The sequence below is a fragment of the Aquimarina ulvae genome (assembly GCF_053613295.3).
In genome coordinates this window covers 1-57671 of record NZ_JBSIBP030000015.1, presented here as the reverse complement: position 1 = coordinate 57671, position 57671 = coordinate 1, and the positions used below count along the sequence as shown (strand labels likewise).

Below are 57671 nucleotides of genomic sequence, written 5' to 3'. Positions count from 1 at the left end.
ATGTAAATACATTATAACCAGATAGAAAACCAAGCTGAAACTCAAAACAATATAGAGTTTCAGCTTTTTTAATACAGATAATTTATGGCTTGGTTTAAGAGAACTCAAAAAGGTATACAAACTGCTACTGAGGACAAGAAAGATGTCCCTAAAGGACTTTGGTACAAATCCCCGACAGGTAAAATAGTTGACGCAGAACAATTAGAAAAAAACTTTTATGTGAGTCCTGAAGACGGATATCACGTAAGAATCGGTAGTAAAGAATATTTTGAAATTCTTTTTGATGATAACAAGTTCAAAGAATTAGACAAAAACTTAACTTCTAAAGATCCTCTTAAATTCGAAGACAAAAAAAAATACACGGACCGTCTTAAAGATGCTCAGGAAAAAACAAATCTAAAAGACGCGGTAAGAACTGCTGTTGGTAAATCCAATGGCAATGACTTGGTAATTGCCTGTATGGACTTTTCATTTATTGGAGGTTCTATGGGAAGCGTTGTAGGAGAAAAAATTGCAAGAGCAGCTGATTATGCTCTTAAGAACAAGATGCCTTTTATGATTATCTCAAAATCCGGAGGAGCTCGTATGATGGAGGCAGCTTTATCATTAATGCAACTTGCAAAAACCTCTGCAAAACTCGCTCAATTGGCTGATGCCGGTATTCCATATATCTCCTTATGTACGGACCCAACTACAGGAGGTACAACAGCATCATTTGCTATGCTTGGCGACATTAATATTGCAGAACCAGGAGCATTAATAGGCTTTGCCGGGCCTCGTGTCGTAAGGGATACCACGGGAAAAGAACTTCCTGAAGGTTTCCAAACAGCAGAATTTCTTAAAGAACACGGTTTCCTTGATTTTATAACACCCAGGCAAAATCTAAAAGAAAAAATAAACTTATATCTAAATCTAATTATGAATCGACCTTTACCTACTAATTAGATCAAAATAAAATTAAAAAAACAATAATGTAAACCCGGTATAAACCGGGTTTCGTTTTTAAAAAGCACATATTTATAAAATGATTATCTACTTCACATCAAATACATCTATAAAATATGTAGAAGCATTAGAAAAGCATCATGTAAAAGATGCTTTTTAAACCAATCTGAATGCTATAAAAACAATGCTCTTTCCTCACCATCGGCGTTTGTAAATATCGCATTGTTATCACAAGTCCCATCTCCATAATCTAATGAACCAGTAAAATTTGTTCGTACTAACCCCACTACTCCACTTACCAAAAATCTACAGCTAGCTTCGCGACGTAAAGGTGTTGTAATAGTAGCACTATTTGTATTTCCATTAGCATAATTAGTTTGCCATGAACCTGTTATTAAGAAAACATTATCACCCCAATTACCATTAAAAACACCTTCAATCCATTCACGGGTTTTAGAACCTGTTCTTGACGCTTGTTTACCATCAGCAAATGTTACTGTAAAATCCAGATTCATTGAATACTCTGGGTTACCGTTATCATTTGACTTAAGTCTTGTTAAAGTTCGGGAACCAGCAAATTGTATATCATCAATAAAGAAATCCTCTACGCCATAATTAATTACTAAAGACATAGCTTCTACATTTAGTTCGTACGACATAAAGATCTTTCCTTTTACCAGATGCCCACTTCTTATTTCACAACCTTCCGTTCCAAAATCTATAGTTACATTTTTAATAGTACCGGTTAATACTGTTGTTACGGCAGCACAATCAGGCAAAAATCTAATGTTCCCATTTTTAGCTATACGCTCTTCATCTTCAAAACCCTGTAAAGTAAGATCGCTGAATACCTCTAACCCATCATTAACACTTGCTGTAAGTACTGCTTCTTGACTATCCATACTATTTGACGATAACTGTTCTGATACTTCTTCATTATTACATCCCACTAAAACTGTAGATAAGCATACGACTAGACCAAATTTTAAAATGTTATTCTTCATTGTATTAATTTTTAATGTTACTATTCTAAGACTTGTTTGTTTAGAAAAGGTTTAATACAAATGTTTTTTTACCAAAAAGCATTTCTAATCTAAAAAGTATTATATTTGCACGCTGGTAGTAGAATGCTATCTATACATAAAAATCATTTAAATAATATTGGAATGTATTTAACAAAAGAAGCTAAAGAAGAAATCTTCGCAAAACACGGAAAAGGCAAAAATGACACCGGTTCTGCAGAAGGACAAATCGCATTGTTTACTCAAAGAATTACGCACTTAACTGAACATTTAAAAAATAATCGTAAAGATTATAATACAGAGCGTTCATTAGTAAAGCTTGTAGGTAAACGTAGAGATCTTTTAGATTATCTTATCAAAAAAGATATTATGAGATATCGTGCAATAGTAAAAGAATTAGGATTAAGAAAATAATCAAAAAAGAGAGGCTGTATGCCTCTCTTTTTAATTATAATCACTTCTTAATGTTAGAAAATTAAAATAAAAACATTTTGATCCAATGATGGTCAGAATGAATGCCTTAGTTTTTCATTGGTCGCACAACAACTACAACAACACAACCTTGTCCGTCCGAGTAAGACGGAAACCAATGTTTAATTAAACCTTTGGTAATTCGAGTTATATAGATCCGAATTATTTAAAAAGGTTAGAATCAAAAAAAATATGATTCCAAAAGTTTATAGAGAGGTCATAGACCTGGGTGATGGAAGAGAAATCACTTTAGAGACCGGAAAATTAGCAAAGCAGGCACATGGTTCTGTTGTTGTACAATCAGGCAAGTGTATGCTATTATGTACAGTGGTGTCTAATTATAAGCAAAGTGATGTAGATTTTCTACCATTAACTGTTGATTATAGAGAGAAGTTTGCTGCTGCAGGTCGTTATCCTGGTGGCTTTTTTAAGAGAGAAGCAAGACCAAGTGATGGTGAAGTATTAACAATGAGGTTGGTAGATCGTGTATTGCGACCTTTGTTCCCAAAAGACTATCATTCAGAAACTCAGGTAATGATACAATTAATGTCTCACGACGATGAGGTAATGCCGGATGCTATGGCTGGATTAGCAGCTTCTGCGGCTATTCAGTTATCAGATTTCCCTTTTGAATGTGCTATCTCCGAAGCAAGAGTCGGACGTGTAGACGGTAAATTTGTCATCAACCCAACAAGAGCTCAATTAGAAGAATCTGATATCGATATGATGATTGGTGCCTCTGCCGATTCGGTGATGATGGTTGAAGGGGAGATGGATGAAATTTCTGAAGAAGAAATGACGGAAGCTATCAAATTCGCACACGAAGCTATCAAAGTTCAGTGTGCTGCCCAGGAAAGATTAGCAGAAGCATTTGGAAGGAAAGAAGTACGTGAATATGAGCCAGAAAGAGAAGATGAAGAATTAGCTCAGAAAATTTATGATATGGCATATGACAAAGTATATGCTGTCGCTAAACAAGGTTCTTCTAAACATGAAAGAGGTGCTGCCTTTTCTGAGATAAAAGAAGAAATAAAAGCTACGTTTTCAGAAGAAGAACTAGAAGATATTGGAGACCTTATATCGAAATATTACTCAAAAGCGGAGAAAGCTGCTGTTCGTGATCTTACACTAAATGAAGGGTTGCGTCTTGATGGCAGAAAAACTACGGATATTAGACCTATCTGGTGTGAAGTAGATTATTTACCTTCTACACATGGATCCTCAATTTTTACAAGAGGAGAAACGCAGGCATTAGCTACAGTAACTTTAGGAACATCCAGAGAAGCCAATCAGATAGATATGCCATCATATGAAGGTGAAGAAACATTCTATCTTCATTATAACTTCCCTCCTTTCTGTACAGGAGAAGCACGCCCAATTAGAGGTACTTCTCGTAGAGAAGTTGGACACGGTAACTTAGCCCAGCGTGCACTTAAAGGAATGATCCCAGAAGACTGTCCGTATACCGTTCGTATAGTTTCTGAAGTATTAGAATCTAATGGTTCTTCTTCTATGGCGACTGTTTGTTCTGGAACTATGGCATTAATGGATGCCGGAGTACAAATGAAAAAACCAGTTTCTGGTATTGCAATGGGATTGATTTCTGATGCTGATTCTGGAAAATATGCAGTATTATCTGATATTTTAGGTGATGAAGATCATTTAGGAGATATGGACTTTAAAGTAACCGGAACTTCTGAGGGAATAACTGCTTGTCAGATGGATATTAAAGTAAAGGGATTGAGCTACGAGATTTTAGTAAATGCATTAAAGCAAGCTCGTGATGGACGTTTACATATCCTTGAAAAATTAACAGATACCATTGCTGCACCTAATGCAGATGTAAAAGCACACGCTCCAAAAATGGTTACCAGAACTATTCCGGGAGAATTTATAGGAGCGCTTATTGGCCCTGGAGGAAAAGTAATTCAAGAATTACAGAAAGCAACAGGCACTACGATTGTTATAAATGAAGACCCTGTTACTGAAGAAGGTATCGTAGAAATTCTAGGTACTGGTCAGGAAGGAATCGACGCAGTGTTGGCTAAAATTGATTCTATAACTTTTAAGCCTGTTGTGGGTAGTATATATGAAGTTAAGGTAGTCAAAATGTTAGATTTTGGCGCAGTGGTAGAATATATAGATGCACCAGGTAATGAAGTATTACTTCACGTTTCTGAACTAGCTTGGGAGCGCACAGAAAATGTTAGTGATGTTGTGAACATGGGCGACGTGATGGATGTAAAGTATTTTGGTATAGACCCAAGAACACGCAAAGAGAAAGTTTCCAGAAAAGCCTTATTGCCAAGACCTCCCAGAAAAGAAGGTGATAAATCAAGAGATGATAAGTCCAGAGGAGATCGAAAACCTAGAAATGACAAAAAAGAAAGTTAAATATTATTTCTTAATATAGTTTATAATAAAACGCCTTCAATATTCTTGAGGGCGTTTTTGTTTTCCAAAAAAAATTATTGATTTTTCAAAAATGAATAGTATATTTGTTTGATCAACCAGATTGGTTAACCAATTTAAAATACTAAAAGTAACGCCCTACTCATGAAAAATTATTCAACCTTATTTGCCAATACTTTAGTATTGATCATACTTTTTGGCAAGATATCCGCTCAAACGGTAAGCAATACTACCGAACTGCAAGCTGCTATTACTAATGCTTCTGCAGGAACAACTATTATTTTAGCCGATGGAACTTGGACAGACGTATTCATTAATATTAATAAAAATGGTACACAGACAAATCCTGTTACTATTCAGGCACAAACACCAGGATCCGTATTTTTTGAAGGAAACTCTAGAGTAAGCTTGGGTGGTTCTTATATCGTTTTTGAAGGTGTTGTTTTTCAAAACCCATCCAACTTAGATGTAAGTGGAAGTATCATAGAACCTGTAATAGAGTTTAGAGACTCTGGTAACAATGAATGTAATCATTGTAAAATTACAAACATAAAAATAGACAGCTATAATGGTACCACCGCTCAAGAACTACTGACATTTAAATGGATCATTGTTTATGGACAATATAACGAAATAAGCTTCAGTTCTTTTTTAGGAAAATATGGTATAGGGAGTATTATAAATGATAACAGAAATTCCACGTCAACTGAGTTTGCTGAGCCGGATTTTACAAAAATACACCATAATTACTTCGCTGACCGTATTCCCGTTGGTGTTGTAAATGATGAGAATGATCAGGACGCCATAAGAATTGGAAATAGTAGTACTTCATTACACCCATCTAATACCAAAGTATATGACAACTTATTTTATAATTGGTCTGGAGAAGTGGAAATTATATCTAATAAGAGTGGTGAGAACAAATATTACAATAATACTTTTAGAGACTACCAAGGGACACTAACCCTAAGACACGGAAATGATTGCGAAGTATATAACAATTTCTTTTTTGCTGAAAACAATCTTTTCTCGGGTGGTATTCGTGTAATCGGAGAAGGACATAAAGTATACAATAATTATATTGAAGGAGTGAATTCTGAAAAACCAGATGGATCCAATACCAATACTGCTGGGGCTATTAATGTTTCTAATGGTCGTCCTAACTCAGCTCTTAACGGTTATTATCAGGTTAAAGATGCCACCATTGTTAACAATACATTTGTAAATTGTGACTATGGATTTAGAATTGGAACTAACGTTGGAAGTGATTTATCATTAGCACCGGAGAACTTGGTAGTTGCAAATAATATCATGATCAATACCGAAGAAAATGCTGTTGATGAACAAACGACTCCAATAGGTTCTTCTATTTATCAGGGAAATATTACTCAAAATGGGGCGTGGGATCTTACTACAGGCGCTAATAACAATCAAGTAATTACTAATGGGCTTCTAGAAAACGGGGTTTTGTATTACGAATTAGGAAGCACAAGCCCGGCAATTGATGCTTCTGTTGGAAACTACCCTTTTGTTAATACCGATATTTTAGGAGGAAATCGTTCTGGAAACCTAGATGCTGGAGCTGAAGAATTTAATTCAGGTGGTTCTCGTATTCCATACACTACGGCAGATGTTGGGGTATCTATTGGTTTTGGTGGAACTGGTGTTAACACTCCTAGATTGATCACAAACACTACATCTATAAACGTAGCCAGAAGCGCAGGAAATACTTTATTTGATATTGATGCTAATGTTGATTGGAGTATTGCAGACGATGCAGATTGGTTAACTTTTAACACCTCTTCAGGAAGTAACTCTGCTGTAATTACGGCCAATTTTACAGAAAACACTTCATCCGCTCAGCGTACAGCTACAGTAACTATAAGTGAGACTGCTGGAGGAAGTAATTTGACTACTACGTTGACCATAGTACAATCGAATATGTTTTCTGAAGAAATTACAATTGTCGATGCAACTGCTATAGGAACTGAATCAGGCAAACCTAATGTAGGACCTCAATTTGCATGGGATGATACTGTTACTGCAACAGAATATTGGACAGGAGACGCCAATACAGAACCAGAAGTTTCCATAACCTTTGATCTGTCGTGTATCCGAATTCTAAGTCAAATTGGAATTCATGTGTTAAAAGCCGATGAAAGAACAATCAACTTTGATATCGCAGTATCAAATGATCAAACTGGGGTCTTTACCAACGTATTGACAGGACAAGATAGTACGATTGAAACAGGTGCAGAAAATACAGAACAACTCTTTGATCTTAGCAATGCAACAGGTAGATATGTGAAATTTACCTCTAACGGAAATAATGTCGGCTCTGGTTTTGCAAGTATTGTAGAAGTAAACATCTATGGTAATGCAACCTGTGACACAACCTTAGGGGTAGATGATAATCTTCTTTCTTCTAGAGGAATTTTGTTATATCCTATTCCTGTAAAAAACCAGCCTATTATTATCGAATCGAAAAGAACAATCGGAATAGTAAAAATATATGACTTACGCGGAAGATTAATACTGCAGAAAGAAATTAATAATCGTATTGGAGAATTAGAAGCTAGTAATTTTAGTAAGGGAACATATATTGCTAAAATACAAGGAGTTTACGGCCGTTTTGTAATTCAATAATCAGAAATAACAACTAAAATAAATGCCTTGGTGAACAACAAAAGGTGTTTTAACCATCAACCTTCCTACCTAAATTGTGTATGCGTAACAACATCCATACTAACTGACATATATTCTTGTTTTATACAATCTATCATTTTAAAACAGTTTTCAATTACTCGATCTGGGAATTTTAGTTTCATTAGTATTTCAGCAGCTTTATAAAAAGACATACGACAGACCAAAAATTCTTTTAAAGCGTAGATATAACCACACATCCAGTTTACATCATTTGAATCCTTGTGCCATAATTTTGTATGAAATTCTAAATAACTTTTTAGATCGTTGATATTGAAAGAAGTATCCAACGTAAATGCTAAGAATTCTACAACATCACGATGTGGAATGTTTTTTACAGATAATTCCCAGTCATAGATACACACATCTCCATTAGAACGAATACCTGCATTTCTAGGATTAAAATCATTATGTATTACACAGACTGGTAGAGTATAATCAGGTCCACCATCTATAATGTCAGTAAGAAAATCTTTTAGTATTTTAAATCGGTTATTACCCTCAGCATGTATATCGTCTTCTTCTTTTATAATAATATCTATTAGTTTACTATAGAGTTCAAAAGCATTAGAGACATTAAAAGGTTGTATCAGAGAGTCTTCAATCGTATCGATTTTGGCATGATAATATTGATGCACTTTTGTAATGTCAGTAATTACGTTTTTTATATCTTCTGATTTCCATAGTTCTGGTTTATTTTCACTATTAAAATGCGACATAGTATTACTATCTAGATATTCCATGATAAGCAAGAATAACTCTCTATTTACGTTTTCTTTCTTTCCATAATATTTTGGTGTAACTCGAAATTCATTCGTATACAAATCTTCATAAATAAACAATTCTTTTGTATGACAGTTGAAATATTCGGTCTGATGACGGTATCTATAAATAAGATCTGATAAAGAAGGATCAATAGAAGCTGCCATGCTATGCAATCCTTTAATAACATCTATATCAAGTGCCTTTGATTTGATCAATAATGAAACGGTTTCTTTACTATTTTTTGCTTGAAAAGGAAAGAATCCAATTGTTTTTTTAGATGTCATACACGTAAGGTTAGTGGTGATACCATTTTCCATTTCTTGTTGATCAAATTGGATGGAAAAGCCCTTGTATTCCGGATTAACCTGCTCAATGATCTGACCAATAAACTCAGCATTTAAATCTGAACGTGTAAGCCTATCTACAGGTTTGTTTCTTCCCAATTTCTCGTGGGCTTTTGCAAACTCACCACTTGCAATAGCCGCAAGCGTTGATATCTCTAATGAAAGGGCAAACGCTGCAATTAATTGTGCAAACCTTTCTACTTTTCCATCACCTTCGCACTTCATTAATCGAAGTATTTCGTTTTGTTTAGGAAGGGATGTTCCACCTCCAACAGTACCAACTACGAGTGTAGGTAATGTAAGCGAGATAATAAGCTTATCCTCTTTTTTTTCTAGGTGCAGCATCCCAACCGACGATTCATGAAGACTACCTAAATCTTGGCCAGTAGCGGCAAACACAGCTGCAATCGTATTAGCGACATTGATATTGTAGCCAAACATCCCATCTATCTTTGTCAAAGTAACAGAAGGAACATAGCACTCCATCAATTTATCAGAAGTAGTACGAAGTACTTTTTCTATGACAGTTTCTTTCAGGTAACATTTGGCACTAACACGTACTCCTCTTCCTTTTTGAACAGCATGAACTGACACCTTTTTATCTGAAGAACCATTACCTTCTATAACATAGTTTTTTATTAGGATTTGTGTTTCTTCGGTAAATCGATTAACAATAAAAAGCATGGCATGCCATGTACAGGTTGTAGTCATATTTTGTCCAGAAGCATCGCCTGTTGTATAATAAAAACGAGTGTGTACGATGTTATCTATAATGACAGGCTCTAAAGATTTTAATTGTGCATGATTAGAATACTGTTCGGCTTCTTTTTTAATATTTTCAAAATTGCAGGAAAGCCAGTTTATAAATAGTAACGCATTCTCTGGCGTATGAAAAATAAACATAGGACAACGCACCATTCTTTGATATACAAAGGTGGTTTTAACGCCACCACTTAAACTGGCAGCTTTGGCACCTCTATTCATACTTGCAACAAGAGCTCCCTCTAAAGTCGCTGCACCAGCATACACTAATTCTTCTTTATCATCTTGAAGATGTAATAATGGACCAACCAACCCTACAGGAATCTCTACAGAACCAATATAGGATTCAATTTTATTTTGAACTTCTGAATGCGAAAGGCCAGACATAGAAACTTGACTAGAATCATATCCTTCCTTATCTAGATGTTCTAAACGTAGTTTAGTAGAATGTGGGGTGACTAACCCTCTACCAGGTACAATTGGATAATTTTCCATATTAGTTTGTAATTTCTGTAATTAGTCTTATGTAAAAGGCATCTAAATGATCAAATGTAGTAGCATCTATATTTTCAATTGCTGTTTTATTGTCACTAGCTACTTTTTTAAATAAAGTTTCATAGGTAGTTTCTAAATTAGATAACACGGAGAGTTTTTCGTGAGCTTCTATAACTTCTCTAGAGGAGATTCTCTCCATAAGAATTTCAGGAGCTGCTTTTAAAAAGAAAATTTGATCCGGTAAACTAGTTTTAAATACTCTTTTAGTTTCAGCATCGGGAAAAGTTTTTCTTACAAAAAAGGTTTTTATAAATTTAAAGATAGCCAACACTCCTTCTTCTTTATTTTCGATAGGAAGCTGCTCTAAAACAAAAGAGAATAAGGCTTCATATTTTGTAGTATAATAGATTAGCATTTCGAAATTCATACTACTACCTGAAGAACCTAAACGAGGTAAATAAAACTGCGCATAGACAAAAGTATCAATTAACGGATGTCTTTCGCATATAACAATACGCGTAGTTGTTGTCGTTTTCTCGGAAACTAATTTTTCAAACAATACCATCGCAAAGAAAAGAACCATTGCTTTAAGATCGTCTCTTTTATTTGCACCTGCTTCTTCACTTAAGGATTTAAGAAGTTGTATTGGTTGTTTTAGAGAAGAAGTATCTGGTAATGAATCTACATCTACATGAAGCGGTGAAACTAAAGTTACATGCTCAATACATTCGGCCTCTAGTTTAGAAAATAAGGTACTTTTACCAGAACCGTCCAAACCTGTTATAAGAATCGTTTTGATCATTGTGCTATAATTTTAAGTGTTTTGTCTTTTAATACTTCAGGAGAATTCTTGGCATCCAGTATAAACCATTCTGATTGAATAAAGCCTTCAAAAGCAATGTTTACTTTCTTCTGGAAATCTATAAAATGTTCTGCTGTAGCTGCTCTACAACCGCATTCATAACGTGATAGATAATTCTTTCTAGCTTTACTTATTTCTGGCGAGACGGAAAGAAAAATTGTTTTGTCAGGTATAGGAAAATTAGGAACCAAAGAATTAATCAATGTTTGATCCGCACCTAAAACTTTTTCAGATGAAAAATATTTATAAGAATAGCCATTTATAAAAATAGTATTTACACCAGAAGTAAGTACTTTATCGATTGCATATTGCAACGCGTGTGCTAAGAACAATAAGCGAGCGTTTGGTGAGAGGACACATAGATAGTCATCGATATCTCCTTTAGTCTTAAAAAGCGTAACTATCTCATTATTGAGTGCATCCCATATGGTTACTTCTATACTATTTGGCAACTCATCCATTAAATTAGAAATGAGCGTTGATTTTCCAGATCCATCTGGGCCAGTGATACAAATGATAGTTGGTTTCTTATTGGACATTATCTACTAATTTTTTAATTTGATCAGGTTTTATTTCTTTCTTTTTTAGATATTGGAAATAAGACTCTTTGGAGATAAAATAATTTAACGGTGATAAGGCGGTATCTACCCACATTTTTAAATAAAGTAAACTGCCATATTTCCATCCGATTTCTTGGGCAATCATCGAAAAAGAAAACCAAGGGCCTAGTATTCTTCCTCTTATTTTATTGAATATGGTAGGTTTATGGGATTTATCTAGAAACTTAAGTGCGTGCTGTATATCCGGAAAATGGATGAAACGTAGAACTCTCAAAAAGTAATAGATTCTTTTATGAAATTCTGGAAATAAATAATAGTGAATAACATTTTTTTCAATGTCCTGAAAATAATCGTTGTACGATTCGTGCATATCTCCTGTTTCGTTAACCATTTGGAGTCTTTTACGTAGTCGCTTATTAATAAAAGATGGTTTTCCCTTTGGCAATCGCTGTATCCATTCTTCTGGAATATGACAAGAGCAAAGACGACACATCTCTAGTGCGTACCGAGACTTCTGTATTGCGTTTGTTTTTTTTATAATCGAAAATAGCTTTTCTACATCTAGATTTGTTGATAGAATCAAATTATAGAGATCCATACAATCTCGTGTACCACATTTATATACGCCTAGATGTAAGATTAAGTGAATAAGATTATATTCTGGAGATAATTGTTTACAAGGAATCCCATGAAAACTGAGCGGTATAGCCGTATCCCACATTTCATTTGTATCAACTGTAAAATGAGTCGTAGATGATTTCAAACCCCATTGTGTTCCAATGATACAGTTAAAATCCGTACTAATAAAAGGAACACTAGTAGGACTGTACTTTGCTGGTTTTTGTTTTTCTCCACTCCAACCAAACCCTAAGGGTATATATCCTAAATCATAATAGATTTGTTCAATTTGTGGCCAATCTTCAGACTTTATCAAAATATCAAAGTCGTTCATTTTTTTATAGCCTACATCATCATAGATAGTTTGGATAAAAGCATTACCTTTTAAAATAACAACATCTATATTATGTTCGTGAAAGGCCTGTAAAAATTGCATCGCAATCTTATTTCTGTTTTCATTCTCTTCCTTCACATCTTGATATGCATTCTCGAATCGTTCAATAACATCCTCATCAAAAAATGACAAAAATTCATGTTTTTGGAGTTGCAAGTAGATCCAAGGAGCCATTTTCCATTGAAAACAATATTCATAAAATACATGTTGATCATGATTACTAGATTGTAAAGGCGTTAACGCCGTTCTACAAGTATCTAATTCTTCTGATGTCAATTGAATATGAGATAATAATGCTGTTATTTTAAAGGTATTCATAAATGATCTATTTTTTCAATGGAACCTGTGGCTCCATTCATTTTAATGGTATCTCCATCACAAAGGTTTTTAGTGCTTTTTTTTGCACCTATAATTGCAGGTATTCCCATTTCACGACATAAGATAGAAGTGTGAGAGAGTAAACTTCCCCGTTCAGAAATAATTCCTTCGGCTCTAGAAAACAATCCAACCCAGCCAGGTTCGAAAAAAGGAGCGACCAAGATTTTTCCTGCAATCTCTAACTCATGTATATTTTGAGCAGTAGCTAACAAAACTTCTCCTTGCGCAATGCCACTACTGCAAGCAATCCCATCCAGTCCATTTTTTGAAGTAGACTCCTTTTCTTCCAAAGCGTATAATTCATTATTAACTTCGTGATACCGTATTGGATGTTTGACATCTTGATAAGCAGCATATGTTGCTTTTCGTTCACAAATGAGATTATTATATTGAGATAACCATGAGTCTGGATGCATCAATTCATCAAAATGCAGGTATAAAGAATCTCCAGCGGTAAGGATTACGTTATGTTGAAGTAATTTACGATCAATTTCTCTAAAAATTTGTCGTACAATGTCAAAGGTTTTCGTACGTATAAAACGAAAGTTTTCTCGATCGCGTACACGCTTTATTGTTAATTTTATTCCTATTTTTAGAAAGAGTAACTTAAAAGGATTTGTTCTATAAGTTTCTTTAAGAACGTGTTCATAGTTAAACTTATCTTTAGTTACTGTCTTGTGTTGCGAAACAGATAAATTTGATCTAAGAAAGGCAATAAATCTGGTAGGATCTTCCCTATAATTTATTGTTTCAATTTTTAACTCCCCTTCATCGGACCGTTCTCCATATTTGTGAATATATAAAGTGATAAGCTTAAAATATTCAGAATAATGCTCTTTAAGATATGGCAACACCTGTATACTTTCTTTTTCTAGAATTACTTTTTTCACATTAGGATGTTGACGTAAACGATGTGTAAGATCTTGTAATTCATGTATAATCTCCATAGAAACTACGTGGCCACTCCCCATTAATGAATCATTAAGAAAATTTGGATATTTCTTATGTAGTTTAGACCGAGATAGTACCTTATGAAGACCATTATATATGATCATCGTGAACAAGCTATTGAGAATCGGCACATACCAATAGCTGCTCAATTCAGTTTCTAGTCGATTATAATACTGTATCAATTCTTTATGTGATTTATTTTTTAAAGAAGTGTTGTCAAATTGTTTTCTAATTTTATCATATTGCGATATGTATTTCTTTTTATGATATGTAGCAAATAATACACTTCGAATAAGACTAAGAAATAGGCGCAAGTAGACTATGATGGATGCTGATTGTAATGGCTTCTGAAATGTAGCGTCTTCAGCTCCTAGTGCTTTAGGAAACAATCGACTTGTTTTTTGTCCAAATGGCATCTGATATAAAAGCTGTTGGTATGCAGTAACATTATAATACATACACCCTTTTATCATACCAACCGTATTTTTGAACAGAGAATTATTTTTTTTAATAAAAGAATCCCCAGCACCCAAAAACCGACACATATCCATGTATGCATTGCTATACGAATGTTGTACAAAAGAAACAGTAAGTGGCATGACTGCACCTGGATAGTTCACATCCATATTAGAGTTATCCCATACTATATAATCTCCTCTTGGAACCAATGCTGCGATTGGGCGTACCTGTAACCAGTATATTTTATTATTATAGATTGTAAATTCTGTATCCACTGGATATCCTTGTAACGAATCTATCTTAAGTAAGCTTTTTCTAAGTTCTTTTATATACGGGGTTATTTTTTCGAATAATTCATCTTTGCTGTATCTATTTTTTCTATAACCTGAAATTGGTTCATATAACTCTCCATTATAATGTTCATCATCAGAGATTATTTCAGGCTGTGTTGCAAGATCAATCATCATAGCATTTTCTTCTCCAGAAACAAGCTTAAAACCTAACCCAGGGATAATACTAATGATTGGATTTACGCTCACTTTTTTAAGAGGGTTTAGAGAAAAACCAACTCCCGAAACTTCCCCACAAATCATTTCTTGTAATACAATATTAAATCCAAAGCCTCCAGTTTCGTGATATTCTGGAATCTTATTTTGAACTTGTTCAAAACCAGCAATTACCTTTTCAAAAGCAGTTTCCAATTCATCAATTTTGCAATTAATCTCTGTGATAAAAATACCAGCATATGATTTATTTTTGCCGTCCTCTACATCGGCACTGGAGCGCACAGTCCACAATGATTTGTGGCTTGCATGAACGTTTTTGCTCCACTCATTACAGAGCGATGCAATTGTATATTTTTGAGAAATAATATTTTGAATAGTACAATTAGGAACTATATAAAAAGGAGGAACATGAAACCCTTTCTTATAAAGGGATATTAGCCCATCGGCTTTACCTCCAAAAGATTGCTTTGGTATGTTTTGATATGAATAATAATTACTCATATCGTATGTGCAGAAAAATTAGTGTAGTTTTTTATATACTTTTCAAATACATTATCAAATGCCGCTAGTGTGCGATGAACATCTTCTGTTGTATGCAAGCTAGTTGGAGTTAAGCGAAAAATAACAACTCCTTTAGGTACGACAGGATAGATAATTACAGAACAAAAAACTCCTTGACTATAGACTAATTCTTTCTGAATATTAAGTACATCATCTAGTTTTAGAGCAAAAGAAACTGGTGTAATTTGCGTGTTAACTTCATTGGAGAGTAGTTTTCTTTTTCTTAGACCTTCTCGAAGCCTAGTAGAAATATCAAAAAGTTTTGCTCTATTACTGTTTGCATTGTTAATGATTTCTAACCTTTTATTTAACCCATAAACTACGGGCATTGGCAAGGATTTAGAAAAAATCTGGGAGCGCAAATTATATTTAAAATAATTTACAACTTCCTTTTTACCTGCAATAACGGCTCCAAAAGATGCCATTGACTTTGTAAAAGTTGTAAAATATAAATCTACCTTTTTTTCTAAACCTTCTGCGCAAACTGTTCCATTCCCACGAGGTCCCATTACACCAAATCCATGAGCATCATCGACCAAAAACCTAAAACTATACGTTGCTTTTAGAGCACATATTTCTTTTAGTTTACCCTGCTCACCAGACATACTAAATACGCCTTCGGTGATAACAAGAATACCACCTTTTGTTTTTTGAACAATTTCTTCGGCTATCTTTAATTTTTGCTCTAAACTTTCAATGTTATTATGTTCAAAAATTAATCTTTCCCCTCGGTGTAATCTTATACCATCTATAATACACGCATGACATTGCGCGTCAGAAATAACAACATCATTAGGAGATAATAATGAGTCTATAACAGATATCATTCCTTGATAACCGAAATTGAGCAGTAATGCTTTTTCCATATTTATAAAGGCAGCAATATTGTTTTCAAACTCATTATGTAGAGAGGTATCACCGGTCATCATTCTTGATCCCATTGGATAGGTTATCCCCCATTTTTCTTGCGCAAAAGAATCTATTTTATTAATCTCACTCGAACCTGCCAGTCCCAAATAATTATTGTAACTCCAACAAATTAGCCTTTCGTTTCCAAAAGAAATATGGTTAGAAATTTTCCCTTTGAATTTAGGAAAGGCAAATTTACCTTCAATCTCACTCTGAAACCTTCCTATCGGTCCGTTATCTTGTTGTATTCTATCAAAAATATCCATGACTAAGTTTCAAATTGTTTAGTGATATAAACATACTGGCTATTGATTAACTATAGTTGTCAAAATCGCCAGTATGAATTTTTTTTTTGTGAAAATCGCAATTAAAAAGTAGCAAGTACCTTAACTAAATAAACAGGTAAGGTCCTTTTATTTGGCTAAAAAAGCTGATAGGTAATTCCGATTTTATGAGAACCTATGCTTATGCTGCGTCTTTCACCTTGAACCTCTTCTGTATCAATATATGTCGACTGAAACAAATAACTAAATACTAGTCTTTCATATCGATAGCTTACCATGCTACCAACAATTGGCGCAGCCGTATCTCTAATAGTATTAACTCCTAAGAAGGCTCCTAAACTTACAGCGTTACTCGTGTTAATTTTATACACCGCCTCACTTTCTGCAAGAACTGTGAAAAAAGATTTCTTATTTAATACATCATAATCTTGAAAGGTTGCTTTGTCAATTTCCTCTAATTTATCCTAATAAGGTCCAAATTCATAGGTATACATAACTTTTAGCCCTATGGGTCTAATGTCGAATTTAGAAGTTGACATCTTAAAATTAGCTCCTGCCTTTAATCCTACGTTATAAAAATCCAGCTTCTCATTGAAAGCTATAATAGTACGATCAACATTATCTAACTCTTCTCCTTTAAAAGTAAATGTTCCATAAGCTGCGTTACCCCCATAAAAGAAGTTCCACCACTTTCGCGAAAACGACTTGTATACATCTAGAGATGCAACAGTTTTTCTATCATCTTCCTCTTGTCTAAATTGTTCCTGTTTTGATATATCTAAGGTTCCGGAGGCATAAATTTCAGAAGTATTCTCTCCGTTATATAATGGTTTTGCGACATACGAATTTACTGATCCGTGACTAGCAGTAGTATAAGCTTTAACCGAACCGGTAACCCTATAACTAACTCAGGATTGTAGTACTACTAAAAGTATTCCTATTTTAATACATTTTCTCATCATAATATTGCTTTTTTAATTTGTTTAGTGATTCAAACATACAAGCTATGGATTGACTATAGTTATCGAAAACACAAGAGTGAAATTTTGTTTTTGTGATAATCACAGTGCAAAAATCATATGTTCATAAAGACCAAATAAGATGATACATATGTGTATTATATACTTTTGTGGGGATACGGTCTTATTTTGTGGATTTACAACAATTAAGAAAGAATTTAGTAAGAAAAAAACAACCCCAATCTTCATTTTCTAAATATCTAATACATTCTATATGACATTAAACCCGGATTATGCATCAATAGAGTTTATACTGTTGCGATAATTACCGTTCAAAAATTATGGTATCAAAAAAGCATCTTAAAAAATAAAGATGCTTTGTTAGCCGCGATAACAATTAGTTACCATTCAATAATTAAAGTTTTTAGAGGAATTTACTTTTTCTTTCTTAAAGTAATATCTCTAAATACTCCAAGTTGTACATTACCAGTTTTAGACAAAAAAACCAACAATTATTCTTTTCTTGAGCGTACACAAATTTTTTGAGTTCTCCAATGTTTAACAAATGATAAAATTGAAGTGACTCTATTGATAGATGAGACGCTAAAAACCCCATCCTTTAGAGATCCTTTTATATATTTTGAAATCCTTTGAGTCTCTGATTTCATTAAACTAATTTTTAAAGTTTCTTTATCCAATAATTTAATACGTGTAAATAATTTTTCTTTTACCGGGATAAGCCCCATTAGGTCTCCGGTAAGTACATAAAATGCCTCGAATCCATAGTCCCCTTCGATACTTAAGTTGCTAGTGATGTTCATAATTATGATGTTTTTGATTTCCTTTTCTTTTTAAACTGCCAATTGATAAAAGGCAACGAGCGTCTGGCATTTCTATTCCATAGTCCGAACTGAAAGCCCCTTTGATCGACAGTTTTGTTAAAAACACCAACTTGAATACCGTTAAATTTTCCAGCAACATTAGATATCCCAACCTGCAAACCATTACCACTTGCAGTAATATTAGCTAGAGTAGAAAATTGAATCCCGTTAAAAACTTCAGAACCATTTACGACAGGAGCTACAGAGACTCCACTTAATTTGTTGACTACAGATATTAGAGAAACATTTAAGCCACTAAAATCAGTTCCTTCATAAAACCCACCAACGCTTAAATTCAATCCATTCATTGATAATTTAACATTTTCAGGTGTATTATTGCTCTCTAAAATATGAATTCCAGTATTATTTTTATATGTTAGACCTACAGGTAATAACTTAAATGGTATTTCTAAACCAAAAGTCATTAATAATAATGGAGCAGGATGAACAACATCTATGTTTACCCCATTTATTTTTTGATGCTCAATATTTTTATTCTTGTAATGCCCGACCCCTAATACCAATCCATTTACCTGAGATACATTAGAATGGATAGGAGAAAAACTAAATAATCTTACTTTTCCCGAAACAGAGTCTAACTTATGTTCCTGTCCAAAAGTCATTATTGAAATTAACGCTACTACTATTAGAATTTTGTTTTTCATTTTTTTGTTTTAAAAATTCAACAACTCAAAATTATTGTGATAAAAACATAAACAGAAGCAATTATCACGAAATGGAAATTATTTTTTTGTGAAAATCGCAAAAAAAGAAACGATTTAGTAATTTGCGATTAACGTAATAATCACAATCGGTAACATTTATTTTTGTGAAAATCGCAAAATTTATTTTTATTTTCTATTTTACTTTACATTGGAAAAAAAGGCCAATCATCAAAACAAAGTTTAAATGATACAGGAAAAATTTTTAGAACTCATCAAAAAACAAATCAGCTCCAAAACGTCATTAATCGATGAAGTTGCCACTGCATTGGACATAAGTTATGACGCCGCTCATAGAAGAATCAGTAAAAAGAGTAAAATATCTCTTGAAGAAGGTGTGACATTAGCTAAGTATTTTAATTTATCTATAGATCAGTTATTCTCTAGTGAAGATGAACATATCGTAGCAGTAAAAAAGACAGCTCCTGTTCGGGATATGGAAAGCTTACTTGCATATTATGAAAATTCATATAAATCGCTATCTCCTTTAATTAATAACCCAAACGTAGAGATGATTTATTCAGCAAAGGATTTACCAATTTTTTATACTTCTGATGATAATTTGCTCTCAAAATTTAAAATGTACGTCTGGTTAAAAATTATGGATTCAACCCTTAGTGATGTAAGATTTTCAGGGTTTAACCCATCCTTATCGTTGTTGGAATCAGCAAAACGTTTGGGCAACATGTACAATGATTTGAATTCTGTTGAGATATGGGATATTACCACCATCAATAGTACGCTAAAACAAATACATTTTTATTTTGAATCCAATGCACTTAGCTCCAAAGATGCTTTAGAAATATGTGATAATCTCCAGCAATTAATTATGAGAATTTCCAAAAAAATAATTGAACAAAAAGATAATTTCAAGTTTTATTACAACGAATTATTACTTATGAATAATCGTGTTTTGGTTAAGACACCTTCAGAGACATCCTTATATGTACCTTTTACTATTCTTTCTTATTACAGAACTAATGATGTTACTACTTGTAATCAAGCCGAGCATTTCTTAAAAATTCAGATGGATGGATCTAAGTTACTCAGTACAGCAGGTGAGAAAGAAAGAAACTTATTTTTTAATAAAATGTATAAGAAAATTGATGCACTAAGATCTCTAATTATCGCGAAAAACGTACTTGAATTCGAGTAATATTGTAATTCATCGATTCAGAAAACGACCAACAAAGTCAATCTATAGCACTGTAAAGGATAGCACTCAGAAAAAATAATTTTACCTTTTTGTAACATTTTAGTAACTCTATACGTATAATAAGTATATGCGAAGCCCTAAATATTCACAAATAAAATTTCAAGGATAACATAGATGAGACAACTTAAGATTACGAAGCAGGTAACGAATCGTGAGACTGCATCGCTGGACAAATATTTGCAAGAAATAGGTAAAGTAGACCTTATTACAGCAGATGAGGAGGTAGAATTGGCACAGCGAATAAAAGCTGGTGACGAAAGAGCCCTTGAAAAATTAACAAAAGCCAACTTAAGATTTGTGGTTTCTGTTGCAAAACAATACCAAAACCAAGGATTGACATTGCCTGATTTGATTAATGAAGGTAATTTAGGATTGATTAAAGCTGCAAAACGTTTTGACGAAACCAGAGGTTTTAAATTTATTTCGTATGCAGTTTGGTGGATTCGCCAGTCTATTTTACAAGCCTTGGCAGAGCAATCACGTATTGTACGTTTACCATTGAATAAAATTGGATCTATCAATAAGATCAATAAAACATATGCATTTTTAGAGCAATCTCATGAACGTCCGCCAAGTGCAGAAGAAATAGCTAAAGAACTTGATATGACTATCAATGACGTAAAAGAGTCTATGAAGAATTCTGGGCGTCACGTAAGTATGGATGCTCCTTTGGTAGAAGGGGAAGATTCTAACTTATATGATGTTTTGAATTCTGGAGAGTCTCCAAATCCAGATAGATCATTGTTGCACGAATCCCTTCGTACTGAGATTGAAAGAGCGTTAGAAACACTTACTCCAAGAGAAGCAGATGTAATCCGTTTATATTTTGGCCTAGGTGATCAGCATCCTATGACGTTAGAAGAAATAGGAGAAACTTTTGATCTTACAAGAGAGCGTGTTCGCCAGATAAAAGAAAAAGCAATTCGTAGATTAAAACATACATCTCGTAGTAAAATATTAAAAACATATTTAGGATAACTTTTTATTTCCTAAATTGCGATTACAAACAGTTTATAACATAACTGTTCGTTTTTTGATTGATGAATGACCTCCGGCTGATTACCGGAGGTTTTTTCATGTGGCAATACCATTCAACACTTACTAGTTAACCACAATAAACTCATTTTTAGTTAATTACGTTTAAAAAACGTAATTTTTAGATCAAAAAAATCGTATCTTTAATAGTCAAGATTTAGGAAATATGTGGCAAACTATTAGTTATGTAAGTACTGCTAACCAATCCTTAACAAATTCTGACATAAACGAGCTGTTTGAATATGTTAAGCACTATAACACTGATCAAAATATAACAGGAATACTGATGTATTCTGATGGTAATTTTTTTCAGGTTATAGAAGGTGAAAAAGAACAAATTCAGCAACTTTATAAAAAAATACAACTAGATTCCAGACACTATAATGTCATTAAAATCTTTGATCGGGAAATACTCAACTGCTCGTTCACTAGATATCATTCTTCTTTTAAGGTTATGGGCGAAAAATATGATCATAAGGAATTACAGCATTTCTTAAGACTAGAGAGATCCCATAACCCAGATAATTATAAAAATATTTCCTACCTGGCGAATAAATTTATGAAGCTTTCATAGTATACAGTTTAAAACTTAAATAGTACTTTTGCGAGAAACGATACAATTTTATGGCTTCAAAACTAATTGCTCCTTCAGTACTAGCAGCAGATTTTGCTAATTTACAACGAGATGTAGAAATGATCAACAACAGTGATGCGGATTGGTTTCATATCGATATTATGGATGGTGTCTTTGTTCCTAACATCTCCTTTGGAATGCCAGTTTTGAGAGATATTTCAAAACACGCGGCAAAAACAATTGATGTACATTTAATGATTGTAGATCCTGATCGATATATTAAAGCTTTTGCCGATTTAGGAAGTAATATCCTTACAGTTCATTATGAGGCCTGTACACATCTTCACAGAACGCTTCAGGCAATAAAAGCTGAAGGTATGAAAGCAGGTGTAGCCATAAACCCCCATACCAATGTAAGTTTACTAGAAGATACGATCAATGATATCGATCTTGTATGTATTATGAGTGTAAATCCCGGGTTTGGAGGGCAATCTTTTATAGAAAACACTTACAAGAAAGTACAACAACTTAAAAAAATTATTACGCACCATAATGCCAATACGATGATCGAAATTGACGGAGGAGTAAGCAATAAAAATGCCAAACAATTAGTGGATGCAGGAGCTGATGTACTGGTAGCCGGAAGTTATGTGTTTAAAAGTGAAAACCCAGTTCAAACCATTAAAGGACTGAAAGAGATAATTTCTTAATGAAGCATATAGATCTCATAATAATTGGTGGAGGTCCCATCGGTATCGCTTGCGGTCTTGAAGCAAAGAAAAAAGGTATAAAATATCTTATTATAGAAAAAGGCCCTATTGTAAATTCACTCTTTAATTACCCTGTGAATATGCAGTTTTTCTCTTCTTCTGAAAAACTGGAAATCGATGAGATCCCGTTTATAAGCAACGAGGCAAAACCAAAAAGAAATGAAGCTTTAGAATATTACCGAAGAATCGTTGCTACTAATGATCTAAATATTCATCTTTTTGAAAAAGTGAATTCAGTAAAAAAAGAAAAGAATAGCTTTCAAGTCAAAACAGAAAAACAAAGCTATACAGCATCGTATATGATTGTGGCAACAGGATTTTATGATATTCCGAATTATATGAATGTTCCAGGAGAAGGATTACCAAAAGTTTCTCACTATTATAAAGACCCACATTTTTATGCGAAACAACGATTAGTTGTCATAGGTGCCAGTAATTCTGCAGTAGATGCTGCTTTAGAATGTTACCGAAAAGGAGCCGAGGTAACCATGATCGTTAGAGGACCAGAAATCGGAAAACGTGTGAAGTATTGGGTAAAACCAGATATAGAAAACAGAATCGCAGAAGGCAATATCAAAGCATATTTTAACGCCGCAGTAAAAGAAATTTTACCCCAGCAAATTATTATAAACACACCCAAAGGAGAAGTGAGCTTAGCAAATGATTTTGTACTAGCACTAACTGGGTATACACCTAATTTTGATTTCCTTAAAAGAATTGGAATTCAACTTTCGGATAACGAAAAAATGCACCCAGAATATAACAAAAACACCATGGAATCTAACGTAGAAAATCTCTACCTAGCTGGTGTCATATGTGGTGGAATGGATACGCATATATGGTTTATAGAAAACTCTAGAGTGCACGCCAAAACAATTATACAACACATCATCTCTAAAAAATAAAACTGTTTCGTAAAGATTCTTTGGAAGCTTTAAAAAAACCTAAAATCCGGTAGTACGATCTTCAAAAGAAACGTTTGGAAGCTATAAGATGAATTGAAAAGCAAAGACTGCCCTGTGAAAGCAGTCTTTGTAGTTTTTATATATGTTAACTTATTCGTATTTCTTTACAAATTTTATTTAACAACAAACATTAGTCATTAGATAAAATGCTAAGAATATACCAAAACAATAGCATTAACGATGCAAATAATCCTAAAGACGCACCTACGTACTGGTCTTCAGAATATTTATGTACCATATTGGAGGTCTGGTATAATATAGAACCTGAAGCTAACACTACCATTCCAACACTAAACCAAAGGCCCAGATTAAATCCAAACAGCATCCCTGCTACTATCAACCCTAAAGCAATAAAAAAACCTATAGTTAATATGGACTTCAAAAAAGAAAAATCCTTTTTTGTGATCAGTACTACTCCAGACAGTCCAGTAAACAAGGACAAGGTTAATATCGCCGCTTGATTTAAAATATTACCTCCCCCATTTTCGGCTATCATCATGGCTATCCCTATTAAAGGAATAAAAATAAAAGCCTCAGCTACTACGTATAAAAGAAGTCCTAAGTATTGTTTATTAATATCATGAGTTTTATGTGCCATTTTTTCCGCATAATTTGTGGCTAACATAAATCCTCCTAACATCAATAACCATCGCCATCCTTGTGTCATTGAAAAGGCAAACTGTACCAATGGTTCGATTTGAAAAAATATCCACTCTACAATGACAAACAACAATACTGCCATCGCCAAATGTGTATAAGTCTTTTTATAAAAAGCTACTCTTTTTTCGTCAGTAAGTGAACTAACTACCGGTGCTACTTGCTGAAATTCTTCCATGTTATTCTTCTTTATTAAAATTGTTTTGTTTAGAATGATAAATATAGTTTTTATCGTTTAATATAAGTGTCGTAGCCTTTTAAAATGTTACCTGATTATTTGTTGTTTTTTAACAAATAATCAATAAACATTTAATATCCAAATTTAAAAACACTGTTGTCTATTATTACATCGTTTAGGCACAGGTTTTTAAACCTCAAAATAAGTGAAATTTAACATCCGACTTACGTAGTTGTAAATATCCGGAAATTGCTTCTTAAGCCTTTTAGGAGATTCCATAAACACCTCTACCAAAACAGCAATAAACTCAAATTTATCAGTAAAAGCATATTCTCTTAATATCTTTGTCTCTATAATTTTATTTCTTAATTCGGGAGAGGATAAGTGTTTTTCTAACTCCAGAAAAGTATCATGAAAAATTTCAGAGCTAATATTGTTACTCTTTAAAGAACAGTAATGAATTGCGTGTGTTATTTCGTGAACACCTAGATTCACCCCATCTTCCTGATGTAAGTTTCCACGATTGAAGTGCTCCCAGGATAATACTAACGCCCTGGATCTTGGATTAAATTCTCCATTATTTTGTGTCTTATTTAGAATAGAATAATAAGAAGAAGGGTATAACACAATTGTATCAACGTACTCAAGTAAATAATTGCGCATTCCAAAAGTTAACTTAACAACTATCATAGTAATTTGCATACGCTTATCATCACCTACCACAAGTCCTTCCCTTCCGACAAATTTAGTAGCTTCTAGAAACCGAACCACGCGGTGCTCAAAATATTGTTTTCTTTGTTTATCTAATTTCCTGTAAAATGTATTTGACTGTAATAGCAGAAGTAACGATTTTGGTAACTTTTTAGGAAACGGATAAAAATGCACAAAAAAGGGTTTTTTATACAATTTTACATATAACGTTTCTAAATACCTGGACACATAATAGATGCAAATAGAAATAATACCTACAACGAGTATAATACCAAGAAAATTTGGAATCCCAGGTTCTGGCTTTTCCTGAAAAAATAGTATATATAAAAAATAAAGACTCAAAAGGGCAAAGTAGGTTTATAAAGCTACAAAATAGTGCTTTTGCGATAAAAACTCTGTTAAATCAATTACTAAAACGCTCATCTGCCACCAATAGTATTAAAAAAAGATAATAAAGCTTTTACATAATAGATAAAGATTAACGAAGTGCGGTATAATTTTAGGTACTTTTGGAGCCACAATATTTTGCTCTTTGAGCAATCGATGAAAAGCTAAAACCTTACTAAAAACTGAGTTAAATTATCGTCAGAGCCAAGGTTTAATTTTTTTCTAAGTTTATGTCGGTTCACATCAACACTTTGCGGGCTAATACCTAACAATGGTGCTATCTCCTTAGACGATAAATTCATTTTAAGATATGCGCAAAGTCTTAAATCCTTAGAGGTTAACTTCGGATATTGTTTAGATAGTCTTTCATAAAATTCCTGGTGCGACTTATCAAAGTTTATTTTAAATAGTCTGCTCTCCTTATCCGTAATATAGTACTCTACAAGCCGCTTTAAATCCATATAATTTCTGTCCTGTGACCGAGCATTAGGCGACTCCTGGATTTTAACGATTTTATCTCTGATTTTTTTTAAAATCTTATTTTTATTAAGATTGACGTAAGCGATTTGAGTAAGTTCCCTACTTTTTGCTTTTATTTCGTCCTCTAATTTAGAGTTTTTCAGCTCTATTATTTTACGTTCTTGCTCTAGTTTTTGAGCCTTATATTCTTCTTCTTGTTTGTATAACTTTTCTTCTTTTTGTTTCAGTAATTTAATTTCTTGCTTTTTCATCTTGTAACGATTAATAGCATTCGCAACAAGGATCAGGCAAACAAATAACAATACGTAAAAACCATATGCCCATTTGGTTCTATATATTGGGGGTTTTATAGTAAATAAAAAAGCAGCTTCTTTCACAACATCATCATATTTTGCCTTTACATAAAAGGTGTAATCGCCTTCATTTAAGTTATAAAGTGTACGCTCTGTTGAAGGGGTCCAATCATTCCAGTCGCCATCATTTAATTTAGATTGATAGCTCACTCTTTTTCCATACATTGGTAACACATATCTTATTTTAAGATCGTTATCACGAAAGGGTATTTCCGATTTTTCTAAATAGGACACATTGCTATCTACAGACACGAAGTCGCGTATTAATACATTATCTAATCTGTTTTTTACTGATGTGAGATGCTCTCTAGTATATATTGAAAAACCATTGTAAATTGGAATAAGTTCGTGCTTATCATCAATTGTAAAAGTGTTTAAAACATCGGGTACCAGTTGCTCTTGTAATTCTTGTAGATTATCGATCTCTCCATTATTTTCAATTACGATACTTTCATTATCTAAATACCAAATCTCCTCATCTTTTTTCACGATACGAGGTGAATATCCTTTTTCATCTCCAAGTTCTTTCTTAGAAAAAGAATTATTTTTTGTTTCATACGTAAAAGAATTATATCCTGAGGTAATCACTATTTCTTGTTCTACTTTAGACATTGATAAAACTGCCCCTCCAAAATCACTTAATGGAAAAAAAGCTTCTTTCAAAAGTGTTTTTCTGTCATAATCCAAACGAAACTTAAATACGCCTTCAGACCGCAATGCCAGCCAGACATAGTTATCTTCATCTACCTCCAGATATCTAACTGATTTATTAAAACCTTGTAGTTGATACTCTTTCCAATCATTAACTTCCTTTACATATAGGGATACTCCATTATAATTTGGAGATAGTATATGGTTTTTATGATCAAGGTTCAATTCTCTAAAGTCCCAGGCACCTTTGCTGAACCCCATTTTTCTCAACTCCTTTCCATCCAGAGTATATGCTCCCGTATCATGTCCAACAAATATTTCATTATTTAGAGAAACGATATTCCATACCTGACCATTTAATAATGGTTCAAAATCGTTGGGCTCTATATTAGAATTTGTATCCAAAGCATATAGTCCCTGATTGGTCCCAAAGTAATAATAATCTTCATCCTTTACCGCCGCGTAGGTTGTCCCCAGTTTGCCGTAATCATCATAGAAATATTTTAATGAGGAGTTTAATTTCAAATAATCAACACCATAATCCAATGCTAACCAAAGGTTATACTCATTGTCCTGAAATATAGACAACACGGTATTGTTCTGCAGCCCTTTTAATTTATTAATATTCTCAATTTTTTTATTATTAATATCAAGAATATATAATCCATTAGAAACGGTACCTAACGCTATTGTGCCATCTTTAAGTTTTAAAAAAGAAAAAATTTGTGCTTTTTTAACTTCTTCAGACCTTGGAAAATTCAATGGAATCAACTCTCCATCGGTAAGCTTAAACAAGCCTTTTGTATCTGTAATAATAATTAGATTTTCACCTACATTGGTAACCCCGATAATGTGTGCATTTAAATCATCTTGATTATAAATAGGTAGCAGACTTGTTCCGGAAAGTTTAAAAACTCCGTGCTTATAATCATTTACGTATAAATCATCATTTATTTTATAACTCCATCTAAAACAGCAAGGTGCAGGTATTTTTGTAATAATATTACCTTGGTTAATATATAAATTACTAAAGGTTTGGAATATAGCTTGATCATTAACTCCGTGTATTCTCCAACATTCTTCCGAACTATCCGAAACACCTTTATCATCCCCATTTAAAATTGAAATATCATACGTACCGTACTTTTGATTTAGTAACAATCCAAACTGACCATCTGCACCAAAATAAATTGAATCCTTATTCTTAACAAATAAACTTCTATTCACCATTGCGCTATTCGTAGCTACAGGATTCCATTCAGTTCCATCAAAGATTAAAATATTGTTTTCGTTTGCTATGTATATGATTCCATTTTCATCTTGTCCGATATCCCAAGATTGCGCTCCAAACCCCATTGACTTCGTATCATAGTGTATGATTTCGGGTAAAATCTTATTTTCGATTGATTGCGAGAAAGAAAAGAATTGAAATAAATAAAACAAAAAGCAAATACGATTCATTCCATGCCGTCTTTAAGCAGAGGTAGCCTCTCAAATATACCAAAATTAATCTTAACAACGTTTACAAGAGCACAACTAAAAACAAATCAATAAACTTCCTTAATTTTTGATCTGAATTAAAAACAAAATTGTCTATACAAATAATGGTGTTTGATCTTGTAAAAGACAATACCTTTCCCTCCCTAACGAAGAAAAAAACAATAATCAACTAAACACCATCACAAAAAAGCCTAACTGATATTTATCATAAGTTTTGATGCTAATAGAGTGTACTTTTAAAATATCAACTTCATTTAGATAGATGCTTGAAAGATACTTACCCATATTTATAATACTCGCTATTCTTTCTGAGATTTTAGGAACTGTAGGAGGTTTTGGATCTTCCGTATTTTTCGTACCTGTAGCGAATTTTTTCTTAGATTTTCAAACTGTGTTAGGGCTTACCGCACTATTTCATCTATCTAGTAACATCACTAAAATTGCTTTATTTAAAAAAGGATTGGATATGAAACTTGTACTATCCTTGGGTATTCCTGCAGTTTTGTTTGTTTCTATAGGAGCATATCTGAGTAAATATTTTAATCCAAAAACACTAACATGGTTCCTTGGGTTCTTTTTAGTTGGCCTGAGTCTTTTATTCCTTATCTTCACGAATCTTAAAATAAGATCTACCAAAAAAAATGCTATTCTGGGAGGTTCTTTATCCGGTTTAAGTGCCGGACTTCTTGGCACAGGTGGAGCGATCAGAGGCATCACAATGACTGCTTTTAAAATGAATAAAGACAAATTTATCGCCACTTCTGCAGTGATTGATTTAGGAGTAGATTTTAGCAGAACTGTTGTGTATTATTTTAATGGTTATATGAATCAGGAAATTTTATATTTAATTCCTTTTTTGATTGCTGTAAGCATTCTGGGCACTTGGATTGGAAAGAAAATACTTAATAAAATATCACAGGAACAGTTCAGGAAATTTGTTTTATTCCTGATACTGGCTATTGGAATAGCAAGCGTCATTACTACTCTTTAATTTTATACTTTTCTATATACGCTACACTTTATTCTATCTTCTTATTTAAGAGGCTCCAACAAATTTTAGGAGTTCATATACCAGAAATGCTGGCCATACAATTGCTTTTAGAATTCCTAAAACGCCCATCCAAAAACTAGTGGCATGGCTTATATAATAAATAAGCGCTCCTATAATCCCTAACCCATAAACGGTATTAGATGAAGCCTTTTTTTGTACTTTTTCCTTCATTTTTTGATGTTTTTATGATATCAACTATATTGCATTCTTCCAATAGCGCAACTAATATAAGATTTTGCTTTTTTTCGTAGTTTGTTTTTGTCAGTTCCTAACGGATACCCAAGTCTGGTAAGTTCTTTTTGAACAGTTTCTATACCGTCATCGGTCTCATAATTAAAAGAAACAGTACAATCATTAACATTGACAAATATATCGCTAACTCCTTTAAGGGAATGTATTTTTTTGCTATAGTGCTTTCACAGCCACTACATTTTAAGTTCTGAATTTCTACCGTTGTTTTCATAATCAAATTTTAGTTGCATAAAAATAGGTGTGCCTACATCTTTTAACTATGATAATTATCAGTCTTTAATATACGTAAATCTGATAACTATCATTTTTTTTTCCAGCGTATTGTAGCTTCATTGAAAACAAAATACATTATAAAAACTATTCTAAATGCTACAGATTATACGGATCATTCTTTATTAGCCTTACATCATGCATTTGATCTTCGCACCAAATTGAAAGTAGAATAAATTACAGTATATATTTTTGATACTCCTTTATTTCTAGGGACTGCCATCATCAGCCCACAAAACAAAACTGTAAAAAGAGCATATACAGAATAAAATGCTATCGCTAAAAACTAGTATTCCAAGCATCTAGGAGATGATTTTGAAGATTATAAGAATACGGTACTGTGCAAATTGTTCAAATGATAATTTTGATAGCTTGTACTATCAGACACTTTTTACCATCAACTAAACACTTATTTAGAAGACAAGAAAGCAGGTTTGGTATCACCATTGGAACGTAAAAATGAAGACTTTCATAAAACTTTGTTATCAGAATCTGCTGAACTAGGCAAGCAATATCACAATTACCTTATTTTTCCTTTTTTAGTTTTTTTAAAGCCATAGGCAAGTTGACCAACAAACCCTTTAGGTATTTTCTCATCACCAGGAAAACCAATTTCAATCGTACCGCTGTCTTCTGGTATATAATTTGTTTTAAAAATATAATCCCAAAGACTTAGACTAATTCCAAAATTCACGCCATAAGAACCCTCAGGCAGTGTATATGAATGATGGTACAAATGCATCACAGGGTTATTAAGGATGTATCTCAAAGGACCCCAGGTTATTTTAATATTTGCATGATTAAAATGTCCGATAGCTATTGCTATGAAATGAACAATATAGGCCTGTTCTGGTTCAAAACCACCTAAAATCATTACTCCTATTGTTTTTAGAGGTTTGTACAATATATTTTCCATCCAGTGATACCGGAGATGCGCGGCAAACCCCATTTCCTTTACAGAATGATGAATCTTATGAAATTTCCAAAGAAATGAATATTTATGAAGCAATACATGTGTAAACCACTGTACAAAATCTAGTATAATAAAAAAGATAAGTAGCTGAATCCATTCCGGAAATACTGAAAGATTAATAATCGTCAAACTTTCTGAAGAAATACCTATATCATTGAAAAACACATTTAATAACCGATAAAAACCACTAATCACAATAGCAAAAACAAAAAAATTGAAAAACATATAAAGCGCATCTAACCAAAAGTCCTTCCTAAAAATAGATTGCTCTTTTCTCCAGGGAAATACTATTTCTAATCCCCATACCAATACCGAGATTGCAACAAGACCCCAAAAATAATTAGTGTACCAAGGAACATTGCATATAACGGAGTTCCAGGTCCACTGAATATTATCAACAAAAGCATTGCTAAATGCATTTAAATACCTCTCCATAAGTCATTGTTTTTATCAAAAAACATCATATTTATATGATATGGACTATCAAAATAACTTTTTTACTATTTACCTATTGATTTAAAAAGTTAAATATAGTGGATATCTACCGGGGTTTCAGTAACAAAGGTTACAGTTTCTAGAAAAGCATCAAACTTAACAATTAATGACTAATATAAAATTTCAAAATGTTGATATTGTACCGTATCAGCTTCTTTATAAGAAACATCTGACACTTCTGCAAACTGAGGACCATCGGCACACCACTTTAGGAAATTTTTGAGTTGATGCTCTTCTCCTTCGGCCTCTATATAAACACTGCCATCAGATTGATTTTTTACAGTTCCTTTCACGCGTAATTCTGTGGCTTTTTCCCAGGTACTTTTTCGATACCATACACCCTGAACTTTTCCCTTAACCAAAATATTATAATGTCTAATCATACCAAATTATTTATTATTTCCCTTTTAACCAATCCCCATTGATTGATGAGAAGAAAATGCATTCTGAAAGTTAAAAAAAACAATTGAATATTCCCTTAAATAACAAAAGTCAACACTCAAAAAATACATGTTTTGTACTTTGCTTTTTCACAAAAAAACTCGAATGATTTGAAAAAATTTTTAACTTAAGAAGTGATTCAATCCCTATCCCTAAATTCTAAACAAATCTATCTTAACACATTATGTTATAAATATAAATTGTTTATGTATACTACCTTAGCAAGTAACATCCTCCATATTATTAACAAATAAATCAAAATTAAATATTTTGTTTGTATTGTTTAAAATCACACGTTCCTTTTTTAGGCTTTAGCAGAATTAATTAATGGATTTTCTAAATTTAAGGTATTGTATTTATGTAGAAGCAGAGAAGAGCTTATCGCAAAATTTCAAGATAAAAAGAACATTTCTGAGATTGTACTTACGGATATTAATTTACATAAAACGAATGGAATTGAGACAACCTTAAAACTCAAAAAAGAATATCCAAAAGTTAAAGTTCGAGCCCTTTGTACTGAAAGGAACACAAAAAAGATTCTAAGTGTATTACAGGTAGTGTAAAAGGTTACCTACCGAAAGACACAGAAAAGAAGATATTAGAAAAAGCACTTATCGAAATACAGGAAACAGGGTTCTACCACACTAAAGATGTCACTAACCTATTATTACATTCATGCTATGCTAAAAAAGAAAACAGCAGGATACTCAAAGAACGGGAAATTGAATTTGTAAAACAGACTTGTACCAATAAAACCTATAAAAAAATTGCCAGTGATATGTGTATCAGTCCAAAAATAATAGAAGGTTATCGAGATGCTGTATTCGAAAAATTAAACCCAAAAAACAAGACAGCTATAGTAATCTATGCTATTAGAAATCAAATCGTTATACCATAACTAGAAATTAGTTGCTATTCTGTCTTTAATCTCAAACATCGCCGCAAATTTATATTTTGATATGTTTAAAAGCCTTTCGCAAACATTAATATGATAATTATCATATTAATTTCTTTGAACATCCTCTAATTTTGACTTTGTTAAAAAATGAAAAAATGAAAAAAATCCTTGTCCCTACTGACTTTTCTGAACATTCAGAGTATGCACTACAAGTTGCAGCTGATATCGCAAGAAAACAACAATCAGAAATCATCGTATTACATATGCTTGGTTTATCTGAAGCCATTCTTACTAAAGATGAAACTCAGGAAGCTGCAGAAGCTATCTATTATTTAAAATTGGCAGAAAAAAGATTTACCACTTTCTTAGACAAAGAGTACCTAAAAGGTGTCAAAGTCACAGAAACTGTAAAAAATTATAAGGTATTTAGTGAAATAAATGAAGTTGCTAGTGAGCATCAAATAGATCTTATTGTAATGGGTTCCCACGGAAGTAGTGGGTTGAGCGAAGTATTTGTTGGCTCCAATACCGAAAAAGTGGTACGTACTTCTGATATTCCTGTTTTGGTAATTAAAAATCAGATTGACAAATTCGACATAAAAGAAGTAGTATTTGCCTGTGATTTTAAGATGGAAAACATTCCTGCATATCATAGTGCCAAACGATTATTTGATGTTTTAAACACAACTTTTCATCTTCTGTATATCAATCTACCAGGTGATCAATTCAGGAATTCTCATCAGATTGAAGAGCGCGTACAGGAGTTTCTTTTAAAAGCAGATTCTGGAAATTTAGAGAACTTTAGTAAAGTAGTCATACAAAATGACTATTCTGTAGAGAGTGGTGTTTTTAACTATTCTCAAAAAATAAATGCAGATGTTATCGCCATACCAACTCACGGCAGACGAGGGTTATCCCACTTCTTTAATGGAAGTATAGGAGAGGATATTGCCAACCACGCTAACAAACCAGTTATTACATTCAAGATTTAATATATCACAAAGTTGAGTTTATATGAAGTCGTCTGAGAATGTTTTTTTTCAGACGACTTGTTTTTTTTATAAAGGTTTCATATGAATAAAAGACCTGTCTGATTTTGAAAACCAGACAGGTCTTTTATTATAAACTAAGTTTCATTTTATAAAGTTCCTAGAGCTATTTATATCATTTTACTAAATGTTGTTTCTCGTTCTTCAGGGGAGGTTCTTTCGCCAGTCACCAAGGAGTCTGAAATAGTAAGAATAGCCAATGCTTTTTCATTAAATTTTGCTGCAATTGTTATAAACCGGCGGCTTCCATTTCGACACAAAGGATTCCAAATTCTGTCCATTTTTTATAGGAATCAAAATCATCTTCATAAAATTCATCAGCAGATAAAACATTTCCAGCCTTTGTTAGTATATTATATTCTCTGGCATATAAAGCAGCCTTCATAAACAGTTCAAAATTTGCAGTTGGAGAATAATCTGCATTGACAAACCTGGAATTATTAATTCCAGAGGTAGAAGATGCCGCCATCGCAATGACGATATCCTTAAGTTTGATATCTTTTTGATAAGACTCTGAAGAACCGACCCTGATTAGGTTTTGTACATCAAAATCATTGATCAATTCGTGACAATAGATTAACGAAGACGGTATACCCATTCCTGTTCCTTGTACAGAAACTCTTTTGTCTCTATAAGTTCCAGTATATCCGAACATGCCTCGCACTTTATTATAGCATATCGGATCCTCCAAAAATGTTTCTGCAATCCATTTCGCCCGCAAAGGATCACCCGGTAATAAAACGGTTTCTGCTACCTCACCTTACTTAGCTGCGATATGTGTACTCATATGCTATCATTAGGAAGTTACCAGAGAAACTCCAGAAGAAGTTCCGAGTCGGGAGACCCCCATATTAATATACTTTTTGGCGGCCTCAACATCTTTAATTCCACCAGAGGCTTTTATTTGTATCTTATCCTGCGCAATATCCTTCATTAACTTAACATCTTTAAAAGTAGCGCCTCCTGTACCAAAACCGGTAGATGTTTTAATAAAGTCAGCTCCGGCTTCAATGGATAACTGACAAGCTATTTTCTTTTCTTCACTTGTTAGGTAACAGTTCTCAAAAATTACTTTTAATATATGATCATCAATAGATTTTTTAATCTTGGCAATCTCATCTCGAACAATATCGTAATATCCAGTTTTTAGCAGTCCTATATTCAGGACCATATCGATTTCGTTTGCTCCATCATCAATACACTGTTTAGCTTCAAATACTTTGGCCTTGGTAGTCATTGCTCCTAAAGGAAACCCGACTACTGCAGCAATTTTTACTTCAGATCTCCTAAGCTCACTGCAAGCCAAACCTACATAAGCTCCGTGTACACAAACCGAATAAAAATTATATTGTTTAGCTTCGTCGCATAACTTGGTTATATCTGTTACCGTTGCGGTTGCTTTAAGCAAAGTGTGATCAATATAGGTATGAAGCTCCATTGTTAGTCAAAAGAATTTACAACTCCCACAATATCATTTTTTTGTAGAACTCCTGATTGTCGCCAGAGCTGTTTCCCGTCTTTGAACAAGAGCATTGTTGGCACTCCTTTTACCTGATATTTAGCAGCTAATGGTTGATTTTTATCTACGTCAATTTTTACAATTTTTATCATAGCTCCTAATTCATCTTTCACTTCTTTCAGGATTGGTGCTAATACTTTGCACGGGCCACACCAATCTGCGTGAAAATCAACGAGCACTGGTATTTTAGAATCTATAATATTACTAAAGCTGTCTTTCATCTGTTTATGATTTATTGTTTTTTAACGGTCACGTGGAATCGCCATTTAATCATATCTATGGGTATCCATCTGATTTTTATGGCTTGTTTTATTTTTAATTTCTGTTTAGTAGCTTAAAATACTCTTTTTTTGTAAAAACATACTCATAGTTTTTAAATGAATATAACATCCAACCAAAAGCGATGATAAATATTCCTCGTTGATACAACCCTCTACAATCAGAATGCATAAACATTAAATAAGATAAAAACAAAGCAATCACTCCGACACCTATCGCAATTAATTTTTGATTTTTCCATCGAGTAACAAAACTAACTACTAAGCAGTAAGAACAAAATGAAACACCAGCTATTGTTGAAAAAACAGCATGCATTTCATTTTGAAACGGATCATAAACCAGCCTTCTATCAATAGGTGCGTGTAAAAACACTGCCGTTAAAAATAATGAAATACAGAAAATCAACAATACCAACATCTGAAGATGGTAATCTTTTAATTGCCTAAAACCAAAGATGAAAGTAATTGTACTAAGCATTATGAATACGATATTCATTATCCAGTTATTTGGCGTTTTCTGTGCTCCTAATTCACCCAGTGTATTTTCTAAGATCAGATATCCCGGATCTGAAAAAAAAGGTAATATGAATGCTATCAGGATCATAACAATATAGACGATCCAAAAAAGCAAATAACTCTTTTCCAAAACTCTAGCAAACATATTTATCCTATAAATGGTTTGTTATTGTAAATTTTAATCAAATGCATTATTTTATTCATCGGAATTTCTATAGAATATGTTCCTGTATATGAGGGACAAATGATACAATCATCAAAATAGAATTCTATTCTATCGTTATTTACTACAAAGTTATTCTTATACACTTTAAAATCTCCATCTGATAGTTCCCAGCATTCATAGTAGAGTTCGCCAGAGTTAATACCATCAGATATAGTATCATTGATAATTGTTAGTAATTCTTTTTCAGAATTATCAATAAAAAAATCGTCGTAATATATGAATTCATGATTGTCGAGGTCAAAATTTAGACATTCAAACATATAAGTAGTATGCTTCATTCCTGAATAGTAATTTTCTTTATAAAGCAATACACTAATAAGATCATTTTTTACAGTATATATTTTATAATCGATAATTCGTTTGTCCATACACCTACCAACCCCCGTAGAATCACAGAATATTACTTTATCATCCAGGATCTCATTTTCTGTAGCTTCGATATTTAGATAATTTTCTGCAAAAAAATTATTGAATTTTATGTTATTAGTATCGATTTCTTCATTGAGATAAGGATAATTATAATCCAAAATATATAAATCTTCTTCCTTGTACAGCTTTTTTGTAATAACCAGTTCTTGTAGTTTCTTATTGTCATCTTCTCTTGTAATCAAGCGTTCTACTTTTATAGATTTTGTTTTTTCCTGATTCAGTTCCAGAGTTTCCTCTGAAAAATATTGAGTACTTTCTGTATTGTGATCAAGACGTTGTCCATTCTTTGTAGTATTGTTTTCTGGGCTTTCCTTGACTTGAATTTCATTATTACACGCCATCAAACTTACAACGGCAACACTAATGATTAGGGTCCTCATATGGTATTTTTTATTTTAAATAAATGTAAGTTTGAGAATATTAAAAAACTATGATATCCATCAGCTAATTGATAATTAAAAAGACAGGATTTTATTAAAAAACCTGCCTTCGTAAATAATCAGTATGCAAAATTTTAAAACAATCCGTTACCAATAATTATTAAACTATTTACTAGTAAGCTCACTATCAAAAGATCTAATACCAACTTAGGTTTCTGTACTGTTAGAATAGCCGCATTGTGAGCGTTACATACTGCTACGGTTGCGAATACCAGAAGCATTTGTAAGAGTCCATTACCATCAAATAAAGTGGTCATGATGGCTATAGAACCCAAACAAGTTGAGGCAATGATCGCCAAAGCAGAATATCCTATATAGTTTTCAGAAAAATCGGCATTTATTTTAGCATATAAGGTCATAGTAAATCGAGTTTTTAAAATTCGAGATAAAATTAAAGACACTATGATTTTTAAAATATGATAAAAGTCAGTTATCGCTTAGAGCCCCTACAAATCCTCATAAATATTCAACCTGTTTTTGAGCCTATTCATTTCATTTTGAACATTATGCATTTTTTCAAGCAATCGTATAATTACCTCTACTCCTTCCAGATTAATCTCTAATTCTTTATGAAAAAGTAAAATCCGTTCTAATTTTGGTAATTCTTCAGGGTTGATAAATAATGTTTGTTCTAATGTTATTATTTCTATCAACTCAAATTCTTGTAAGGTATGCAGAAATGAAAATTCTATTTTGTGATTTTTACAAAATTCTATAACGGGTATCAGGTTTTCTTTGGACATAACAACTCGCATTTATAGTTTGGATAGTTCTCTAAACAGTTCTTTTTGTTTTGGAGATAAGTTTTTTGGTAGTTTAATGTTATAAGTAACATATAGATCCCCATACTGACCTTCTTTCTTATATATCGGAAAGCCCTTACCTTTTAGTTTGACTTTCGCTCCATTGTCTGTTTCAGGCTTTACATTAAGTTTTACTCTACCATCCAGTGTATCGATCGTTATTTCTCCTCCCAAAACTGCTGTATACAGGTCTATATCTTTATTCAGATATAAATCTCCTTTATCACGCCTAAAAGGTGTTGTATTTTCAATAATGAAAGTTATGTATAAATCACCATTAGGTCCTCCTCCAATTCCCGGACCTCCGTGTTCCCTTATTTTTATAGTTTGACCGTTTTCTACAGCTGCCGGTATGGTTATCCTAATATTCTTTTGATTTATGGTAAGTGTTCTTTTATGCGTTTTGTAAACCTCCATCACATCTAGGTGTAACTCGGTATTATAATCTTCTCCTCTAAATTTTACCTGACTTCTTCTATAACTCCCACCTGGTCCACCAAACATAGATTCAAAAAAATCAGAAAAATCACTTTCAGAAAAATTGCCTTGATATTGCTGACCTCTTGATCCTGAATTATGCTGTTGTGACTGCTTGGCTTTCTCAAACTCCTCTGCGTGTTTCCAATCTTTACCATATTGATCATACCTCTTACGATTTTCGGCATTACTCAACACCTCGTTGGCTTCATTAATCGCTTTGAACTTTTTCTCTGCCTCTTTGTCATTTGGATTTAAATCAGGATGATACTTCCTAGCCAGCTTTCTATACGCTTTTTTTATATCACTCACTGTAGCGTTCTTTGAAACACCCAATGTTTTATAGTAATCAACAAACTCCATATCTAAATCGAAAATTAGTTCTTATTCTTCAAAAATTTATTGAAGTCTTCCCAACATCATTAACTCAGATTTATTCTTCCCTGAAAAGGCGTTGGCAATAGTATTAGCCATATTCCGGATCAGTTGTTTTATAGTATCTGTAAATCGTGATCTGTTTTCTTTATAAAAATACTCAAAATCTTTAAAACAATTAGCTGCTTTTAGCTCTTTATAGTCTAACCAATTAAAAATAATTTCTATCCGGAAAGCAGTATCAGTACCGAACTCATCCTCGAGATCATCAACCGCTAACCACTCTGATTTCACAAGATGTTTTAACGAAATGTATTTTGATGTACGAACTATTTTATCCGTGGCTGCTATGGTATAAAATAGTTTTCCCAAGCTTTGGTAAAATGTAATTCCAATATTTTCTATCGTGTCCATTCTTTTAAAAATTTTTAGTTTATACTATAAATTTAGTAGGTAGTCTTCCTTTTTTTTATGATAAAAGTCAGTTCTTACAAAGACTCAAATTGAGTATTTTTGACAAATGAAAGTTTTCGAAAAAAACAATAATATTTTCAAGATACTTTCTGAAGCTATTTCAGAAGGAATTATTGTCGTCAATGAACAGCAAACAATCGTTGCCACCAATGGGTCGGCAAATGACATTTTTGGATATGAAGAACACGAATTAGTAGATAAAGAATTGACCATTCTGATTCCCCAAAAACATCACACTAAACACGCGGATTATGTGAAAAAATTTATTGCAGATAGTGGAAAAAGGACTATGGGAATTGGCAGAGACCTTTTTGGTATCCGGAAAGACGGCTCTAAATTTCCCGTAGAAGTAGGTCTCAATCCTTTTGAGATCTACGGTAGTTCCTATGTAATGGCTTTAGTTAGTGATATTACGCTCCGTAAAAAGCAAGAAGAACAGATTCAGGAATTAAATTTTGAACTCGAGCAGAAAATAGAAAAGCGGACGCAAGAATTGTATCACACTATCAAAGAACTTCAGGAAGAAATAAAATTACGTAAAGAAGCTGAAGCCATTACCCAAAAAGCCTTAAAAAAAGAACGACAACTAAATGAACTAAAAACCAAGTTTCTATCATTAGTGTCTCATGAATTTAAAACACCGCTAAGCGGAATCCTTACATCCACTGTACTTATCGGAAAATATACCACAGCAGAACAACAAGAAAAAAGAGACAAACACCTGACCACTATCAAAAGTAAAGTAAAATATCTTGATAATATCCTGAATGATTTCTTATCTGTAGAACGTCTGGAAAGTGGCAAAGTAAAATATAAGTTCGCTACGTTTCCTTTGAGTAAGGTAATTAATGAGGTTGTGTACGATGCAAATATGTTGCTAAAAGATGGTCAACGAATAAAATACCCTCAAGACGTTGATGAGTATATCATTGAATTTGACGAAAAAATATTAGAACTGGTATTAACCAATCTCATACGTAATGCCATCAAATATTCTGGAGAGGATACCGAAATTGATCTACAAGTAGTGCTTGAGAACGATCTACTTACGTTTCATATCATTGATCAAGGAATTGGGATTCCTGAAAAAGAACAGGAATTCATTTTCAAACGATATTTTAGAGCAGAGAATGCTTTATTAGATCAAGGTACTGGAATCGGATTGAATATTGTAAAAAGTCATTTGGAAAATCTGGGAGGTAGTATTACTTTTATCAGTAAAGAAAATAAAGGTTCGACATTTACCGTACAAATACCAGTGACACAACAATCCTAAACCACAATGAAGACTATTCTATTAATAGAGGATGATACTGCTCTAAGAGAGAACACGGCAGAACTCCTGGAATTATCAGATTATAAAGTGATCACCTCACCTAATGGTAAAATAGGTGTTATTAGAGCAAAAGAAGAACAACCAGATATTATTGTATGTGATATTATGATGCCAGAAGTTGATGGATATGGGGTTCTGGAAGCCTTATCCCACGACACTAAAACGAATCAAATACCTTTTATTTTTTTATCTGCTAAAACAGAACATAAAGAAATTCGAAAAGGAATGGATCTGGGTGCAGATGATTATTTAACCAAACCTTTTGATGAAGATGAATTATTAAGTGCTATCGAAAGTCGTTTAGCCAAGGCTCAGATAATTTCTAAAATATTACACGAACAAACTCCTATTCCAAAAGAAGAGAAAGAAGATGGTCTGAGAAGTTTACACGAACTCAAAAATTTTTTTGACGATCACGGCGATATCTCCCAACATAAAAAAGGAGAACCTATTTTTAGGGATGGTGACCATTCTAATAAAATCTATCTAATCCTAAAAGGTGTGGTAAAAACGCATAAAATGGATGAAAATGGTAAAGAACTTATTACTGCCCTGTTTAAAGAGGATGATTTTTTAGGCTTTACCTCATTTATAGATAACACACCCTATCAAGAATCTGCTACTGCCGTAGAGGATACTGAACTAGCTGGCGTGTCAAAAACAGATCTGAAAAACATCTTAGAAAAAAGTAAGAATATTTCTTTAGAACTCATGGAATTACTAAATGATAATCTTTCTGAAATAAAGGAACAGTTATTACAAATGGCATATAGTTCTGTCCGTAAAAAAACCGCTCAAACGATCTTACAATTTACTCAGATATTAAACAAAAAACCAGAAGATAGTATAAAAATATCCAGAAATGATCTGGCCAGTGTTGCAGGTATTGCAACAGAAAGTTTAATCAGAACATTATCTAGTTTTAGGAAAGACGGGCTTATAGAAATTGAGGGACGAAATATTAAAATTTTAAATCTTCAGGGACTTCAATTGATAGAATAAATTTCTAAACTGATTTATGTCATATTTTTCATAAATACATCCTAATACATTTGTCGTGTTAGAAAGTATTAAAAATGAAGAATATCCTTATTCCGACAGATTTCTCAGAAAACTCGTGGAATGCAACCACATATGCCTTGCAATTTTTTAAAAAAGTAAAGTGTAATTTCCATTTTTTGCATGTCTCTCCTTATCGTGAAGTGATAGGAAGTGATTCTTTTTTTGAATCCAAAGATCAAGTTGTCGAAAAGGTTGCTCGCAGTGATAAGGAGCAAATGCAATTACTCCTTAAAAGAATTCAACAATTATCTTTAAACACTAAACATCATTTTTTTACCATCAGTGAGCATATCTTTTTTGTGGATACCATTAGAAAACAGGTCGAAGAAAAAAGTATTGACTTTATCGTAATGGGTACCAAAGGAGCTTCAGGATTAAAAGAAAAAACAATAGGGAGTCATACCGGAGATGTGATTACCAAAGTAAAATGCCCTGTTCTTGTAATTCCGGAAAAAGCGACATACGGCAAAATTAATGAGATCGCATTTCCGACAGATTATAATATCTTTTATAAAAATAAGGTGTTGGATACAATTGCAGAAGTACTTACCCTACATCAGGCTGAATTAAGAGTACTTCACATTGCCAAAAAAGAACAAGAGCTTACCGATCTACAAAGACAACATAAAGATTTCCTGAGCTATTATCTGCGAGAAATTGCAGAGCACAGTTTTCACTTTGTATCCAATACTAATCTTGAGCAAGCGGTACAATGTTTTGTAGAAAGTAGAAACATTGATATAATCACTATGGTTGCAAAAAACCTCAATTTTTTTCAGAGAATCCTATTTCACCCAACCGTGGAAAAAATAAGTTATCATATAAGTATCCCCTTTTTGGTACTACACGAATAAAAATCCTATAAAAACATAAAGTAATGAATACTAATTTAGTAGACAAATATAACGTGCCGGGGCCCAGATATACTAGTTATCCAACAGTTCCATATTGGGACAATGATTCATTTTCATTAAAAAGCTGGAAACAATCGGTTCAACGATCTTTTACACAAAGTAATGATTCAGAAGGAATCAGTCTTTACATTCATTTACCTTTTTGTGAAAGCATGTGCACTTTTTGTGGCTGTAATAAACGAATTACCAAACGACATAACTTAGAAATACCTTATATCAATTCTCTTTTAAAAGAATGGCAATTATACACAAATCTATTTGAAACCAAACCAAAAATCAAGGAGTTACATTTAGGCGGAGGAACACCGACCTTCTTTTCTCCAAAAAATTTAGAGTACCTCATCAAAGGTTTGTTCACTTGTGCTAAATCGGCTGAAGGATATGAATTTAGTTTTGAAGGACATCCTAACAATACAACCCGAGAACATTTGCAAGCACTGTATGATGTAGGTTTCAGAAGAGTAAGTTTTGGAGTACAGGATTATAATAAAACTGTTCAAAAAGCAATTCATCGCGTTCAACCATTCGAGAATGTACAATACGTTACAGATGTGGCCAGAGAAATTGGTTATACCTCTATTGGTCATGACATCATTTTTGGTTTGCCTTTTCAGACCGAAGAAGCAGTTATACATACAATCCAAAAGACCAAAGAACTTTTACCAGATCGACTGGCATTTTATAGTTATGCACACGTTCCCTGGCAAAAAGGCAATGGACAAAGAGGATTTAATGAATCTGATCTTCCTACTGGAGCACAAAAGAGAAGACAATATGAAATAGGTAAAGAACTATTATCTAAAGTGGGGTATAAAGAAATCGGGATGGATCATTTTGCATTACCGAGCGATTCATTATACCAATCTATGCAAAACGAAAGTCTACATCGCAATTTTATGGGATATTCAGCTTCTAAAACGAATATGATGATTGGTCTGGGAGTATCTTCTATAAGTGATAGCTGGTATGGTTTTGCGCAAAATGTAAAAGGTATCGAAGAATATCAGAATTTAGTGAATCAAGGAATTATTCCTGTATACAGAGGTCATATGTTAACAAAAGAAGACGAAGTCATACGACTACATATATTAAATCTCATGTGCCATTTCGAAACCGATTGGAGTGCAAATCAGCTTTATTTTGATGAGGTAGCCAATATAACAACTCGTTTGAATGAAATGGAAAAAGATGGTTTATTAATGATCACTAAAAATCATATAAAAGTTACTAAAAAAGGACGTCCCTTCGTGCGTAATATTTGTATGGCTTTTGATGCAAGATTACAACGTACAGAACCAGAAACCCAGTTGTTTTCCATGACAGTTTAACATTCTGAAAAAAAATTATGGGTTATTCTCCTATAAAAGAAGAAGAGGTCATGGACATGTATGGAATTGAGTATCGTAATGAATACCTATACAGATGTAAAACGAAAGAAGAAAACAAAGACCTTATTGAAATCATCATTTCTCGACTCCACTCGAATTGACAGGTAAAGCAACTTACGAAGATTATTTTATCAATGACATTCAAAATTGGCAGATACAACCTCTGTAGATTTTTTTGGTGAAACATATGGGATCCCTAATCCCATTCCTCTCAAAACAAATAACAATCCAATCACTACCAAAAAAACCGGAATTGCTTTTTGTGTATGTTTACGTATCCACTTTCCTTGAAATAGATTCCTAGTGTAAATAACTGCTGTCATCAAAGGAATTGTTCCTATTCCAAAAAGAATTACATACAGACTACTTTCTATAATACTTCCTAAAGCGATAGCTCCAAAAACTGCCATATATACCAATCCACAAGGAAGAAATCCATTTAAAAAACCGATTGTCAAAAATGTATCTGGAGTTCTTTTTTTAAGTGCTGCGCCTAACGCATTCTTTACTTTAGAAATTATTGTATATACAGGTTTATAAAAATTATAGTTCATCAATATAGATGAAGGAATCAAAACCAATACAATCATTGTAACTCCGATACCAATCGATAGTCCCTGCTGCATTCCAAAAATATGAAGGCTTTTTCCTATCAGTCCAAAGAATAGTCCAATACTACTATATGCCAGCAACCGGCCTAGGTGATATAAAGAGATCTGAAAAAATTTCTTGAGATGATTTTTATGATCCAGTGGTAACATAAACGCAATAGGACCACACATACCGATACAGTGCAAACTTCCTAAAAATCCTAATATGAATGCAGAAACTAACATGTTTTTATTATTTTTCGATACAATTTCATAATGATCACCCCTTTCTTTTTTATTTGTAATAAAATGATTTACAAGTATATAAAGCCTACTATGGTTGATGACAATTTCTTCGATTTAACCACCTCTTCATTTTCTTTGCTTGCCCAAAGAAGAAGTACTTTTTCAAAACGTTGCTTTGGAACGATAAACTACCTGATAAATAAGAACTTCTTAATCAAAAACACACACTAATACGTTAATGATTCTTTAAATAAATAGGAAATGTTTTCATACTCCCAGTTCACCGTTATATTCCATCGTCCAGCTATCAATTGATCTTTTGGAACTATTATTTTAGAACTCTGAAGCATTATCGGAATTTCGAAATCCAATTTTTTATTAGAGGGGCGATACAAAGAAATAGTACCCGATAGTTTTGTGTAATTTTGATCCCTTGGAAATACGACTAACAACCCTTCTCCTATTTTTTTAATTTCAACATTATTCTTTAAAGAATTCCCGTTTTTTTCTGCATTGATTTCTTGTTGAAAAGCTAGTTCCTGCTTGTAGTAATCTTCTGTTACTAAATCGTGTTCAAACTTTTTGTCGGTATTCATTCTTACGACAAAAAACAGTATAAAACCTATAAATCCTATAAATACCAGCACAATAGCCGTACCCCAGTTTATTTTCATTTTTTTACTTTTTAGTTATTTTGTTGTCAATCCAGCGTAGGCTTGAATCCACTATACATTTTCAATAATTTTCTTTTCTCCTGCACTCACTTCTCATAGACTCACTTTCATTACCTATAGCTTCTAGGTCCCAAAAAAGCCGTTGTTGTTGTTTCTACTAATTTATCATTAGCATACACTCCTATTCTTACCTTATCCTTATCTCCACTTAAGGAAGATGCGTTGATTTCTATAAATAATGTTCCTTCTGCCAGGCCTTGTTTAGGCACTGTAAAATTTTCGTGCGTAACTAGTTCAATGGTTCCTTTATGTGATAATAACTCGAAATGAACATTTTCAATAGCATCAACGGTTTTATTGACCAATTTATATGTGTATACATTGCTAATAATATTATTATCTTTTCGTTCATAGAGTTGGCCTGGTAATCTTAAAATATTGGCCTCTATATCATTCCTCAAAAAGGACATCCCCAGAAAAACACCGATAAGTATGATTAGTACTGCTGTATATCCTTTTAAGCGTGCTGTAAACGTAAATTTGGATTTTTTCGTTATATTATCTTCACTCGCATATCGAATTAATCCTTTTGGAAGGTTTACACGTTCCATCATATGATCACAAGCATCGATGCAGGCAGTACAATTAACACATTCTAGTTGTGTACCATTACGAATATCTATTCCTGTGGGACACACATGTACACATTGAAAACAGTCGATACAATCACCTTTGCCTGTAGCAGGCCTGTCCTCATTTTTCTTAAATTTAGCCCGACCAGCTTCTTTTTCTCCTCGTTTATAATCGTAAGCTACCACAATAGATTTAGCATCCAATAATACCCCTTGTAATCGACCGTATGGACAGGCAATGATGCAAACCTGTTCTCTAAACCAAGCAAATACAAAATAAAAAACCGCGGTAAATATGAGTAAGGAGATTAATGTACTTATATGTTCAAAAGGTCCGTCTATAAATATGTATTGAATTAAGATATCACTACCGATCAGATAGGCTAAAAATACGTTAGCTATTAAGAACGAAATAATGAAAAAAATAAACCACTTAAGTGATCGTTTTTTAATTTTATCAGCATTCCACGATTGCTTATCAAGACGTATTTGTTTTCCTCTATCCCCTTCGATCCAATATTCGATTCTGCGGAAAACCATCTCCATAAAGATCGTCTGCGGACATACCCAACCGCAAAACAATCTACCAAAAGCCACTGTAAATAGGGTTATGAAAACGACTCCTATAATCATAGAAATCACAAACAGATGGAAATCCTGTGGCCAAAAAGGTGCTCCAAAAATATTAAAACGACGTTCTAAAACATTGAACAACAAAAACTGGTTTCCATCTATTTTAAGAAACGGTGCAGAAAATAAAAAGATCAATAACCCATAACTTACCCATGTACGATATTCGTAAAACTTACCATCAGGCTTTTTAGGATACACCCAGGCACGTTTTCCTTCTTCGTTGATCGTACCGATAGAATCTCTAAATGTTTCATTTTTTGGTGCTTCCAAGATATCTGTTTTTTATAAAAATTTTCTCTACGTTCTTAGACTGAAATTCTAATGTTCTAAGTGGATGTGTTTTGTTGGGATCACTCTGTAGAAGTAAAATCCAGATCAACAGGCTTATCCTTAATCAACACTTTGATTTTAGCCGAATCCACTTTTTCCACTTTTACCTCATCAACCGGAGCGTTTTCATCTACCCATATTTCTCCTTCGGGAGCTTTGGGGTCTGCCGGGGTTGTTCCGTGCAAACTCATAATATAACTAGCCACTTGCGCCATTTCACTTGGTTTTAAATTGGTTTTCCAGGAAACCATACCTTTTCCGTCGCGACCTCCTTCAGAAATTGTATTAAAAATATTTTTGATACCACCGCCAAGGATCCAATAGTCGTCTGTTAAATTGGGGCCTATCCCACCGCCGCCATCCACTTTGTGGCACGCAACACAATTAGCTTTAAAAATTGTCTGACCAGCTTTTAAATCGGAGCCTTCTGTGAGTAATTCTACGGTTGATACATCTATGAGATCTTTTGCAGTTTCTTTATATTTTGCAATTGCAATACGGGCCTCTTGCATCTCTTCCTGAAATTCTTCTGCCTGTGTGTAATCATTGAACACGTGAAAACGTGCTAGATAAACAACTCCGAATAAAATAGTCGCATAAAAACCATAGACCCACCAAGGTGGAAGATTGTTATCCAATTCTTTAATACCATCATAATTATGATCCAGAATAATCTCTTCTTCCTCTTCTACTGGTTTGCTATCCAATAATTTAAGATAAGCCTCTTTCAACCATCGGAATTGCTTTTCTTTTTTGGTATTGCGAGCTGATGTATAACGCTGCTGGGCTTCAGGCTGTAACGATTTGAACAACACACTTCTCAATGCTTCGACACAAATCTCAATAGCTATTGCAAACAATAAAACTATTCCTAAAACTACCCAAGTAAGGGGCTCTGTAACAAATGCTGATTCGTCTCCAGACTCCACTGCCCATTCTATTAAAAAATAGGTTACTAATAGAAAGATAATGACTCTTATATAGGATACTTTACTTCTCATAGTATTAGTTCTTTTGCGTTTTCTGAATCCAGTGGAATCTCACTTACTTCTTTAATATGTTCTTTTTTTGCTGAAATTACCCACCAGAATAAGGCGGTAAAAAAGATGAAAAATATAAGTAGGGATATGATAGGATATATCTCTACACCTTCAATACTTTCCATATGTCCTTTTATAAATTTAAACATGGTTCACTCTTGTTTTTAATTAGATAACTTCTTTCTTATCGACTACACAACGCTATATACCTGTTTCTCTGTGAACTTGAGCCTTATCTAGGTAACCTATTCTAGATTCTACTCAAGTAAACAGAAACTGGATTATAGTCATTACTCTGAGCTTACAGTTTCGTTTTTAACTTTGATATCGGTTCCTAATCTTTGTATGTAAGCGATCAAGGCGATAACTTCTCTGTCTCTCATTTCAATAAAATCCAATCCATTTTCCTTGGCATATTCTTTATCTGCTTCATAGGTCGTGGCAAAATCCGGATCACTATATAGATTTTTCTCTATTTGTGTTGCTTGTTTGTCCATCCATTGTTGTGCTTTGGCAATTTCTTCTGGAGTATAAGGTACTCCAAGCGTAACCATTGCCTCCATTTTTGCTTCTGTATCGGATCGATCGTGTTCATTTTTAAGCAACCATTTATAACTCGGCATAATGGAACCAGAAGAGGTACTTTGCGGATCATAGAAATGATTTAGGTGCCAATTATCAGAGTACTTACCTCCTATTCGCATCAGGTCAGGCCCCGTTCGCTTACTTCCCCAAAGAAAAGGATGATCGTATACATATTCACCGGCTTTAGAATATTCTCCATATCGTTCTACCTCACTGCGGAAAGGCCTAATCATCTGCGAATGACATGATACACAGCTTTCTCTGATATAAAGATCTCTACCTTCTAACTCTAAAGGTGTATACGGTTTTACGCTGGTGATCGTAGGAATATTAGAATCTACCATCAATGTTGGTATAATTTGTACTGTACCTCCAATAAGAATGGCTATCGTTGCAAAAATTGTCAGTTTCACCGGTCTTCTCTCTAGCCAGGTATGGTATCCTTCTTTTGTAGTTCTGTGTCTAGTTACCTTGGTTAACGGAGCAGCTTCAGCTAACTCATCAGTTACTGTTGCTCCGGATCTGATGGTTTTAATTACATTATACAGCATAATAAACATCCCGAAGATGAACATACTACCACCGATAGCTCGCATCCAATACATTGGGATTATTTCGTTTACGGTTTCTAAGAAGTTACCGTACACTAAACTTCCATCTGGATTAAATTGTTTCCACATAGAAGCCTGCACAAATCCTGCTACATACATCGGTAGTGCATACATAATGATACCTAATGTACCGATCCAGAAATGTGCATTTGCTAATCCTGTAGACCATAATTTGGTTTTAAATAACTTCGGAATCAACCAATACGCCATCCCAAAGGTGAAGAAACCGTTCCAGGCTAATGCTCCCACGTGTACGTGTGCAATTACCCAATCGCTAAAATGTGCTATCGCATTTACATTTTTTAGAGATAACATAGGGCCTTCAAACGTGGCCATCCCATATCCAGTAATGGCAACCACCATAAATTTTAATGTAGGATCTGTACGAACTTTATCCCAGGCACCACGCAAGGTTAGTAATCCATTGATCATACCTCCCCAAGATGGTGCTATTAGCATAATAGAAAATGCCACTCCTAAGTTCTGTGCCCAATCTGGTAATGAAGAGTATAATAAATGGTGCGGTCCCGCCCAGATATAAATGAATATTAGAGACCAAAAGTGTACTATTGATAATCGATAGGAATACACAGGCCGGTTTGCTGCTTTAGGAACAAAATAATACATCAATCCTAAGAATGGCGTAGTCAGAAAAAATGCTACCGCATTATGACCATACCACCATTGTACCAACGCGTCTTGCACACCTGCATAGACCGAATAACTTTTTAAAGCGCTTACCGGTAACGCCAAACTATTAAAAATATGTAAGACAGCCACTGTTACTACTGTTGCCAGATAAAACCAGATGGCTACATAAAGATGACGTTGTCGACGTTTAAGAATCGTACCGATCAGGTTCCAACCAAAAACTACCCAGATCACTGCAATTGCAATATCAAAAGGCCACTCTAGCTCTGCATATTCTTTAGAACTTGTATATCCTAAAGGCAAGGTAATCGCTGCACCAACAATGATTACCTGCCAACACCAGAAATTGATGTTACTTAGTGTGTCATTGAACATTCTGGTTTTTAGCAATCGCTGGGTAGAATAATACACTCCGGCGAAGATGGCATTACCCACAAAGGCAAAAATAACTGCATTCGTATGTAGAGGACGTAATCGTCCAAAACTCAGCCACGGGACACCATCCGTAAGGTTAGGAAATAAAAACATAAATGCCAGTAGTAATCCAACAGACATTCCTACAATACCCCATATCATCGTGGCGTATAAGAATTTTTTTACGATTGTGTTATCGTAATAGAATTGTTCTATGTTCATAGTTATGATTGATTATTATGAGTGGGTATGGAAGATTTTTCTTTAGGTTCTTTGACCAGCTCATCGTCAAAAAGCATTCTGACTGATGGTGTATAGGTATCATCGTACTGCCCGTGTTTTACAGAAAAAACAAAAGCTACAAAGAACAAGATGGCTACAACAATACTGATGGTTAGCAAAACATAAATAACACCCATATATACTTTAATTATGCCCCAAAAGTATGTGTGAACATTTTCTTAAAAAATGACATTTATCAGGTTTTGGTAGGTTAGTTTGTGGTAGGATTTGGATATGCTTTAGGGTATTCACTATTTAGGATATAACAATAGTTCAGTGAAGAAGTTGTAAAAAAAGGTTTTGTGATTGGGGAATTTTTAATTTACTTTGGGAACGGAAAACAAAATTAGCCGTCGCATTAAACGTTTATTATACGTTTGTAAACGGTTACAATTAGAATATATAAGTGATATATGTGCAATATTACACATATAACATTGTTGGGCATAATTTAAGAAAATGGATAGAAATACTATAAAACCTTATAGATTGACAGATGAGAAAGAAGCAATTCTATGGAAAGATGCAATCATAGTATTTGATTCTTCCGCGCTCTTAGATTTGTATTTTTCACCTAAATCAGAAAGAATAAAAATTGATAAGGAAATATTCACAAAACTAAAAGATAGACTTTGGCTTCCAAACCACGTTCAATATGAATATTTAAAGAATCGCGAAAAGATTATTAAGAAGCCCATTACAGAAAAATATGACCCACTAAAGGAAAAAATACAGAATTTAACAGCCACTCGTAAATCGGAAATATCTAAAAGAATTGATGAAATTATAAGAGAAACTATTAATGGAGATAAACATCCACATCTCAAACAGGATACGCTAAATGATTTTAAATCAAAGGTCGATGATTTTGTTAAGAAAACAGAAGAGTTTCAAAAGCAAAATGAGGAATTCCAAAAGAGTATTCTAAAAGAAATTAGTATTGTCGAGAAAGAAGTTACTGATGTAGAAAATGACGATGATGTACTAAAATCATTAGAACAGCATTTTAAAGTCGGTAGAGAATATACCTTTGAAGAGATTATTGAAATAACAAAAGAAGGAAAACATAGATATGAATTTAAAATTCCACCTGGATATGGAGATTACTATAATGGTGAGAAAAAAGGAACTCAAATATTCGCAGATTTAATTATTTGGAAACAAATTTTAGAATTTTCGAAAGAAGAAAAAAAACCAATCATTTTCATAACAAATGATATAAGAAAAGATGAAGATTGGGGATATATTGATAAAAAAGCAACAGAGCCAAGAATTTATAGTCCTCGAGAAGAGCTTATAAAAGAGATAAGGGATAATTCTGCTGTAGATTTTTGGATGTATAATTTACCTCAATTCTTATATCAAGCTAACAAACATCTTAAGTCCACTATAAAAGATGAAACAATTCAAAACTTTTTTCAATTCATCAATACGAAAAAAAATAAGAGCAACTATTTAAAATTCAAGTGTAATAACTGTGGTAGGATTCACAAATACGATGAATCAGAGTTTGATTTAGATTTTGATTGTATTGGTGGTTCTGAAAGAAATATGGGAACTGAAAATCAATATCAAGCGGAAGAACATTTTAAATGTAATTGTGGTAATGAAATAGAAGTAAAATTTGAAGTTTGGGAATATCCATTAGGTGTTCATAATTATGATAGTATTGAGATTGAAAATGCAGAATTATTAGATTCATTTCATTTTACAATTGACTTCTATGATGACGATGAGCCTGATTTTATTACCTGCCATATCTGTGACGGAAATAAAGAAGGAATGGGAAATTTTGTAAGATTTGATAGGGATATGGATTTAGAAAATGAATTCATTGACAAAATTCCAGAGAGTGAATATTCATCAGTTTCGTGTGGAAATTGTGATTGGTGTAATAGTCTTCATATAGAATGTCCAGATTGCGGTGCTATAACTTTAATGGATGAAAACTATGCAAATGAAAATATAGAGTGCGAAGGAGGTTGTGGTTTGATATTTAAAATGGACACTACAAATGACCGAGAGAACTTAGGAGAGTTTGATTTAAAGTTGGTAGACGTTAGAATGAAAGAATGTGAGGGTTGTGGGAAAAAATTTGTAGATGAAGAAATGACAGGAATCTGTGAAAAGTGTGAAGAAAAATATAATGAAGAATAAAAACTATGCCTAACACCATATATAATTTAGAACTGAACATCTTCATATGAAAATAGTCAAAAAAATAAGACTTCTAAACTTCAAGAAATTCGAAACATTCGAAGTCAGTTTTGATGATGAAATTAATCTTCTAATTGGAGATAATGAATCAGGTAAAAGTACTATTCTAACGGCTTTAGATTTAGTAATGAGAGGAAGCAGAAATAAAGTAGAAATCATAGGACTCGACTCTTTGTTTAATACTAAAGCTATTGCTGATTTTCTTAAATCAGATAGAAATCTTAACAAGTTGCCTGAATTGAGAATCGAACTCTATTTGAACGAACAAAACAACGAAATAACTAATGGTAAAAACAATCTCGATAAAAAACCTAGTGATGGAATTAGACTTGTCTGTAAACCAAATGAAGAATATAGCGAGTCTATAAAAGATGTACTTAAAAAATCAGAGTGTTTATTCCCTTTCGAATATTATTCAATATCCTTCACAACATTCAATGACATTCCTTATAATGGCTATAACAAACACTTAAAACACATACTTATAGATAACTCTTTAACTAGTAATGAGTATGCTATGAAAGAATATGTAAAGGACATTTATAATAGTAAAATATTAAATACTTCCGAGAAATTTCAACACCAACACGAATATAGAAACTACAAAGAGGAGTTTAAAAATAAAGCTTTTAAAGATATAAATGAACGCCTAGAAAATGATTATAAATTTGCTATAAAATCAAATTCCAAATCAAATGTTGAAAGTGACTTAATAATTTACGAAGGAGATATTTCGATTGATAATAAGGGAAAAGGGAAACAATCTATTATCAAGACTTCACTTGCGTTAAGTAAGTCTGGCGAAGACTTTGATGCTGTTCTTTTAGAGGAACCAGAAAATCATTTGAGTCATAGCAATATGAAAAAACTCATTCAAGAAGTTGTAAAATCAACAGACAAACAAATATTTGTTGCCACTCATAGTGATTTAGTGAGTACTAGACTTGATTTAAGAAAGTCAATATTATTGAATAGTAGTTCAGAGAATAGAGTTAAGTTAGAAGATTTAACCGAGGATACATCGAAATTTTTTATAAAAGCACCAGACAATAATATTTTGGAGTTTATCTTATCGGACAAAGTAATTCTAGTAGAAGGAGATGCTGAATTTATTTTACTTGAAGCACTTTATAAAAAGAAAACTGGCAAGAGTTTAACTGAAAACAATATTCACGTTATTTCTGTTGGTGGTACAAGTTTTCCTAGATATTTAGACATAGCAAAGCTTTTAGATATAAAAACAGCAGTGATAACAGACAATGATAATAATTACAAACAAAATATTACCGACAGATACATTCAATACAATAAAGATAACATAAGTGTTTTTGCAGATAAAGAGGATAAAAGACATACGTTTGAAATATGTATCTATGAAGATAACATTGACATTTGTGAAGAATTATTTTCCGCTAAAAGAAGAAAACTCTCTGTTCAAGAATATATGCTTAAAGATAAAGCTGAAGTAGCATATCAATTGTTAGAGAATAAATCTAAAGATTTGAAAATTCCTGAATACATTGATAGAGCATTTGAATGGATAAACGACTAATTTTAGCAGTAGCTGGTTCAGGAAAGACCTATCACATTGTAAAGGAACTTGATTTAGAAAAAAGATATCTTTTAATCACTTATACTATTAGTGGAATTAGAAGCATTAAGAATGAAGTTATAAATCAATTTGGCTTTCTACCTAAAAACATTAAAATTAAAAATTATTTTTCTTTCCTTTATTCGTTCTGCTATAAACCATTCTTTGCCGACGAGCATAGTGTTAAAGGGATTACTTGGAATTACCCTAAAAGCTATTTCGACAATTCATTTTTCACAAAAAACAACTACTTATATCATAACAGAATTTCAAAATTATTATTAGACAAAAACCATATTCAAGAAGTCAGAGCCAGAGTTGAGAAATATTATGATTACGTTTTGTTTGATGAAATACAAGATTTTGGAGGTAATGATTTTAATTTTTTATTAGAACTAGCACAATCTAATGTGAGTTTTCTTCTAGTTGGAGACTTTTTTCAACATACCTTTGATACAAGTAGAGATAAAAAAACAAATCAATCTTTACACAGTAGTTTAGATAAGTACAAAGAACGATTCAAATCGTCAGGTTTTAAATTTGATGATTCAACTCTAATTAAAAGTCGTCGATGTAGCAAAACCACTTGCGATTTTATTCAGAGTAGAATTGGAATTCAAATAGAATCAAACTCTACTCGGATAACAGATTGTGAATTAATAGAAAATAAAGAAAACGCAAAAAAAATATTCGACGATGATAGTATTGTGAAATTATTTCTAACCAGACATTACAATTACAAATGTCGTTCTGATAATTGGGGAGCTTGCAAAGGACTTGGTTATGACAATGTTTGCGTCATAATAAATGATGAGCTTTTAGGGAAATTTAAATTGGAAGGTTTAATAAATTTCAAATCAAATATTACTCGGAATAAATTTTATGTTGCCTGCTCTAGAACAAGAAACAATCTTTATTTCGTTCCTAACAAATTAATAAAGAACTATAAATAAAAACTATGCCCAACACCGTGTATAATTCATTGCTAGCACTCGCCTAATTAAGAGAATCTTTGCGGATTTTCTATTTGGTTTGTATTTGCTAATTTAGTTACTGAAACACGCAACGAAATCATACACAAACACGTTGTAGCCAATTTAAACCGAGGAACTGAATGAAAAAAATTTTATGGTTCACAGAAACCAGTATCAACTGCACAAAAAAAACAGAATTCGGTAAAAGCTTCACTCAAAAATCAACTGATTTAACTAAATATTTAAAAATATTTAATGAAAATAAAATTTGGGAAAAAGACAGTTATCGTAATGAATATGTTGAAAAATATACTGCTGAAAACTTAGCTCAAATTAAATCTGTAAATATTCATGTTAATATTGGAGCTACTTCCTCATTAGGTTGGCATGCATATGAAAATGTTGTTGAACATTTCGTTGGAAAAGACAAAATCGAAAGGGAAAAGTTGCTAGCTTCAGGAATCTCTGAGGCTACAAAGATGGCTATTGTCGAGGTTGAATATGAGTCGAATTATGGTTTGATTAAAAACTTAAGCTATGAAGAAGAAAAAGATGTTGAAAAAACTATTGAATTTCTAGGTGGAGATAATCACGCTATATGGCAAGAGCAAAATAAAATTAAAAATATTATATGTGAATTTATTCAATTCTATGTCTTCAATTTGCACATGAATTTCCTTACAATTGGTTATGATTTTAATTTCAAACAAAAATCTAATCCCATTGGATTTATTGCTTATTGTGAAAATGAGCACGTTTATTATGAAACTAATAAAACTGATTTACTTTCTCATTACATTTTATGGGAAGAGGAGTATGAATTGTTGAATAACTATATGGATATCACTTCAAAGTTTTGGTGTAAATATATTTCATCAATACATTTTTTTCTAGACGCTCTCAAAGGAAATTATATAACTTCTGCAAATTTCATAAAACTTGTTTTCACCTTAGAAAGCTTTTATTCAAAGGGAATTTCAAATGATTATATAAGTTTAGTAAATCCTCTGCTAATTTCATCAAGCATTGGAGAAATGAAAAAATTTAGACAGATTATTAGAAAAAGTTTTAGTTATAGAAATGAAATAGTACATGGAACTAAAGTACATAATATTAAGGAAAACGATGAAATGGCAGATCTGTTTTTCGAACTCAAAAATATAGTAACGAGAACATTTGCGTACTTTATAAATAATGAATTATACCTAAAAGATAATAACTCAAAATTAAATCATGAATTAGTGTTCAATTTGTTTCCAAAAGGTATTGCTAATAAATAAAACTGGCCACAACAACGTGTCCTATGTAAAGCCCTTTCCCAAGTCCTAGATCTTAAAAATACAATATTTTCTTTTTTTAATTAACTCATATTGATGATTTTATATTATTGAACTGTTGGCAACGCCATTAAAGCGTTGTCAATATTTCAATGATAGCCTTTCTTACTCCGCATCCTATATGTGGTATGGCACAAAACCATCCACCAGCATCTTTATGATTATGATTGGCAAACAAGGCAACTTGCTATGAAATGTGATAGTTAAAACTTCACTTACGTTGTTTAGTTGTCCTCTTTTGTGCCAAAAGTATTATAGAGTTTGTAGGCTTATTTAATTTTATTTTTTCAACTTATTACTCCGATCTGATAGGGAATTTCTGTTCTAATAATAGCATGGATACGACTTAACAACTTTCTGGCTACTTTGACTAATATTCGCTTCACATCCTTACCCTGATGAGATCGATAGTACTCTTGCATCACTGGATCAAAACGTAAAGCCTGCCAGGTAGCTTCTACAATATAACTACGCATAATACGATTCGCTCTGGGTGTCAATCCAGAAGTCGTCAAATTATCACCACTCTGATGTACCGATGGGATCAACCCTACATAGCTGGCTAGCTGTTTAAAATTTGTAAACCTTCGTAAATCTCCTAACTCACAAATAATTCCACAAGCAACTATAGCTCCTATTCCAGGTACTGACCGAAGTAAGTAATAATCCTTCTTATAATACTTACGGCAATAAGCCCTTAATTTTATACTTACATCTCGTTTTTGTTTATCTACAAAATCATAAGATTCTAATCGAGT

54 protein-coding genes and 1 pseudogene (1 of these 55 running past the window's edge) are annotated in these 57671 nt (G+C 33.0%); 22 read left to right on the top strand and 33 right to left on the bottom strand.

The genetic code is table 11. The features are described 5' to 3' along the window. Both fbaA and accD read left to right on the top strand, forming a co-directional pair. Positions 1 to 17, top strand: partial view of a class II fructose-bisphosphate aldolase gene (gene fbaA / locus ACWGOQ_RS21860; protein WP_452059861.1) — the end only. Its footprint begins 1051 nt before the window's first position; 17 of the gene's 1068 nt are visible here — the last part of the coding sequence; its start codon lies beyond the left edge, outside the window; the stop codon is at positions 15 to 17. 67 nt (positions 18 to 84) lie between these two features. After that, a complete protein-coding gene (gene accD, locus ACWGOQ_RS21855) occupies positions 85 to 945 on the top strand; it encodes an acetyl-CoA carboxylase, carboxyltransferase subunit beta (protein ID WP_452059862.1) in 861 nt (286 codons plus the stop codon). 173 nt (positions 946 to 1118) lie between these two features. On the opposite strand, the gene ACWGOQ_RS21850 is transcribed toward accD, so the two are convergent. Beyond that, entirely contained in the window at positions 1119 to 1949 is an 831-nt protein-coding gene (locus ACWGOQ_RS21850) for a hypothetical protein (RefSeq protein WP_452059863.1), read from the bottom strand. Between the two features lie 162 nt (positions 1950 to 2111). Between ACWGOQ_RS21850 and rpsO the strand changes: the two genes are divergently transcribed. From rpsO to ACWGOQ_RS21835, 3 genes are all read left to right on the top strand, one after another. After that, the gene (gene rpsO, locus ACWGOQ_RS21845; protein ID WP_452059915.1) at positions 2112 to 2381 is read left to right on the top strand and encodes a 30S ribosomal protein S15; all 270 of its coding nucleotides are present in this window, start codon (positions 2112 to 2114) and stop codon (positions 2379 to 2381) included. Between the two features lie 249 nt (positions 2382 to 2630). Then, positions 2631 to 4832, top strand: coding sequence for a polyribonucleotide nucleotidyltransferase (locus ACWGOQ_RS21840; protein WP_452059864.1), 2202 nt, complete (start codon positions 2631 to 2633; stop codon positions 4830 to 4832). A 162-nt stretch (positions 4833 to 4994) separates the two neighbouring features. Then, positions 4995 to 7496 (top strand): chondroitinase-B domain-containing protein, encoded by a 2502-nt coding sequence (locus tag ACWGOQ_RS21835; protein ID WP_452059865.1) that lies wholly within the window; start codon positions 4995 to 4997, stop codon positions 7494 to 7496. Positions 7497 to 7561: 65 nt separating this feature from the next. Here ACWGOQ_RS21835 and ACWGOQ_RS21830 read toward each other — a convergent pair whose 3' ends face one another. The 9 genes from ACWGOQ_RS21830 to ACWGOQ_RS21790 form a co-directional block, all read right to left on the bottom strand. Beyond that, positions 7562 to 9919: a hydroxymethylglutaryl-coenzyme A reductase family protein gene (locus ACWGOQ_RS21830; RefSeq protein ID WP_452059866.1), complete on the bottom strand. Its 2358-nt coding sequence runs from the start codon at positions 9917 to 9919 to the stop codon at positions 7562 to 7564. A 1-nt stretch (position 9920) separates the two neighbouring features. Continuing rightward, on the bottom strand, positions 9921 to 10721 hold the full coding sequence (locus ACWGOQ_RS21825) for a hypothetical protein (RefSeq protein WP_452059867.1): 801 nt from the start codon (positions 10719 to 10721) through the stop codon (positions 9921 to 9923). Further along, positions 10718 to 11320, bottom strand: a complete 603-nt coding sequence (locus tag ACWGOQ_RS21820; protein ID WP_452059868.1) for a nucleoside/nucleotide kinase family protein — start codon at positions 11318 to 11320, stop codon at positions 10718 to 10720. Before ACWGOQ_RS21820 ends, ACWGOQ_RS21825 begins: the two co-directional genes overlap by 4 nt. Continuing rightward, complete coding sequence (locus ACWGOQ_RS21815; protein ID WP_452059869.1) at positions 11310 to 12671, bottom strand: nucleotidyltransferase family protein; 1362 nt, start codon at positions 12669 to 12671, stop codon at positions 11310 to 11312. Before ACWGOQ_RS21815 ends, ACWGOQ_RS21820 begins: the two co-directional genes overlap by 11 nt. Next, positions 12668 to 15148, bottom strand: coding sequence for a PEP/pyruvate-binding domain-containing protein (locus ACWGOQ_RS21810; RefSeq protein ID WP_452059870.1), 2481 nt, complete (start codon positions 15146 to 15148; stop codon positions 12668 to 12670). The genes ACWGOQ_RS21815 and ACWGOQ_RS21810 overlap by 4 nt, the downstream gene beginning before the upstream one ends. Then, positions 15145 to 16383 (bottom strand): aminotransferase class I/II-fold pyridoxal phosphate-dependent enzyme, encoded by a 1239-nt coding sequence (locus ACWGOQ_RS21805; RefSeq protein ID WP_452059871.1) that lies wholly within the window; start codon positions 16381 to 16383, stop codon positions 15145 to 15147. The genes ACWGOQ_RS21810 and ACWGOQ_RS21805 overlap by 4 nt, the downstream gene beginning before the upstream one ends. Positions 16384 to 16538: 155 nt before the next feature. Continuing rightward, complete coding sequence (locus tag ACWGOQ_RS21800) at positions 16539 to 16772, bottom strand: hypothetical protein (protein WP_452059872.1); 234 nt, start codon at positions 16770 to 16772, stop codon at positions 16539 to 16541. 1100 nt (positions 16773 to 17872) lie between these two features. Further along, positions 17873 to 18181: a hypothetical protein gene (locus tag ACWGOQ_RS21795; RefSeq protein ID WP_452059873.1), complete on the bottom strand. Its 309-nt coding sequence runs from the start codon at positions 18179 to 18181 to the stop codon at positions 17873 to 17875. A gap of 2 nt (positions 18182 to 18183) precedes the next feature. Beyond that, the gene (locus tag ACWGOQ_RS21790) at positions 18184 to 18906 is read right to left on the bottom strand and encodes a hypothetical protein (RefSeq protein ID WP_452059874.1); all 723 of its coding nucleotides are present in this window, start codon (positions 18904 to 18906) and stop codon (positions 18184 to 18186) included. Positions 18907 to 19150: 244 nt separating this feature from the next. Between ACWGOQ_RS21790 and ACWGOQ_RS21785 the strand changes: the two genes are divergently transcribed. From ACWGOQ_RS21785 to ACWGOQ_RS21765, 5 genes are all read left to right on the top strand, one after another. After that, positions 19151 to 20119 carry a hypothetical protein gene (locus tag ACWGOQ_RS21785; protein ID WP_452059875.1) on the top strand — a complete coding sequence of 323 codons (969 nt, stop codon included), beginning with the start codon at positions 19151 to 19153 and terminating at the stop codon, positions 20117 to 20119. Between the two features lie 174 nt (positions 20120 to 20293). Further along, positions 20294 to 21157 carry a sigma-70 family RNA polymerase sigma factor gene (locus ACWGOQ_RS21780; RefSeq protein WP_027395748.1) on the top strand — a complete coding sequence of 288 codons (864 nt, stop codon included), beginning with the start codon at positions 20294 to 20296 and terminating at the stop codon, positions 21155 to 21157. Between the two features lie 223 nt (positions 21158 to 21380). Beyond that, positions 21381 to 21788: a BLUF domain-containing protein gene (locus tag ACWGOQ_RS21775; protein ID WP_452059876.1), complete on the top strand. Its 408-nt coding sequence runs from the start codon at positions 21381 to 21383 to the stop codon at positions 21786 to 21788. A gap of 50 nt (positions 21789 to 21838) precedes the next feature. Continuing rightward, the gene (gene rpe / locus ACWGOQ_RS21770; RefSeq protein WP_452059877.1) at positions 21839 to 22498 is read left to right on the top strand and encodes a ribulose-phosphate 3-epimerase; all 660 of its coding nucleotides are present in this window, start codon (positions 21839 to 21841) and stop codon (positions 22496 to 22498) included. After that, entirely contained in the window at positions 22498 to 23463 is a 966-nt protein-coding gene (locus tag ACWGOQ_RS21765) for a YpdA family putative bacillithiol disulfide reductase (RefSeq protein ID WP_452059878.1), read from the top strand. The genes rpe and ACWGOQ_RS21765 overlap by 1 nt, the downstream gene beginning before the upstream one ends. 190 nt (positions 23464 to 23653) lie before the next feature. Here ACWGOQ_RS21765 and ACWGOQ_RS21760 read toward each other — a convergent pair whose 3' ends face one another. The 3 genes from ACWGOQ_RS21760 to ACWGOQ_RS21750 all read right to left on the bottom strand — a co-directional run bounded on the left by ACWGOQ_RS21760 (position 23654) and on the right by ACWGOQ_RS21750 (position 28401). Beyond that, positions 23654 to 24358, bottom strand: coding sequence for a Bax inhibitor-1/YccA family protein (locus tag ACWGOQ_RS21760; protein ID WP_452059879.1), 705 nt, complete (start codon positions 24356 to 24358; stop codon positions 23654 to 23656). Between the two features lie 189 nt (positions 24359 to 24547). Then, on the bottom strand, positions 24548 to 25411 hold the full coding sequence (locus ACWGOQ_RS21755) for a zinc-dependent peptidase (RefSeq protein WP_452059880.1): 864 nt from the start codon (positions 25409 to 25411) through the stop codon (positions 24548 to 24550). A gap of 209 nt (positions 25412 to 25620) precedes the next feature. Next, positions 25621 to 28401, bottom strand: coding sequence for a helix-turn-helix and ligand-binding sensor domain-containing protein (locus tag ACWGOQ_RS21750; protein ID WP_452059881.1), 2781 nt, complete (start codon positions 28399 to 28401; stop codon positions 25621 to 25623). Positions 28402 to 28702: 301 nt separating this feature from the next. On the opposite strand from ACWGOQ_RS21750, the gene ACWGOQ_RS21745 reads away from it, so the two are divergent. Next, positions 28703 to 29431 (top strand): sulfite exporter TauE/SafE family protein, encoded by a 729-nt coding sequence (locus tag ACWGOQ_RS21745; protein WP_452059882.1) that lies wholly within the window; start codon positions 28703 to 28705, stop codon positions 29429 to 29431. A 45-nt stretch (positions 29432 to 29476) separates the two neighbouring features. On the opposite strand, the gene ACWGOQ_RS21740 is transcribed toward ACWGOQ_RS21745, so the two are convergent. From ACWGOQ_RS21740 to ACWGOQ_RS21730, 3 genes are all read right to left on the bottom strand, one after another. After that, positions 29477 to 29662: a hypothetical protein gene (locus ACWGOQ_RS21740; RefSeq protein WP_452059883.1), complete on the bottom strand. Its 186-nt coding sequence runs from the start codon at positions 29660 to 29662 to the stop codon at positions 29477 to 29479. An 871-nt stretch (positions 29663 to 30533) separates the two neighbouring features. Then, complete coding sequence (locus ACWGOQ_RS21735; protein WP_452059884.1) at positions 30534 to 31421, bottom strand: sterol desaturase family protein; 888 nt, start codon at positions 31419 to 31421, stop codon at positions 30534 to 30536. Positions 31422 to 31591: 170 nt separating this feature from the next. Beyond that, the gene (locus ACWGOQ_RS21730) at positions 31592 to 31864 is read right to left on the bottom strand and encodes an acylphosphatase (protein ID WP_452059885.1); all 273 of its coding nucleotides are present in this window, start codon (positions 31862 to 31864) and stop codon (positions 31592 to 31594) included. Positions 31865 to 32469: 605 nt separating this feature from the next. On the opposite strand from ACWGOQ_RS21730, the gene ACWGOQ_RS21725 reads away from it, so the two are divergent. Continuing rightward, on the top strand, positions 32470 to 32820 hold the full coding sequence (locus ACWGOQ_RS21725; RefSeq protein WP_458202869.1) for a response regulator transcription factor: 351 nt from the start codon (positions 32470 to 32472) through the stop codon (positions 32818 to 32820). 155 nt (positions 32821 to 32975) lie between these two features. Further along, complete coding sequence (locus ACWGOQ_RS21720) at positions 32976 to 33812, top strand: universal stress protein (RefSeq protein ID WP_452059886.1); 837 nt, start codon at positions 32976 to 32978, stop codon at positions 33810 to 33812. Between the two features lie 167 nt (positions 33813 to 33979). Here the strand turns inward: ACWGOQ_RS21720 and deoD are convergent. The 9 genes and pseudogenes from deoD to ACWGOQ_RS21675 all read right to left on the bottom strand — a co-directional run bounded on the left by deoD (position 33980) and on the right by ACWGOQ_RS21675 (position 39346). Continuing rightward, positions 33980 to 34656, bottom strand: a pseudogene (gene deoD, locus ACWGOQ_RS21715) (purine-nucleoside phosphorylase). Positions 34657 to 34665: 9 nt separating this feature from the next. Beyond that, positions 34666 to 35307: a deoxyribose-phosphate aldolase gene (deoC, locus tag ACWGOQ_RS21710; protein WP_452059887.1), complete on the bottom strand. Its 642-nt coding sequence runs from the start codon at positions 35305 to 35307 to the stop codon at positions 34666 to 34668. A 2-nt stretch (positions 35308 to 35309) separates the two neighbouring features. Next, positions 35310 to 35609: a thioredoxin gene (gene trxA, locus ACWGOQ_RS21705; RefSeq protein ID WP_452059888.1), complete on the bottom strand. Its 300-nt coding sequence runs from the start codon at positions 35607 to 35609 to the stop codon at positions 35310 to 35312. A 94-nt stretch (positions 35610 to 35703) separates the two neighbouring features. Further along, on the bottom strand, positions 35704 to 36270 hold the full coding sequence (locus ACWGOQ_RS21700; protein ID WP_452059889.1) for a DUF998 domain-containing protein: 567 nt from the start codon (positions 36268 to 36270) through the stop codon (positions 35704 to 35706). A 59-nt stretch (positions 36271 to 36329) separates the two neighbouring features. Continuing rightward, positions 36330 to 37217, bottom strand: a complete 888-nt coding sequence (locus ACWGOQ_RS21695) for an RsiV family protein (RefSeq protein ID WP_452059890.1) — start codon at positions 37215 to 37217, stop codon at positions 36330 to 36332. 134 nt (positions 37218 to 37351) lie between these two features. Beyond that, entirely contained in the window at positions 37352 to 37636 is a 285-nt protein-coding gene (locus ACWGOQ_RS21690) for a hypothetical protein (RefSeq protein ID WP_452059891.1), read from the bottom strand. An 87-nt stretch (positions 37637 to 37723) separates the two neighbouring features. Further along, positions 37724 to 38020: a chaperone modulator CbpM gene (locus ACWGOQ_RS21685; protein WP_452059892.1), complete on the bottom strand. Its 297-nt coding sequence runs from the start codon at positions 38018 to 38020 to the stop codon at positions 37724 to 37726. A 12-nt stretch (positions 38021 to 38032) separates the two neighbouring features. Continuing rightward, positions 38033 to 38920, bottom strand: a complete 888-nt coding sequence (locus ACWGOQ_RS21680; protein WP_452059893.1) for a DnaJ C-terminal domain-containing protein — start codon at positions 38918 to 38920, stop codon at positions 38033 to 38035. 36 nt (positions 38921 to 38956) lie between these two features. Next, complete coding sequence (locus tag ACWGOQ_RS21675) at positions 38957 to 39346, bottom strand: hypothetical protein (RefSeq protein ID WP_452059894.1); 390 nt, start codon at positions 39344 to 39346, stop codon at positions 38957 to 38959. Positions 39347 to 39452: 106 nt separating this feature from the next. Between ACWGOQ_RS21675 and ACWGOQ_RS21670 the strand changes: the two genes are divergently transcribed. From ACWGOQ_RS21670 to ACWGOQ_RS21650, 5 genes are all read left to right on the top strand, one after another. Continuing rightward, positions 39453 to 40682 (top strand): PAS domain-containing sensor histidine kinase, encoded by a 1230-nt coding sequence (locus ACWGOQ_RS21670; RefSeq protein WP_452059895.1) that lies wholly within the window; start codon positions 39453 to 39455, stop codon positions 40680 to 40682. A gap of 6 nt (positions 40683 to 40688) precedes the next feature. Beyond that, positions 40689 to 41744: a response regulator gene (locus ACWGOQ_RS21665; protein ID WP_452059896.1), complete on the top strand. Its 1056-nt coding sequence runs from the start codon at positions 40689 to 40691 to the stop codon at positions 41742 to 41744. 74 nt (positions 41745 to 41818) lie between these two features. After that, positions 41819 to 42658, top strand: a complete 840-nt coding sequence (locus ACWGOQ_RS21660) for a universal stress protein (RefSeq protein ID WP_452059897.1) — start codon at positions 41819 to 41821, stop codon at positions 42656 to 42658. Positions 42659 to 42681: 23 nt separating this feature from the next. Then, positions 42682 to 44046 (top strand): oxygen-independent coproporphyrinogen III oxidase, encoded by a 1365-nt coding sequence (gene hemN, locus ACWGOQ_RS21655; protein ID WP_452059898.1) that lies wholly within the window; start codon positions 42682 to 42684, stop codon positions 44044 to 44046. Positions 44047 to 44063: 17 nt separating this feature from the next. Further along, the gene (locus ACWGOQ_RS21650) at positions 44064 to 44207 is read left to right on the top strand and encodes a hypothetical protein (RefSeq protein ID WP_452059899.1); all 144 of its coding nucleotides are present in this window, start codon (positions 44064 to 44066) and stop codon (positions 44205 to 44207) included. 30 nt (positions 44208 to 44237) lie between these two features. On the opposite strand, the gene ACWGOQ_RS21645 is transcribed toward ACWGOQ_RS21650, so the two are convergent. From ACWGOQ_RS21645 to ccoS, 7 genes are all read right to left on the bottom strand, one after another. Then, positions 44238 to 44942 carry a sulfite exporter TauE/SafE family protein gene (locus ACWGOQ_RS21645; protein WP_452059900.1) on the bottom strand — a complete coding sequence of 235 codons (705 nt, stop codon included), beginning with the start codon at positions 44940 to 44942 and terminating at the stop codon, positions 44238 to 44240. 227 nt (positions 44943 to 45169) lie between these two features. Next, positions 45170 to 45616 (bottom strand): FixH family protein, encoded by a 447-nt coding sequence (locus ACWGOQ_RS21640; RefSeq protein WP_452059901.1) that lies wholly within the window; start codon positions 45614 to 45616, stop codon positions 45170 to 45172. Between the two features lie 110 nt (positions 45617 to 45726). Then, positions 45727 to 47151: a cytochrome c oxidase accessory protein CcoG gene (gene ccoG / locus ACWGOQ_RS21635; protein WP_452059902.1), complete on the bottom strand. Its 1425-nt coding sequence runs from the start codon at positions 47149 to 47151 to the stop codon at positions 45727 to 45729. 80 nt (positions 47152 to 47231) lie between these two features. Then, positions 47232 to 48212 carry a cbb3-type cytochrome c oxidase N-terminal domain-containing protein gene (locus tag ACWGOQ_RS21630; RefSeq protein WP_452059903.1) on the bottom strand — a complete coding sequence of 327 codons (981 nt, stop codon included), beginning with the start codon at positions 48210 to 48212 and terminating at the stop codon, positions 47232 to 47234. After that, positions 48209 to 48400 carry a CcoQ/FixQ family Cbb3-type cytochrome c oxidase assembly chaperone gene (locus ACWGOQ_RS21625; protein ID WP_452059904.1) on the bottom strand — a complete coding sequence of 64 codons (192 nt, stop codon included), beginning with the start codon at positions 48398 to 48400 and terminating at the stop codon, positions 48209 to 48211. The genes ACWGOQ_RS21630 and ACWGOQ_RS21625 overlap by 4 nt, the downstream gene beginning before the upstream one ends. 141 nt (positions 48401 to 48541) lie before the next feature. Then, entirely contained in the window at positions 48542 to 50734 is a 2193-nt protein-coding gene (ccoN, locus tag ACWGOQ_RS21620; RefSeq protein ID WP_452059905.1) for a cytochrome-c oxidase, cbb3-type subunit I, read from the bottom strand. A 2-nt stretch (positions 50735 to 50736) separates the two neighbouring features. Further along, on the bottom strand, positions 50737 to 50931 hold the full coding sequence (ccoS, locus tag ACWGOQ_RS21615) for a cbb3-type cytochrome oxidase assembly protein CcoS (protein ID WP_452059906.1): 195 nt from the start codon (positions 50929 to 50931) through the stop codon (positions 50737 to 50739). A gap of 322 nt (positions 50932 to 51253) precedes the next feature. Between ccoS and ACWGOQ_RS21610 the strand changes: the two genes are divergently transcribed. The 4 genes from ACWGOQ_RS21610 to ACWGOQ_RS21595 all read left to right on the top strand — a co-directional run bounded on the left by ACWGOQ_RS21610 (position 51254) and on the right by ACWGOQ_RS21595 (position 56856). Beyond that, a complete protein-coding gene (locus tag ACWGOQ_RS21610) occupies positions 51254 to 52951 on the top strand; it encodes a PIN-like domain-containing protein (RefSeq protein ID WP_452059907.1) in 1698 nt (565 codons plus the stop codon). A gap of 46 nt (positions 52952 to 52997) precedes the next feature. Then, a complete protein-coding gene (locus ACWGOQ_RS21605) occupies positions 52998 to 54563 on the top strand; it encodes an ATP-dependent nuclease (protein WP_452059908.1) in 1566 nt (521 codons plus the stop codon). Further along, on the top strand, positions 54548 to 55555 hold the full coding sequence (locus tag ACWGOQ_RS21600) for a DEAD/DEAH box helicase (protein WP_452059909.1): 1008 nt from the start codon (positions 54548 to 54550) through the stop codon (positions 55553 to 55555). The genes ACWGOQ_RS21605 and ACWGOQ_RS21600 overlap by 16 nt, the downstream gene beginning before the upstream one ends. A gap of 161 nt (positions 55556 to 55716) precedes the next feature. Then, positions 55717 to 56856: a hypothetical protein gene (locus ACWGOQ_RS21595; protein WP_452059910.1), complete on the top strand. Its 1140-nt coding sequence runs from the start codon at positions 55717 to 55719 to the stop codon at positions 56854 to 56856. Between the two features lie 344 nt (positions 56857 to 57200). Here ACWGOQ_RS21595 and ACWGOQ_RS21590 read toward each other — a convergent pair. Next, positions 57201 to 57671 (bottom strand): transposase (locus tag ACWGOQ_RS21590; protein ID WP_458202868.1); only part of this gene is annotated, 471 nt, incomplete at its 5' end.

Excerpts from the sequence above, each read along its gene's own strand:
- accD (WP_452059862.1), top strand. The coding sequence starts at position 85 with ATGGCTTGGTTTAAGAGAACTCAAAAAGGTATACAAACTGCTACTGAG.
- ACWGOQ_RS21850 (WP_452059863.1), bottom strand. The coding sequence starts at position 1,949 with ATGAAGAATAACATTTTAAAATTTGGTCTAGTCGTATGCTTATCTACA.
- rpsO (WP_452059915.1), top strand. The coding sequence starts at position 2,112 with ATGTATTTAACAAAAGAAGCTAAAGAAGAAATCTTCGCAAAACACGGA.
- ACWGOQ_RS21840 (WP_452059864.1), top strand. The coding sequence starts at position 2,631 with ATGATTCCAAAAGTTTATAGAGAGGTCATAGACCTGGGTGATGGAAGA.
- ACWGOQ_RS21835 (WP_452059865.1), top strand. The coding sequence starts at position 4,995 with ATGAAAAATTATTCAACCTTATTTGCCAATACTTTAGTATTGATCATA.
- ACWGOQ_RS21830 (WP_452059866.1), bottom strand. The coding sequence starts at position 9,919 with ATGGAAAATTATCCAATTGTACCTGGTAGAGGGTTAGTCACCCCACAT.
- ACWGOQ_RS21825 (WP_452059867.1), bottom strand. The coding sequence starts at position 10,721 with ATGATCAAAACGATTCTTATAACAGGTTTGGACGGTTCTGGTAAAAGT.
- ACWGOQ_RS21820 (WP_452059868.1), bottom strand. The coding sequence starts at position 11,320 with ATGTCCAATAAGAAACCAACTATCATTTGTATCACTGGCCCAGATGGA.
- ACWGOQ_RS21815 (WP_452059869.1), bottom strand. The coding sequence starts at position 12,671 with ATGAATACCTTTAAAATAACAGCATTATTATCTCATATTCAATTGACA.
- ACWGOQ_RS21810 (WP_452059870.1), bottom strand. The coding sequence starts at position 15,148 with ATGAGTAATTATTATTCATATCAAAACATACCAAAGCAATCTTTTGGA.
- ACWGOQ_RS21805 (WP_452059871.1), bottom strand. The coding sequence starts at position 16,383 with ATGGATATTTTTGATAGAATACAACAAGATAACGGACCGATAGGAAGG.
- ACWGOQ_RS21795 (WP_452059873.1), bottom strand. The coding sequence starts at position 18,181 with ATGAACATCACTAGCAACTTAAGTATCGAAGGGGACTATGGATTCGAG.
- ACWGOQ_RS21790 (WP_452059874.1), bottom strand. The coding sequence starts at position 18,906 with ATGAAAAACAAAATTCTAATAGTAGTAGCGTTAATTTCAATAATGACT.
- ACWGOQ_RS21785 (WP_452059875.1), top strand. The coding sequence starts at position 19,151 with ATGATACAGGAAAAATTTTTAGAACTCATCAAAAAACAAATCAGCTCC.
- ACWGOQ_RS21780 (WP_027395748.1), top strand. The coding sequence starts at position 20,294 with ATGAGACAACTTAAGATTACGAAGCAGGTAACGAATCGTGAGACTGCA.
- ACWGOQ_RS21775 (WP_452059876.1), top strand. The coding sequence starts at position 21,381 with ATGTGGCAAACTATTAGTTATGTAAGTACTGCTAACCAATCCTTAACA.
- rpe (WP_452059877.1), top strand. The coding sequence starts at position 21,839 with ATGGCTTCAAAACTAATTGCTCCTTCAGTACTAGCAGCAGATTTTGCT.
- ACWGOQ_RS21765 (WP_452059878.1), top strand. The coding sequence starts at position 22,498 with ATGAAGCATATAGATCTCATAATAATTGGTGGAGGTCCCATCGGTATC.
- ACWGOQ_RS21760 (WP_452059879.1), bottom strand. The coding sequence starts at position 24,358 with ATGGAAGAATTTCAGCAAGTAGCACCGGTAGTTAGTTCACTTACTGAC.
- ACWGOQ_RS21750 (WP_452059881.1), bottom strand. The coding sequence starts at position 28,401 with ATGAATCGTATTTGCTTTTTGTTTTATTTATTTCAATTCTTTTCTTTC.
- ACWGOQ_RS21745 (WP_452059882.1), top strand. The coding sequence starts at position 28,703 with ATGCTTGAAAGATACTTACCCATATTTATAATACTCGCTATTCTTTCT.
- ACWGOQ_RS21740 (WP_452059883.1), bottom strand. The coding sequence starts at position 29,662 with ATGAAGGAAAAAGTACAAAAAAAGGCTTCATCTAATACCGTTTATGGG.
- ACWGOQ_RS21735 (WP_452059884.1), bottom strand. The coding sequence starts at position 31,421 with ATGGAGAGGTATTTAAATGCATTTAGCAATGCTTTTGTTGATAATATT.
- ACWGOQ_RS21730 (WP_452059885.1), bottom strand. The coding sequence starts at position 31,864 with ATGATTAGACATTATAATATTTTGGTTAAGGGAAAAGTTCAGGGTGTA.
- ACWGOQ_RS21720 (WP_452059886.1), top strand. The coding sequence starts at position 32,976 with ATGAAAAAAATCCTTGTCCCTACTGACTTTTCTGAACATTCAGAGTAT.
- deoC (WP_452059887.1), bottom strand. The coding sequence starts at position 35,307 with ATGGAGCTTCATACCTATATTGATCACACTTTGCTTAAAGCAACCGCA.
- trxA (WP_452059888.1), bottom strand. The coding sequence starts at position 35,609 with ATGAAAGACAGCTTTAGTAATATTATAGATTCTAAAATACCAGTGCTC.
- ACWGOQ_RS21700 (WP_452059889.1), bottom strand. The coding sequence starts at position 36,270 with ATGATCCTGATAGCATTCATATTACCTTTTTTTTCAGATCCGGGATAT.
- ACWGOQ_RS21695 (WP_452059890.1), bottom strand. The coding sequence starts at position 37,217 with ATGAGGACCCTAATCATTAGTGTTGCCGTTGTAAGTTTGATGGCGTGT.
- ACWGOQ_RS21690 (WP_452059891.1), bottom strand. The coding sequence starts at position 37,636 with ATGACCTTATATGCTAAAATAAATGCCGATTTTTCTGAAAACTATATA.
- ACWGOQ_RS21685 (WP_452059892.1), bottom strand. The coding sequence starts at position 38,020 with ATGTCCAAAGAAAACCTGATACCCGTTATAGAATTTTGTAAAAATCAC.
- ACWGOQ_RS21680 (WP_452059893.1), bottom strand. The coding sequence starts at position 38,920 with ATGGAGTTTGTTGATTACTATAAAACATTGGGTGTTTCAAAGAACGCT.
- ACWGOQ_RS21675 (WP_452059894.1), bottom strand. The coding sequence starts at position 39,346 with ATGGACACGATAGAAAATATTGGAATTACATTTTACCAAAGCTTGGGA.
- ACWGOQ_RS21670 (WP_452059895.1), top strand. The coding sequence starts at position 39,453 with ATGAAAGTTTTCGAAAAAAACAATAATATTTTCAAGATACTTTCTGAA.
- ACWGOQ_RS21665 (WP_452059896.1), top strand. The coding sequence starts at position 40,689 with ATGAAGACTATTCTATTAATAGAGGATGATACTGCTCTAAGAGAGAAC.
- ACWGOQ_RS21660 (WP_452059897.1), top strand. The coding sequence starts at position 41,819 with ATGAAGAATATCCTTATTCCGACAGATTTCTCAGAAAACTCGTGGAAT.
- hemN (WP_452059898.1), top strand. The coding sequence starts at position 42,682 with ATGAATACTAATTTAGTAGACAAATATAACGTGCCGGGGCCCAGATAT.
- ACWGOQ_RS21650 (WP_452059899.1), top strand. The coding sequence starts at position 44,064 with ATGGGTTATTCTCCTATAAAAGAAGAAGAGGTCATGGACATGTATGGA.
- ACWGOQ_RS21645 (WP_452059900.1), bottom strand. The coding sequence starts at position 44,942 with ATGTTAGTTTCTGCATTCATATTAGGATTTTTAGGAAGTTTGCACTGT.
- ACWGOQ_RS21640 (WP_452059901.1), bottom strand. The coding sequence starts at position 45,616 with ATGAAAATAAACTGGGGTACGGCTATTGTGCTGGTATTTATAGGATTT.
- ACWGOQ_RS21630 (WP_452059903.1), bottom strand. The coding sequence starts at position 48,212 with ATGAGAAGTAAAGTATCCTATATAAGAGTCATTATCTTTCTATTAGTA.
- ACWGOQ_RS21625 (WP_452059904.1), bottom strand. The coding sequence starts at position 48,400 with ATGTTTAAATTTATAAAAGGACATATGGAAAGTATTGAAGGTGTAGAG.
- ccoN (WP_452059905.1), bottom strand. The coding sequence starts at position 50,734 with ATGAACATAGAACAATTCTATTACGATAACACAATCGTAAAAAAATTC.
- ccoS (WP_452059906.1), bottom strand. The coding sequence starts at position 50,931 with ATGGGTGTTATTTATGTTTTGCTAACCATCAGTATTGTTGTAGCCATC.
- ACWGOQ_RS21610 (WP_452059907.1), top strand. The coding sequence starts at position 51,254 with ATGGATAGAAATACTATAAAACCTTATAGATTGACAGATGAGAAAGAA.
- ACWGOQ_RS21605 (WP_452059908.1), top strand. The coding sequence starts at position 52,998 with ATGAAAATAGTCAAAAAAATAAGACTTCTAAACTTCAAGAAATTCGAA.
- ACWGOQ_RS21600 (WP_452059909.1), top strand. The coding sequence starts at position 54,548 with ATGGATAAACGACTAATTTTAGCAGTAGCTGGTTCAGGAAAGACCTAT.
- ACWGOQ_RS21595 (WP_452059910.1), top strand. The coding sequence starts at position 55,717 with ATGAAAAAAATTTTATGGTTCACAGAAACCAGTATCAACTGCACAAAA.